Origin of the sequence: Mucilaginibacter sp. UYCu711, from assembly GCF_050433825.1 — a bacterium.
In the GTDB taxonomy this organism is placed as follows: Bacteria; Bacteroidota; Bacteroidia; order Sphingobacteriales; family Sphingobacteriaceae; genus Mucilaginibacter.
Map to the genome: position 1 here is coordinate 1 of NZ_JBNPWM010000003.1, position 57671 is coordinate 57671.

Here is a 57671-nt window from a genome sequence, read left to right on the forward strand (position 1 = left end):
AAACTAAATCTAAAAGGAATGAGCCCGTTAAAATACCGAGCTCATCATATTAATAATTAATTTAAATTCGTCTAACTTTTCGGGGGCACTTCATTTTGGGGAGCCTTTTTTGTTTAGTTATATTTGTGCAATAATTTCTGCATCGAAATTTTAAGTAAATTAGCACCATGTACTTTTTTCGTAAAAAAGACCCCAACAGGCCAACCAGCTTTAATTTAAAAGTGATGCATATTATTAATGCTATCGCTATAAGCGTGTTTCTGCTTGGCATAATAGGAAAAATAATATACTGGTTAATAACTAAGAAATAAGTAACAGCACAATCGCGCTTCGCGATTAACATAAAAATCAACCTAATAAAAATGAAAAAAGTAATTAATACAGCCGATGCCCCTGCACCTATTGGACCATACAACCAGGCTATACAAGCCGGTAATACCATTTTTGTATCCGGCCAGATACCTCTGCACCCTTTTACCGGAGAATTAGTTACTGATAATATTACAGCCGCCACCCATTTGGTAATGGAAAACATTGGTGCCATATTAAACCAGGCCAAAGCTGATTTTACCCACATTGTTAAAAGCACTATATTTTTAACCAACATGGCAGATTTTGCGGAAGTGAACGAGGTTTACGGATCGTACTTCGAAGACAATTTCCCTGCGCGCGAAACCGTACAGGTATCAGCCCTGCCCAAAGGTGTTAGTGTTGAAATTTCTGTAATAGCAGTAAAAGCCTGATAAAAGCCATTGAACGGTCAGCTATTTCAAACCCCGATTGAATATTTAAAAGGCGTTGGCACAGCCCGCGCTGATATGCTGAAAAAAGAACTCGCTATAAAAACTTTTGAGGATTTGCTGCAGCATTTCCCGTTCAGGCATATTGACCGTACCCGATTTTATAAAATAAAAGATATCCAGCAGGACTTGCCTTATGTGCAGGTTATTGCACGTTTAAGCCATAAAGACCTACTTGGCGAAAAACACACTAAACGCCTGGTAGCCCAGGTACAGGATGACACCGGCGTAATGGAGCTGGTATGGTTCCAGGGTATTAAATGGGCCGAGAAGAATTTGATCGTAGGCAAGGCCTATATACTTTTTGGCAAGCCGGGATCATTTAACGGCAAAGCCCAAATGTCGCATCCTGAGTTTGATCTCTACTCGCCCGAAACTATCCAGCGCAAAGGGAATATGACTTTACAGCCCGTATACAGTTCGACCGAAAAGCTAAAACAGTTTACGTTAGATAGCAAGGGCATCCAAAAGCTGGTAACAGGGTTATTGGAACAGCACGCACGCGAGATACAGGAAAACCTGCCCCTTTATATCATTAATAAGTTTAAATTGATGGGGAGGGCGGATGCTTATCGCAATATCCATTTCCCGGAGGACGCTAATAAACTGGCCGAAGCGAGACACCGGCTTAAGTTTGAAGAACTTTTCTTTTTACAATTAAAGCTTCTAAAAAATAAGCTGCTGCGTGTACAGAAATTTAAGGGCAATATATTTGATAAGGTTGGCCCCTACTTTAACGAGTTTTACCACAACAAACTGCCTTTCGAGCTAACCAATTCGCAAAAGAAAGTTTTAAGGGAAATAAGGCTTGACACCCAGCGCGGTGTACAAATGAACCGCCTGTTGCAGGGCGATGTAGGTAGCGGTAAAACTGTTGTGGCTTTAATGAGCATGCTGATAGCTATTGATAATGGTTTCCAAACCTGCATTATGGCGCCTACAGAGATCCTGGCCAATCAGCATTACCAAACCATAAAAAGCTTAGTGGGCGATGATTTTGTTGAGGTTGCCTTGCTAACCGGCTCGACAAAACCAAAGGACCGAAAAGTACTGCACCAAAAACTGGAAAACGGCCAGCTTAAAATATTGATAGGTACCCATGCCCTTATTGAAGATAAGGTGCAGTACCAAAACCTGGGCATGGTGGTTATTGATGAGCAGCACCGTTTTGGTGTGGAGCAGCGTGCTAAGCTTTGGCGTAAAAATTCGATCCCGCCACATATTTTGGTAATGACGGCCACCCCCATACCACGCACCCTTGCCATGACTTTATATGGAGATCTGGATATATCCGTGATAGATGAATTACCCGCTGGCCGGAAGCCTATTAAAACTGTTCATTTTTATGAAAGCAGTCGCCTCCGCATGTTTGGTTTGATGAAAGAGGAGATTGCCAAGGGCCGGCAGATCTATATTGTTTATCCGCTGATACAGGAAAGCGAAAAGCTCGACCTTAAAAACCTGATGGAGGGGTTTGAGGTGATATCTAAAGAATTTCCACTACCTCAATACAAGCTAAGCGTGGTATATGGCAAAATTAAACCTGCCGAAAAAGAGTTTGAAATGCAACGGTTTGTTAAAGGCGAAACACAGATCATGGTAGCTACTACGGTTATTGAGGTCGGGGTTAATGTGCCTAACGCATCAGTAATGATAATTGAAAATGCCGAGCGTTTTGGCTTATCACAATTACACCAGCTCAGGGGCCGTGTGGGGCGTGGTGCAGAGCAATCCTATTGTATACTCATGAGCAAGGATAAACTAAGCCCAGAGGGCCGCATACGCTTAAATACAATGGTTAAAACCAACAATGGCTTCGAGATTGCCGAAACCGACCTGCAGTTACGCGGCCCAGGTAATATTGAAGGCACCCAGCAAAGCGGCCTGCTTGACCTTAAAGTAGCCGACCTCACCGTCGACCAGGAGCTGTTAATGCAGGCCCGTAAATGTGTTGAAGATATTTTTGCTGTTGACCCGCAATTAGCAGCAACTGAGAATCAGATATTAAATTTGGCGTTCCAGGTTAAAAATGCGGGATTGAGCTGGGATAAGATTTCTTAAGTTAATTTTCAAATAATCTTCCATCCTTACTGCATGATTTGTAGTTTTGTGTAATGGCAGAATCCGATAGTCAACACTTACCAGAAAAAGACCCTTTCATAGCGTTACGTTATAAAGATTTCCGCTCCTACCTGGGCATGAAGTTTTTCTTCACCTTTGCTTACCAAATGCAGGCCGTTATTTTAGGCTTCTACGTTTACCAGTTAACCAAAAGCGCTTTTGCTTTGGGACTGATAGGTTTAAGCGAAGCTATACCATCAATAGGCATTGCCTTATACGGCGGATATATTGCCGATAAATCAGAAAAAAAGAAGATGCTTTTGTTTGTATTCTTCGGAGTGTTATTATCCTCTTTAGTAATGTTTACCGTCACCTTAAAAAGCATGGGAGGTATTATCCATGCCGGTTGGATAGTGCCCATTTTATACGTAATGGTATTTTGCAATGGTGTGGCCCGTGCGTTTTATAACCCGGCGGCGTTTAGTGTATTGGCACATAGTGTACCTAAAGAAATTTACCCTAACTCCAGCAGCTGGAACAGCTCAAGCTGGCAAATTGCATCCATATTGGGGCCGTTGGTTGGCGGGTTAGCGTATGGATTTTGTGGCATTACAGTTACGTTCGGCATAATTATTACTTTTCTGATAGTAGCATTAGTATGCGTTTTCTTCTTAAAAAGATACCCACCTGTATATGTGCCTAAAGAAAGCATTTGGGAAAGCCTGTCAGAAGGCATTCATTTTGTGTTTGGCAATAAAATGATGATTGGCGCTTTAAGCCTTGATCTGTTCTCGGTATTTTTTGGTGGCGCGGTGGCATTATTGCCTGTATTTGCTAACGAGATTTTACATGTAGGCCCGCAAGGCTTAGGCATTATGCGTGCAACTTCATCATTAGGTGCAGTATTGGTGATGCTTGCTATGGCGCGCATATCACCAATGGGCAAACCGTGGCGCAATTTGTTGATAGCTGTAACCGGTTTTGGCTTGTCCATTATCTGCTTTGCATTATCACGCAACTTCTACCTATCGCTGTTGTTCTTATTTACCGAGGGTGGCTTTGATAGTATCAGCGTGTTGATCCGTGGTACCATCATGCAGATACTTACGCCTGATAGTATGCGTGGTCGCGTATCGGCCGTAAATCAAATGTTTATCGGGTCGTCTAACGAGATAGGTGCATTCGAGTCCGGCACCGCGGCTAATTTAATGGGGACAGTGCCATCCGTTTTATTTGGCGGCAGCATGACATTGCTAATCGTAAGCATCACCTACTTTAAAACAAAGAAGCTGATACCACTGTCATTACATGAGATATCGGCTCCTGAAATAAAAAAGGAATAGCTATATGATGATTAAAGTAATTACATTCCTGGGATCCATGATCATCACTATCATTATATTCGTGCTGGTGAAAATCGTGTTTTTTAAAGAGGACCTAACGCGATCGTTAATATTCGCGATACCGGCCGGCCTGGGTGCTGCTATTGGCACACGACTTTACGTAAACTATTTAAAACGTAAACGCATTAAGCAAAGTAGCAAAAGCGGTAAGTAACCTAATATAGGTTACTTACTACCTCAATCTGCTTAATCATGCTTTATGCGTCTACTTCAGCAGAAAATTTCTCGCCTATTTGCTGACGCCACATAGCGTAATACAAACCTTTTTGATCTAACAACTCGCTATGTTTGCCGCTTTCAATAATCCGGCCCTTCTCCAATACATACACACAATCGGCATGCATAATAGTTGATAAACGGTGAGCTATTAAAATAGTGATATGATTATTAAACTCTGATACATCTTTAATAGTTTCGGTGATCTCCTCTTCTGTTAATGAATCTAACGATGATGTCGCTTCGTCAAACACTAACAAATCTGGCCTGCGTAATAAAGCGCGTGCAATTGACAGTCGTTGCTTTTCGCCACCGGATACTTTTACCCCACCCTCGCCTATTACCGTATCTAAACCATTAGCAGCACGCGCCATTAAGGTTTGGCAGGCCGCACGTTGGAGCACATCCAAACACTCCTCATCAGTAGCACCCGGGCGAACAAACAGCAAGTTTTCACGAATAGTACCCGAGAACAATTGGGTATCCTGTGTTACAAACCCAATTTTTTCGCGCAGCTGATCCAAATCTATTTCTTTACTGGCTATACCATTATAAGTTATATCGCCCTCTAATGGCTGATATAAACCCACCAGTAACTTAACCAACGTTGTTTTGCCGGAACCCGACGGCCCAACAAAAGCAATGGTTTCGCCGGTATTGGTTTCAAAAGTTATATGATTAAGCGCGTTACGATTAGCTGTTAAATGCTTAAAGCTTACATTATCAAAAGTTAGCTTTGTGATCTTTTCTACCAATACAGGTTTCTCTGGTTTTTTATCTATCGGAGTACTTGTTATACGCTCAAAATTTGCTAATGATACCTGTGCTTCGCGCCATGACACTATAACATTACCAAGTTCTTGTAGCGGATTGAATAAGAAAAACGAGTAAAAAAGCAAGCTTAGATATTGACCTGCTGTTATGGTACGATCATGAATAAGCAATAATAAAACCACTACCATAACGCTGCGTACAAAGTTTACAGTGGTACCCTGTACAAAGCTCATGCTTCTTACATATTTTACCTTTTTTAGTTCAAGTCCAAGTATCTTGTAGGTAGTATTATTTAAGCGGCTTATCTCTTGTTTTACCAAGCCGAGGCTTTTTACCAATTCAATGTTTCTTAGTGATTCTGTGGTCGACCCTGCAAGCGCAGTAGTTTCAGACAATATGCTTCGTTGTACTGTTTTAATACGCTTGCTTAATGATGTGCTTACAAACGTAATAATTGGGATAGCTGCCAGATAAACCAGTGTCACTTTATAGCTTACAAATAATGAGTAAACAATAACGAAACTCATACCAGTTATACTTACAAATAATATACCTATAAATGCGGTAATAAATGCCTCACTATCTGTACGCACTTTTTGCAATATGCCTAAAGTTTCACCACTACGCTGATCTTCAAAAACCTGGTAAGGTAGTTCAAGCGAGTGCTTTAATCCATCGGCGTACATTTTAGCACCAACCTTTTGCGTTATAATGTTGGTAAAGTAGTCCTGGAAGTTCTTCGCTATGCGCGATACCATTGCAACACCAACAGCCAAACCTACCAGCTTTAATGCGCTGCCAAGATATTTACCTAATGCAAGTTTATCGCTTTGATTAATAACAGTGTCCAGAATTCGGCCCGATATATACGGGTCCAATAAAGAAAACCCGATATTCATTGCCGCCAAAAACAGGGCAAAAACAACAAGACGACGATGTTCTTGAAGATATGATAGGAGTATTTTCATCTATTTTTTCTTGATTTTCCCAAAAATAAAAAAAGGGAACGGCTAAGTAGCTCATTCCCTTTAATTTGACAATCAGGTTAAACTAAACCGTCATAATATCTTTTTCTTTAGCTTCTGATAGGTGATCTACCTTAACAATGTAGGCATCGGTAAGCTTCTGGATCTCAGCTTCGCCGGCTTTCATTTCATCTTCTGAAACGCCTTCCGTTTTTAGTTTACGGATCTTTTCGTTAGCATCCTTACGTACGTTACGTATAGCTATTTTGCCATTCTCAGCCTCTCCTTTAGCTTTTTTAGCCAGGTCGCGGCGGCGCTCTTCTGTCAATGGCGGCACGTTTATACGGATAATAACACCATCGTTTTGCGGGTTAACACCTAAGTTAGCTTCCATGATAGCTTTTTCAATAGGGCCCAACAACGACTTTTCCCACGGCTGTACAACAATGGTACGGGCATCCGGGGTATTAACTGTACCTACCTGACTCAACGGTGTTGCAGTACCATAGTAATCAACATACACATCGTCCAGCATTGAAGGACTTGCTTTACCTGCACGGATCTTATTTAATTCGCCATCAGCATGGTCAATAGCACGGTCCATTGCAGCTTTAGCATCGGTTACTTGTTTTTTAATGAGTTCGCTCATTGTGTTATGTTTTTTGACAAAAATAGTAAAATCTGTGAAATAGCCTTATAATGCCCTGCCATTATCTTCGGCCCATGGATTAAGCAATTCTAAGCCTTGAATGTTTTTGAAATCTGAGATATTGCGGGTGGCCAATGCGAAGTTATTAACTAATGCAGTGGCGGCAATTATAGCATCTGGTAATTTGATTTGTTTTGACTTACAAATTTCTATTGTCTTATCTATCACTTGATCGTTCAGATGCAAAACATTGCTTTCACTGATAAAATCGTTGATAATTTTATAACCGTCAACAGTAGTATTATATCTTAATACCTCAATTTTGGTTATCACAGAAATTTTTGGAGTTTCGTTGATAATGTCGTTCATTATCTCCATGCCTTTTGGTGGCAATGTTTGATCTAAATATCCAATAACGACATTAGTGTCAATTAAATATCCCGTTCCCACTCGTTTCTTCCTTCGATTATAGCCTTCTGAAAATTCTCAGATTCTTCTTTTGAAAGTTTAAGAGCACCGGCAAACCTTTCAGAGAGCTTTTTTTTTGGTTGAATATCCTTTTCTAATATTTTAACAACATTTAGCGCTTCCAAATCTTCTATCAATTTGTAAGCCTTAACATCATTAATTTGCAGCAAGATAGTTTCCATAACTAATATCTTATATACAAATATAAGATATTTAATTACCAAATCATCCAAACCTGTAGCCTCTACTTCACCAAAGTCCCTATCGCTTCACCCTCTGCAATCTTCATGAAGTTGCCAGGCTTGTTCATATCAAATACAATAATGGGTAAATTATTTTCCTGGCAAAGGGTTATGGCGGTCATGTCCATAACGTTTAACCCTTTGTCGTATACTTCCTGGAAAGATATTTCGTCGTAACGGGTTGCAGATGGGTCCTTTTCAGGGTCAGCGGTATAAATACCGTCAACACGCGTACCTTTTAGTACCACGTCAGCTTTAATTTCGATGGCGCGAAGTGATGCCGCGGTATCGGTAGTAAAGTATGGATTGCCGGTACCGGCGCCAAATATTACAATATGCCCAACCTCTAAATGATGCATGGCACGCCGACGGATATATGGCTCGCAGATCTGCTCCATTTTTATGGCCGACTGCAGGCGCGTTTCAACGCCAACACTCTCTAAAGCGTTTTGCAGCGCCATACAGTTTATTACGGTTGCAAGCATACCCATATAATCTGCCTGGGCGCGTTCCATGCCCGATTTTTCGGCACTTAATCCCCTGAAAATATTACCACCACCAACAACAACAGCTATTTCAAGGCCTTTGTCTTTTACTGCTTTAATATCATGTGCATATTGCAATACCTGCTTGTTATCAATGCCGTATTGCCTGTCGCCCATTAACGATTCGCCGCTTAGTTTCAGTAATATTCTTTTGTACTTCATGTATGGTGTGGGATTTATCAAAAATATGTAATTAAAGCTATTGTTAAAATATTATGTTGTTTTTGTTACTCCTTTAAATATTAGGTTAACAAATTCAAAGGCATCGTTAAAAACAACCAGGTCGGCATCAAAACCTTTTTCGACTTTTCCTTTTGTTGCTGATTTGATTAATTGCGCAGGGTATAAAGTCGCCATATTTACCGCTTCTGCAAGATCAATACCAACATGCTCAACGCAATTTTGTACGGCTTTCAGCATTGTTAAACACGAACCCGACAACGTTCCATCAGGCATTACATACCTATCTATCTTAAATTGATGTTGATAGGTGCCTTTGTTACTCTCTGATACCGAGTCGGTTATTAAAAACAATTTATCGCCCAATTCGCGCTTGGCTAAACGGATCATGGTATAATCAACATGTACCCCATCGGCAACGATGCTGGTATACGGACGCTCCTCAAATACTGCAGGGATATAACCGGGTTCGCGGTGGTGCATGGGCGGCATGGCATTATATAAATGCGTTACCGCTTGTACCGGTTTATTTAAAAACGCTTTTCCTTCGGCATAAGTAGCATTACTATGGCCCGATGATAATACAACACCTTGCTGGTTCAGATAAGTTAAAACTTCAGCATCCTGCAATTCGGGTGCAAGCGTTATCATTTTTATCAGGCCTTTTCCTCTTTCAATCCAGTTTTTAACTTGTGCAAGTGTAGCTTTTTTTATCAACGCCGGCGGATGGGCGCCGCAACGTTTTGGATTTAGATACGGCCCTTCCAAATGCAGACCCAATAAGTTACCTACCCGGTTATCCCAATAGTTTACTATAGCATCAATGCCACGTTCAATAATATCATCAGTATTTGTGGCAATGGTGGCAAAAAAGCCTGTGCAGCCTTCGGCCAATAAAGTACGCTCCATTTGCGCCAATGCCTCGGGCGACGGATCACCGCCAAAAAAAAGTGGCTTGCCTGCGCCATAAATTTGCAGATCAATTAGCCCGGGCGCAAGAAAATTATTATTCAGATTGATGCGGATTGCATCCTGTGGGATTTGGGTGTCGTTAATTACACCTATGATTTTGGCGCCTTCAATTAAAACGGCTTTGCCTGTGGTAATGCTACCATCAGATATCAGCCGAAGATTAGTTAAAGCAGTTATCATATTATCACATAAAGCATTTGTCATTCTGAGCATAGCGAAGAATCTTCTAAGCTACGCAAATTGCCGCCTGTCTAACGTATAAGATTCTTCGCTACGCTCAGAATGACAAACAATGGATTTTTTAGACAAAAAAAATCCCCGCTTTTCAGCGAGGATTAAAATATAATTAAGCTCCTAAAGCTACCCGCTTAAAGGCTGTTACTGTAAGGCCTTTTTCAACGGTATCTAAAAACTGAGATACGTTTTTTGAAGAATCCTTAACAAACTCCTGGTTTAACAGGGTTGAGTCTTTGTAAAATTTATTCAATTTACCGACAGCGATTTTTTCAACCATTTCTTCCGGTTTACCTTCTGCACGTATCACGTCTTTAGCAATCTCTAATTCACGCTCAATAACAGATGAATCAACACCGTCTTTATCAATAGCAACAGGGTTCATAGCTGCAATTTGCATCGCAACGTCTTTACCTGCTTCATCAGCGCCGGCAGCAGCTTTGTTTAAGCCAACCAATACACCTAAACGGAAGTTACCGTGGATGTAAGCAACAACTTTTTCGCCTTCAACAACTTCGTATTTTGATACGCCGATCTTCTCGCCAATTTTACCAGTCTTGTCAATGCAAGCTTCAGCAATAGTTAAACGTGAATTTTCAATGTCGATAGATAGTGCGTTCAATTCTTCAATTGATTTTGGAGCTTGCTCTACAGCTTCGTTAGCAATCGCGTTAGCAAAAGCAACAAAGTCAGCATTTTTAGCAACGAAATCAGTTTCGCAATTTAACTCGATGATGATACCACGTTTGCCATCGGCAGATGAACGGGCGATAACAACACCTTCGTTAGACTCGCGGTCCTGACGGCTTGCTGCTACTTTAGCACCTTTTTTTCTTAAAAAATCAATAGCTGCTTCAAAATCACCATTAGTTTCAGTTAAAGCTTTTTTGCAATCCATCATACCCGCACCGGTTTGCTGGCGCAGTTTATTTACATCGGATGCAGTTATTTGTACTGTAGACATTTTGTTTGTATGTTTTAAATGTTGAAAGTTGAAAGTTATGAGTTGCAGGAGTAAAAACTTACAACCTATAACTCACAACCTGCAACTTTTAAAATTATTATTCTTCTGTAGTATCGTCCGTTGCAGGAGCTTCGTCAGCAATTGCTGCAGTAGTTTCAACAGCTACTTTACGGCTTCTTTTGCCTTCGCCGGCCGGAGCACGGTCAGCAACTTCAGGAGCATCAGCTTTAGCTTTCGCTTGTGCTGCTTCTTTTTCAGCTTCGTCGTCTTTTTCGCGTTTACGCTCGTCCAATCCTTCTTCGATAGCTTTGATGATGATACCGGTGATCAATGAAATTGATTTGGTAGCGTCATCATTCGCCGGGATAGGGAAATCGATGTTTGAAGGATCAGAGTTAGTATCAACCATTGCAAAGGTTGGGATATTTAACTTTAATGCTTCAGATACCGCGATGTGCTCTTTTTTAACGTCAATTAAAAACAATGCAGCCGGTAAGCGATTTAAATCAGCAATACCACCTAATAAAGTTTCTAATTTGATACGCTCGCGCTGTATCATCAATCTTTCTTTTTTAGAAAGGTTAGTGTAAGTACCGTCTTTAGTCAATTTATCGATGTTTGACATCTTTTTGATCGACTTACGTACAGTAGCAAAGTTGGTTAACATACCACCTAACCAACGCTCGGTTATGAAAGGCATGTTTACACCTTTTGCATATTCAGCAACGATATCTTTCGCTTGTTTCTTTGTAGCTACGAATAATACTTTACGCCCTGATTTTACAATTTGTTTTATAGCTGCAGCAGCTTCTTCAACCTTTGATAAGGTTTTATTTAGATCGATAATGTGTATACCGTTGCGCTCCATAAAAATGTACTGTGACATTTTCGGATCCCATTTGCGGGTAAGGTGACCAAAGTGTACACCAGCATCCAGTAACTCGTCGTATGTTGTTCTTGCCATTTTGTTGTTCTCCTTAAATTATCGTTTACTGAATTGGAATTTCTTACGTGCTTTCTTACGGCCTGGTTTCTTACGCTCAACCATACGGTTATCACGTGTCATTAAACCTTTAGCGCGCAATGAAGGCTTCTTATCAGCATCGAGTTCAACAATAGCTTTCGCAATAGCTAAACGAACGGCTTCTGCCTGTCCTTTTACACCACCACCTGCAACATTTACTTTAACATCATATAATCCGGTCGAACCAGAAACCTCAGTACTCTGAGTAACGATGTATTGCAATGGCAATGTAGGGAAGTATTCTTTGTAATCTTTACCGTTTACGGTAATTGCACCGCTACCATCTGTAAGGTAGATACGTGCAACGGCTGTTTTTCTTCTGCCTGAAGTGTTAGTTGTTGGCATTTCTTTTTCCTTAGTTTTTTAAATTAAATGGCTTTCGGGTTTTGAGCTTCATGAGGATGTGTGGTACCTGCATATACATGCAAATTGCCAAACAATGCTTTGCCCAAACGACTTTTAGGTAACATACCACGCACGGCTTTTTCAATTACGCGTGTTGGATGCTTTGCCATTAACTCCTTAGGAGAAATGAAACGCTGACCACCCGGGTAACCGGTGTAAGAAACATATTGTTTATCGCTAAACTTGTTTCCGGTCAACTTTACCTTGTCTGCGTTGATAACTATTACATTATCACCACAGTCTACGTTTGGGGTAAATTCTGGCTTGTTTTTTCCACGAATGATCATTGCGATCTTTGTAGACAAGCGCCCCAAGATCTCGCCTTCGGCGTCAACAACAACCCACTGTTTGTTAACGGTTTTTTTGTTGGCTGAGACAGTTTTGTAACTTAACGTATTCACTTGCTTTTAATTAAATTAAATAAATGTTTATTATACCCCGCTTTTTCGGGACTGCAAAGATACGCTTATTTGTTTTATTTGCAAGTGGTTTGAGTGGTTATTTTGTTGATTTTTTGAGTTGGCTTTTTGTTGTAAGGGTTGAAGGTTGGGAGTTGGAATGAGGGGAGTGGTAGTAAATGTTAATAGAGGCGGTAATCTTTTGAACGTCGGCCTGTGCGATTCCCTCCCCTGGGGAGGGCGGAGGGAGGGGTTTAATGAACCGACCGAATCTAATCACCAATTAACTAATCTCGAATCACTAATAAGGGCGTTGCCTGCGGCACACGCTTTACGCTCATACGCGCACAAGGCGTTAGGCGCATGGCCGGTATCCGCTCCAATCGTTAACGCGGCCTTTCGCTCATAATCCTGTTTCCGCCGTTGTTGGTGTTATCACCAACAACCAAGGGTGGACTAACCGATGCACAATTACAACATACTGGTAACGAATAATTTTAATATGCCTATATTTAATTATCATGAAAAACTTAGTCGCTTTTGCTTTCTTCACCTTAATAGCCAGCGTAGCCTTGGGGCAACACCATACCCCTGACTGCAAATGCCCGGTTAACCAATATGCCGGTACCAGTCCGGCTGCTATCTTCCATTTAGCCAACGGACGTTCGATCGCCCTATGCGGATCAGAAGTAACTGACATCATTAAAGGGAAAACCTTGTATTCTGAATTTGTTTTGTCTGTATGCGGCTCAAACAAACTAATAAAGTTTTGGGGCGCTACGGACATATGTAATATCAGGACCTTAAAAGACACCTTATTTGTGGAAACATTGGTTAATTTACCTGTAGGAAAGGCTATGAGTTACAGAGAAACAATCTGGACTACCGAGCGCATCTACTTTATTAAAGGCAAATTAAAACGCGATTCGGCGGTAAATTTCGCAATACCGAAGTATAACCCTTCACAAATATCAGCTGTATTAAACTTGTATAATAAAACTAAAGATCAAAACAGTGTTAAAACAGGCGAATTAATAGATAAACTATTTATTAGTACAATTTCGGGTAGCCGGCAGGCAAGAACTTTGCTGATCAATTTCCATAAAAAATTCACACTCCTGGATGGGTACGTTGCTGAACAATATGATGACGTAATAAGGATGTTAAACTTGTGGGATAAGAAGAGCTAATTTAATTCTTGATAGCATGAAATACGACTATGTGCAAGATAATGGCAATGATATTTTATCAGCAGCACAGCAAGCCGAGATTTTGGCGAGAGATAAGGAGTACGAAGCCGGGGAAGCCAAAACCTATTCGATAGATGAGATCGTAGCTTATTTCACCATCAGCGAGAAATAATAACCCTCCCGCGCGTCATTGCGAGGAACGAAGCAATCTGTACACTCGCTAATCAACTATGATAGATCTCAGTCTAATAACGAGTCGTAAAGATCCTTCCATTCCGGATTCATGCTGTTAACCAATTGTTTTTTATGCTTCCTGCTGCTGCCCTTCAGTACTTTCTCGGCAGCTATTGCTTCTTCAATGTGTGGGTAAAACAAGTAATAAACCAGTATAGTACAGTTGTATTTGGCGGTAAAGCTTTCAGGATATTCTTTGTTTTTATGCTTCCAAACCCGCTGCGGCAGTTCAGACGTAACACCTACATATAATACCGAATGCATTTTATTAGTCATGATGTACACACAACTACCTTGTTGAAATAACATAACGCAAAATAAAAAATTGAATTGGTCTCACCAACAAACATCGCGGATATTGACTGTCTGTTGTAGAGATTGCTTCGTTCCTCGCTATGACGTGGTGGTGAAGGGTGGGCCTTATTGATGCCAGTTAATTCATACTTGCAAAGCAGTAATGCTAGGATAAAAGCCCTAATCCCCCACGCGTCATTGCGAGGAACGAAGCAATCTCTGCACTTGCAAATCAACTATGACAGATCTCATTTCAATTCGTCTCACCAACAAACATCGCGGATATTGACTGTCTGTTGTAGAGATTGCTTCGTTCCTCGCAATGACGTGATGGAGAGGGTGGTGAGGCTGTGACACCCCCGCCTGCCGCAATCACCCCCTATACTGCCACATACTTATTTAATATCTTCCCGCTTTTGTAAATTACCGAGCTTTCAAACTGCAATATTTTTTGGTCGCTGAAAATTGAGAGGCCCTTGCCTATGGCTACCGGGTTAACAAAAAAATAGTATTCGTCAACCAGGTTAAGGCTGATGAGCGAGCTTGCGAAATTGGCGCCGCCATACGCCATAATATCTTTGCCCGGTTGGTTTTTAAGCGCCTGGATTGCTGTAGCCAGGTCGCCGTTCTCTACCTCCACGTTTTTACCTGCAATGGCAGTTTCTGTGTGGCTAAAAACTATCTTGCGCATATTTACCATACGTTCGGCTATTGCGCGTTCAGGGCTAATGCCATCAACAACCAACCCTTTTTCCCAGTGATCAACAAATTCACGGGTCATTTTACGGCCCAGTAGTATAGTGTCGCAGCTGTCGGCCAGCTCAATTACTTTATCATAAACGGCTTTGTCCTGTTGGCCGTTTATCCACATCCAATCCAACTCGCCCCCGGGCCCCGCAACAAACCCATCAAGGGTAGTTTGCATCTGTAATTTTAATTTTCGCATGATACTTGTTTTTAAAAGGTGATCGTACTTATTTCTATTACAAATGTAAACAGGCATTGTGTGACCCAACGGGGGTGATCGGGACAAAGCAAGGGGGTGATTAGCCTGTGGTAGTGTTGTTACTAAACAGCGGGAGACAGGCACATGTACGTTGCGCTTTTGGCTTACGCTGCATACTTGCTACAACTTGGCGAACAGCGGGAAGGCTTGATCGCGCGGTGGCCGTTGTTTGGTGCTATCACCAACAACTGAGCGGTGGGCTAAGTGACTGCACGATTACCGCATAACGGTACTTGTTGGTGATAACACCAACAAGGGCGGAGCTAAACTTCGACTAGGGGGATGTCAGGATTTGTAACTAGCAGCCTTCCATCTCGTCTCCATATCTTGGAACCAAAGTAATAATTGGTCATAAAGAGCTCCCGCAGTAAAATCGTTGCCTCTAGAAGTGACCATATTGATATAACCTCCCTCGTTGTCGACTGTAACGTTTTCAATGTCGGTGACGGATAAATCTTTTTCAAAAGTAAATCGCACTGACAAATATTTTTCTGCGACAATTACTTTGCTATAAGCGGGTACTTGATGTGTTTGCCCGTTCTCAATAAACACTATGTATCGTCTTTTTAATTCGCTCATAAAATTGTTTTTTTAAATATAGGAATACCCTCGCTAACGCAAGTGTTTCGCTCGTGGTTTACACCGAACCCCTTGGTAGAGGGAACGTCGCACTTTTATATTTACAGACCAAAAAAACTATTTAAATCCACTACAATAGAATTACTTTTATAGTAATTATCATAATTAAGTTCTATGGTTTCAATGTTAGTTTCAGGATCTCTGTATCTAATGAAATATATTCCGTTTCTCTGTATATTTTGTATGTATTCTTCAAAATCACGCCATGATGCTAATACATTATTTGTAAGTTCAATTATCGCCTCATCAAAATCGCTTTTATCGGATCCCTCTTTATATCGATTAGAAACAACCGCAACTACAGCTATTTTGCCATAACGCAACGCACTCCCATATTGTGCCTGACCAAATTTATTCTTATGTTCTCGATCAAATGCTTTCTGAATATTATTTAAGTATTCGAGTACTTTGTATCCAAAAAAATACTTGTCAATACTTTGGACATCGGGCAGAGTAACATTAAAGTTTCTTTTCTTAAATAAAAACCGAGATCCAACTCTTCTGGCTTGCCCCGGATTACCGTTGATAGCATAGCTAATTCTAATAAAAACCTCACGATCAATTACTTTCGATCTATCAATATATTTACTGCGGAGCCCATCTCCAAATTCCCCTCTTTTACGTTCATAGAAACACCCGAATTTTTTAAAGATATTTTCTTGGATTTCTATTTGAATTTTATCGTTTGAGGTACGATCCGCATCTGTTATTGGCGTTTGGTCGTTAGTGGCTTTAGAAATTGCTTCTATTAATTTTAGCTTATTTTCTTCATTTATTTTTGTTTCAACATCGTCTTCGAATGTTATTATTTTTAACAATACCTCTTTATTGGAAAACACTTCCATATCTCTGTCTGTGTTTAAATTTTCTTCATAAATTCTACTTAGGGTAAATGCAGTCTGGCCCCCATTTATAATTTGCGGGTTTGTCACTATTATTTCTGCTTCTCTCTTTCGGCCAGTCCTATCACTGTAATATGTCTTATCAGACAGCATCGTTATACCATTGTTGAAAAGCGCAAATTCGTTTGTCGGGATTTGCGTTATTGAACTATAGATATTGGCATTTACCGAACCTCCTGCTAAATCTAAATAGCTCCTGGGATTGAATCTTAAAATTGAATTTTTATACTTATAAAGTATTTTAGCAATCTCTACGGTCGGAACAAATAAAACTCTGATATTACATTCTTTAACTTCTGTATCTACATCATAATCGATGATGTTATTTTTTGTATTAGGATTGACATTAATTGTTATTTTTAGTTCACTTTGCCTAAAAAAAGTTCCGGAAACAACGGGAAAAACAAGATCGTCATACACTTTATCGAAATTGAAAATTTCTGTTGGAAATTGAGTTAGATGATTTATTTTGTCTTTATGTTTATCTTTTACATTAGCTAATATTATCACAACTTCCTTCCATTTTGGCTTGTTTGATATATCGTTAATAGATGTGATTAATGTCTGGATCTTGGCATTATATTTACGACCATTTAACCCATTGGCTTCCCCTTTAGTGATCCGATCTAATTCCATCTTTAGCAATTCGTCTAATTCAATATTGACATTCTCGAAGTTCTCGCTATTACTACGAAATTTTGACTGAAAAAAATAAATATATTCATTGTCATAGTCAACAAAATAACCGTCAACCCCACCATCATCAGTACCATCAGTTATATAGTTTTCCCTTTCGGAAAATGTTAACAATCCAAATTTGACTTTTAAAAACAAGTGAATAAATGCTTGTGATCTAGCTTGATTGACCTTATCAATATCAGTTTCTAATGGGTAATATTTTTTGTATTGTATAGGGGCTTCTTTCCGTAACTCATCTAGTATTGTTACTAAAGTTTGGTATTTGCTCATTTGATTAAGGTAAAGTTTAAAGGTTATGTAAATATAATGTTTTTTTTCACCTTACCGTCCCCGCAGGTCCACCCGTCAAAGAACCCTGCGGGCGATGCCCAGCCCGCCCCCACCGACACGCAGGATCCTCTTCGGGACACCACTGCGATAATATCGAGCTATGCTGGCTAATCAACATCAACGCAATCTGTCAACCACAAATAAATCAACGGTTCAGACAGCCCCCAACCGCTTCACCACCCTATGCACCGTACTAAACGAAATCCCTGTTTCCGCAGCTATGGCGCGTACCGTTAGGCCCTGGGTACTCAACTCGGCAATGCGTTCTTCGGTTATTTTGCGTTGCTGCTCGGTATAATGCAGCAGGTGCGATGCTTCGGGGCCAAAGCCAATAAACTCGAAGTGGAGAAAATTGGCGGGTTTTACCATTCGGCATAGGCACACGTTGTTTGCGCCAAATACTTCTATCCCGCTGCGTTGTTTTATTTGTTTAAGGTAGCGCAGGCCCGTGCTGGTTTGGCTCTCGCCTATGGCAAAGGCGCTGTCGGCAAAGTTTATCAGCATTTTACTGCCTTGCAGGTCGTTACGGGTTACGGGCTTGGCGGGGTTGCGTTTGGGCGTATGCGCCAGCACCAGTATGGATAGGCCGTACTTGTTTTTGAGCGCCTGCAGGTTCTTCATCAGGCTTACGGCGCTGGCCGCCGCTTCGGTACCGCTGCGCAGGCAGGTAATATTGTCTATTATCAAAACGCGGGCCTTGGTGGCTACCAATACGTTTTCGATACCGTTGTTCAAATAATCGGCATAGGTGGCAAAGCGGCGCGCGCCCACCGCGTCGGGGTTAAAAACCAGCCGGTAAAAATTAGAGGCAAAAGGGAAGATGCCATCATCAGCGCTGCTATAGCGTTGCTCGAACTGCGCGGCGGTCAGCTCGAAATCGAAATACAATACCCGTTCGGCCTGGCGCGCGGTACCGAAACCGGGGATAGCCTCGCCCCTGCTCAGGCTATCGGCAATTTGCACCGCCAGGATAGATTTACCTACGTTGGTATCGGCAAACATAATGCACAGCTCGCCGTAATACCAAAAATGGTCGAACAGCTTACCGCCGGGCCGCTGTTTTTTGCCCTTGATGGGTTTCATCCAGTCGGCCGCCCGTTTTATAATGAAAGCGTCCTTGCTGTCGGGCGGGCCAGCTAAATAGTTGTTTAGTTGTTTGGTTTGTTTAGCCGTTAAAGTTTTGTGCTGCGACACGGCGCGGAGAAGCTCGATACCCGCCGGCCGCCCCAAGTTATTGGGCGGAATGGTAGAATTACTCATAATAAATTTAAAGGATTTTATGCAAGATAGCCACCTTTGCGCATAGTTATGGTGACACTACATTGTCAGTAGTGTTGTTTCATTTTGTTTCACCCCGTTTTTTCAATCAGCTTATAATCAATACATTAAGCCAAAATCTTGTTTCATTTTGTTTCACTCGTTTTTTGTAATTGGTTTGCTGTCAATTAGTTAGGTCGAAATCTTGTTTCACCTGTTTCATTTGTTTCATGCACGCGTGAAACAAACGCGCTGTGTTATCAACTTAAAATGCCATTTCCGCATATTAATACCATCCAATTCTTTCCTATATTTAGCCCCGTAAAACTGATCTTAAAATTACGCTACATGTTAAAACAAATCAGCCTATCGGCATTAGTATGTCTGTTTATGGTGCAGGCAAACGCGCAAACACTAACCATTCCAGACCCAATAGCTAAAACCTACAGCAACGGCACCCGCGATAAAAGCGGCAAGCCCGGTAAAAAGTACTGGCAAAACCATGGCCGCTATAATATAGCGGTAACCGTATCGCCTCCCGACCGCACCATAAAGGGAACAGAGCAGATAAGCTACGTTAATAACAGCCCCGACGAGTTAAAGAGCCTTAACATGAAACTGATCATGAACGTCCATCGTGCTGCAGGACGCCGTGGTGGTGTGGAGAACCCACAAGCTGGCATACAGATAGATAACATAACCGCCAATGGCGCCAAAATCGCCTGGGATAACACCACCGCATCAACCACTAACCAAATGATAGACCTGCCAAAACCTTTGGCATCAAAAGATTCGGTTAAGCTTGATATTGCCTGGCATTACCAGTTATCAGACGGCACAAAAGGCGACCGCGAGGGCTATATCGACTCGACCACCTATTACCTGGCTTACTTCTATCCCCGCGTATCAGTATATGATGATTACAAAGGATGGGATACCCAGCCACATACCGGCGGCCTGGAGTTTTATAACGACTTTAACGATTATACCCTAAGCGTTACCGTGCCTAAAAACTTTATTGTATGGGGCACCGGCACTCTCCAAAACCCCAACCAGGTACTACAGCCTAAATATGCAAAAATGCTGGAGCAGTCGTTCACCAGCGATAGCACAGTACACATCGCTGCTCCTGCTGATCTTGCTGCTAAAACCATCACTACCCAAAACAACGCTAATACCTGGATCTGGAAAGCCAGCAACATCACCGACATGACCTTTGGCGTGAGCGACCATTATAACTGGGATGCTGCAAGCACCGTAGTGGAGGATGCTACCCATCGCCGCGTAAGTGTGCAGGCCGCGTTCCCTGATGCTTCAAACGACTTTCATCATTCGGTACAAAACAGCCGTTATGCGCTGGCCTGGTTCTCTAAGAACTGGCCGGGCGTTCCGTACCCGTTCGAAAAGAGCACCGCTTTCCAGGGCACTGCCGATATGGAGTACCCTATGATGGTTAATGATAGCCATGTTCCTGACTTAGGCTTTGCCCAATTGGTGCAGGATCACGAGCAGGCGCACACCTACTTTCCGTTCTACATGGGTATTAACGAAAGCTACTACGCCTTTATGGACGAAGGTTGGGCAACTACCCTTGAGTACCTGATTGGCATTGAAGAGAAGGGCAAAGCCGCTGCTGATCAGTTTTACAAGCAGTTCCGTGTTAATAGCTGGGCAAGGCGCCCGCATACTAACGAGATGCCTATCATAACCCCGTCGCCTGACACCAAATACGGCGCAGGCGATAACTTCTATGGCAAACCGTCATTAAGCTACCTGGCGCTTAAAGATATGCTGGGCGACAACCTGTTTAAAAAAGCGCTGCATAACTACATGAGCAACTGGCACGGTAAACATCCTATCCCGTGGGATTACTTTAACTCGATGAGCACCGGTGCCGGTAAGGACTTAACATGGTTCTTCTATAACTGGTTCTACACACCAGGCTACGTCGACCTAAAACTGGTAAGCGTTGATAAAGCGGGCTCGGGCTACAAAGTAGCTATACAAAACGTTGGTGGCTTTGCTTCACCGTTTGACCTGGTGCTAACTTACAGCGACGGTACAACTGAAACCGTGCATCAAACCCCGGCAGTATGGCAAAAAGACCAAAAACAAGTAACCATCGAACTTAAAAACAACAAAACCATAACTGCAGTGCAGGTAGACGGCGGCATATTTGTAGACGCCAACCTAACCGATAACAAATGGGCAGCCCAATAAGTTGACATAACTCATTATACCTTAAGCCCCTTCCAAAACAGGAAGGGGCTTTTTTTGTCGCACCATACCCCTATAAATGTCCCTTTTGCACAGCATCAATTTGATAACCAGCTGTTAGATTTGCAGTATCGATAACTTTAATCATATAGATCATGAAGGGCGAACCGGCAAAAAACATAGACGAGTATATAGCTGCTTACCCGGCCGACGTGCAGGAATTGCTGCAAACCATGCGCACCACTATACAACAGGCCGCCCCTGATGCTACCGAGGCTATTACCTACGCCATACCCACCTTTAAACTTAACGGCAACCTGGTGCATTTTGGCGGCTATAAAAGCCATATCGGGTTTTACCCCGCACCAATGGGTATTGAGGCGTTTGCAGATGAAACCGCGCAGTATGAAACTGGTAAGGGCACTTTGCAGTTCCCTATTGATAAACCGTTACCATTGGATCTGATAACCCGTATCGTAAAGTTTAGGGTTGATAAGAACTTGGCGAAGCCGAAGAAGAAGAAATAACCTATAGTTCCTGATCGCCAAAAGCTGCACTACTATGTGATTTGCATACTTAAATATATTAAGGTAAATTTGTTTAAGTACTATATTATTATGAGAGCAGTTGAATTTGAAACAGAAGTAATTAACAACACGATTACTATTCCTGAAAATTTCCAGGTTGAATTAGCTTTATCAAAAGACAAGCACGTTCGTGTAATTGTAATGGTTGATGAGTTAGGCGAAGAAGCCCAATTTAAAAATGAGCTTAATGAGCAATTTCTGAAAGGTTATGATGAAGCAGATTCTGTTTATGATAATCTGTAAAAATGAATAACTATAAATTAGGTGATATTGTACTCATAAAATTTCCATTTACAGATAACACAACATTCAAAAAACGCCCAGCTTTAATTATTAAAGATACTAATGATGGCGATATAATAGTTTGTCGTATAACCAGTAAGTTATATAACACGCCGTACGACATCGAATTAAAAGAATGGGACAAATATGGATTAAAGTTACCTTCGGTTATCCGAATCCATAAATTAGCATCTCTTGAAAAGGCTATGGTTGATTTTAAATTTGGCGAAATTGACTCCGATTTATTAGCGGAAGTTGTTGTTGCTATGAATAAACTAACTGCATCTTAGTAATCTTGCGCGTTCAATCCCGCACTTATTTACCAACACCCCTTTGACATTCCAACCCATAACCCGAATTTCGCTATCCCAATAAGGATAGATCAATGACAACTCATTATAAAAAGTTAGCTGCCGAATTTTCAATTGCCGAAAAGCAAGTTATTGCCACTGTTAGTTTATTAGACGAAGGCGCAACCGTTCCGTTCATATCCCGTTACCGTAAAGAGATGACGGGTAGCTTAGACGAGGTTCAGGTTGCCGGCATCCGCGACAGGATCCAGCAAATGCGCGAACTGGACAAACGCCGCGAAGCCATACTAAACTCATTAACCGAGATGGGTAAGCTAACGCCCGATCTGCAGGCGCAGATCAACGCTGCCGAAACCATGGTGGTGTTAGAAGATATCTACCTTCCTTATCGCCCTAAAAGAAAAACCCGCGCCAGTATAGCCCGCGAGAAGGGTTTGCAGCCATTGGCAGATATGCTGTTCGCACAAAATAAATTTGACGTGGAGGCCGAGGCTGAAAAGTATATCTCCGAAGAAAAAGGCGTCGCCAGCCTGGAAGAAGCATTAGGCGGTGCCCGTGATATTATTGCCGAGCACATAAGCGAGGATGCTGCTGTGCGTACCAGGATCCGGGAGTTGTTTATGGAGAAGGGGTCGTTTAAAAGTAAGGTTATTACGGGCAAGGAAACCGCCGGTATTAAGTATAAAGATTACTTTGAATGGGAAGAGCCCGTAAAATCGGCACCATCACACCGCATATTGGCTATGCGCCGGGGTGAGAAAGAAGAGATCCTTTTCCTGGATGTGCTGCCGCCCGAGGATGAAGCGATAGACCAATTAGAGAAAGCATTTATAACCGGCAACAATACTGCTGCCGACCAGGTAAAACAAGCCATTACCGATGGCTACAAGCGCCTGCTCCGTCCGTCAATGGAAACAGAGGTGCGTTTGCTGACCAAAAAGAAAGCCGATCAAGAAGCGATCCGTGTGTTTGCCGAGAATGCGCGCCAGTTATTATTGGCCGCCCCCCTGGGTCAAAAACGCACTATGGCTATCGATCCGGGTTTCCGTACGGGCTGTAAAGTGGTTTGTTTAGATGAACAGGGTAAGTTATTAGAATACACCGCTGTTTTTCCGCATACGGGTGCAGGTCAGGCCAAAGAGGCCGAGAAAACCATCCAGCATCTGTTTGAGAAATACAATATCCAGGCTATAGCCATAGGTAACGGGACAGCAGGCCGCGAAACCGAACTATTTGTGCGCAAGTTAAATTTGCGGGATGCAGAGATTGTAATGGTTAATGAAAGCGGCGCGTCCATCTATTCCGCGTCAGAAGTCGCGCGCGAGGAATTCCCTGATAAAGATGTTACCGTGCGTGGCGCGGTATCTATAGGCCGCAGGCTGATGGACCCATTGGCCGAGCTGGTAAAGATCGATCCAAAATCAATAGGCGTGGGGCAGTACCAGCATGATGTGGACCAGAATAAATTGCAGGCATCGCTGGATGATACGGTTATTAGTGCGGTAAACGCCGTTGGCGTGGAACTGAATACGGCATCAAAACAGATCCTATCCTACGTATCCGGCCTTGGGCCACAGCTGGCGCAAAAGATAGTGGAGTACCGCGATGAGAACGGCGCGTTTAAACATCGCGACCAGCTAAAAAAAGTACCGCGCTTGGGCGATAAGGCTTTTGAGCAGGCGGCAGGATTTTTGCGCATTCATAATGCAGAGAACCCATTGGATGCAAGCGCTGTACACCCTGAGCGTTATCCGCTGGTTGCACAAATTGCCAAAGACAAAGGCTGCACCGTAAACGACCTGATGCGCGATGATAAGCTGCGCCAAAGCATCCCATTGCAAAAATATATTACCGAAACAGTAGGCTTACCTACCCTAACCGATATTATGGCCGAGCTGGCTAAACCCGGCCGCGACCCGCGCGAAAAGTTTGAAGCCTTTAGCTTTACAGAAGGAGTTAACAGTATTACCGATTTAAAAGCCGGCATGAAGCTGCCCGGTATTGTTACCAATATCACCGCGTTTGGCGCCTTTGTTGATATAGGCGTGCACCAGGATGGTTTGGTACATTTAAGCCAGATCGCTAACCGTTTTATAAAGGACCCAAACGAGGTATTGAAAGTTCAGCAACAGGTTGAGGTAACTGTTACCGAAGTTGATGTGGCCCGCAAGCGCATCGCATTATCCATGAAAACAGATGAACCTAAAAAAGAGCAACGCCCTACAGCACCTGCTAAACAGCATCAACCTGCTAAACCAGCTTACAATCATCAGCAGCCAAAAAGAAAAGAGCCTGAACCTGAAACCGATATGGCCGTGAAGCTTGCTGCTTTAAAGAATATGTTTAAATAATAGACTTACGGAGTTTATAAACTTCGTAAGTCTTTGTAACTTGCTTCATGCCAAATCCACTTATCGTCTTATTAAAATCCTTTCAAAACATTACCGCCGAGGATGAAGCGGTGATATCGGCTGCAATTGAAACCCGCACTTATAAAGAAGGCGATTATCTTTTCTATGCCGATAACATTTGCCGCGAAATGTATTTTATCTGTAGCGGCGTATTGCGCATAATGGTTTCGAACGAGCAAGGCAACCAGGTAACTTATTTCTTTTTAAAAGAGAACCAGTTTTGCACCATCCTCAACAGTTTTAATAATAACGTGCCTGCTCACGAAAGCATCAGCGCAGCTTGTGATACTGAAGTATTGGTTTTTACCCGAACATCTTTAAACAAATTGTACGCACAATTGCCTTACATAAAGCAACTCATTGACCAAATAAGTCATCAAGCGTTATTAGATAAGATCGATCTTAAAAATAGTTACCTCGGCCACGATTCAACAGCCAGGTATAAAATATTTTTATCCTGCCAGCCAGAGATAGCTTTGCTGGTTCCGTTAACCGATGTAGCATCTTATTTAGGTATCACGCCACAGTCACTTAGTCGAATTCGAAAAAATATCAAGTAGTATCTCTTTTTACCATTTGTTAAGTGGCTCCTGTTTTTTGTTCCGGAATTTTGTTTCATCAAAAAAACATTAACAATGGAACAACTTACAAAACAAAAAAACGGATTGCTAACTGGTAAAAAAGTAGTTTAACTGGGTGGTAGCTCAGGTATAGGGTTGGCAACAGCAAAAGCAGCCGCATTAGAAGGAGCCGATGTGATTATCGTATCCAGTAACCAACAACGAATAGAACAAGCACTGACCGAATTACCTGAAGGGAATAAGGGAATGGCTGTTGATCTGACAGACGAAAAGCAAGTAAAAAGGTTTTTTAGCAATCTGGGTAAATTTGATCACCTGGTATATACCGCGGGCGAATCGTTGCAATTAGTTACTATAGCGGACGCTACCCTACCCGATGCCCGGCTTTTTTTTGACCTGCGTTATTGGGGTGCATTTACCGCTGTTAAATATGCATCGCCTTATATAAATATCGGCGGATCGATAACTTTAACCGGTGGCGTTGCAAGTATAAGGCCGTTAAGCGGGTGGTCATTAGGTGCAAGTATTTGTGCCGCGATGGAAGGGTTTACACGGGCTATAGCCATTGAGCTGGCACCCGTACGTGTTAACCTTGTATCGCCGGGTGTGGTTAAAACTAATTTGTGGAACAACATGACAGAAACTGATCGTGAGGGTCTTTATAACAGCGTTGCCAATAACTTACCCGTGAAACGCGTAGGCGAGGCCGAAGATATTGCGCAAACGTATTTATATCTGATGGGCCAACAATACAGTACCGGCCAGGTTATCGTGGTTGATGGTGGGTCTGTTTTGGTGTAATGATTTAGGTTTATTACTTTTATAGGCTCACACCTGTTGTGAACCTATAAAACATAAGCTGAATATGATAATTATAAAAAACTACGAGGAGTTTGAATCGCACCTGGGCAAAGAGCTTGGTGTATCCGGCTGGCATACGATCACACAAGAGCAGATCAATATGTTTGCCGAGGCTACTATAGACCATCAATGGATCCATACCGACGAGGCACGCGCAGCAGTTGAAAGCCCCTTCAAATCTACCATAGCCCATGGTTATCTAACTGTATCCTTACTACCCTATTTTTGGCACCAGATAGCCGATGTACAGAACCTTAAAATGCAGATCAATTATAGTATTGAGAATATCCGTTTTGCGGCTGCGGTACCTGTTAACAGCCGGGTAAGGCTAATAGCAAAGCTGGATGCCATAATAAATTTACGCGGTGTAACAAAAGCCACCATTGGCGTTACTATGGAAATTGAAGGCGAGAAAAAACCCGCCTATACCGGTGCAGTAGTATTTTTATATCATTTTGACGCTTAAGACGCTTTTAACGCGTTGTTTCCTTGAATTTATAACTACTTTGTGGGTTTCAACCCTATCGCTATGAAAAAATTCATACTCCCTTTTGCCGCAACATTAGTTTTGCTTATAGCCGGATGTAAATTAGATCCGCCCGATTTTTCAAAGACCGGCACTTCAAAAACGGACACACTAAAAACCGGTAATTCAACAACCGGGACATCAAAATCTGATAACTATCAACCTGTAACAAAAGACTCGTATTGGAAATTTAATGGAACCGTAGCAGGTAAAGCCGAAACACAAACTCATACCATTACCGGCACTACAGCAACTTTTAACAATAAAACTTATTATACTATTAATGTAGTGTCATCTACTTCAGGAGCTTCTACAGCTTACTACTATCACGGCAATGATAATTACACTAACCGAACTACTGCAGGCGGGGTTACTGTTGAGTATTTATATTTAAAAGATAATTATGCTGTTGGTAAAACCTGGACAGCGCCTATGACTGATAATGGAAGCATTAATTCTGTACCGGCGCAGGTTGTAGGCAAAATTGTAGAAATAGGTGTTACCAAAGTAGTATCCGGGAAAACTTTTACTGATGTTGTACATACCCAGCTATTGGTTCAATATGATTTAGGCAGCGGCTTTGAGACCATTCAGACGGTGGATTATTATATAGCCAAAGGCATAGGAATAATCGAAGCGGATTCTAAAGCTTCAGTAATTACCTCGTCAAGCACGCTCAGCGATTACTCGATAAAATAGCGGGGTATCGACCTAAATTTTATAGAATATTATTTTTTTAATAATATATTGGTATCTTAGATGTTATAAACCATCTAATTATCAATCAATTATTAAGATCATAATGTCTTATGAAAAAAATACCCCTGTTTTTTTTATCAGCTTTAATTTTAATTGCCGCAGGCTGCAAACTGGATCCACCTATTTATGCGGATTTAACTGATACCACAAATGCTACCGGCACCGTAACTACACCAAACAATAGTGCCAGTGGTTATCAACCTACTACAAAAGGATCTAACTGGAAATATACAACTACTGTAGATGCAACAACACTAACCCAGGCTACCAGCATGACGGGCGCTACCTTAAAAATTAACAACAAATTATATTACACTGCTACCACCACACTAAACACAGATAAGGGCTACACCTATTATTATCATGACAATGATATTTACAGCTACCGGTCAGACATGATAAGCCCTGACCTGGTAATAGAATATATTTATTTAAAAGATAATTGGGACATTGGCAAAACCTGGACCGCACCAATAACAGACAACGGGTTACTAAACGGATTCCCGGCCCAAATTATTGGAAAAATACTGGAAAAAGACATCACTAAAGCTGTTGGCGGTAAAACATATAGTAACGTTATACATACCCATTTAGAACTTCAATATAATACCACAGGTAGTTTTGTAACCTACCAGGATATTGATTATTACATTGCTAAAGGAGTAGGTATAGTTTATATAGTCACCAAAAACAGTACAAACTCCACTGGTACAAACACCACTACCCTTACTGATTATACCATAAAGTAATTAAGCTATCTGTAACCTTAATGCCATAATACCAGCTGACCATACTTTTACACCAACCGGGTAGGTATTTTTGCGTTCATTATAATTATGGACACAAATAAAATCCGTCTAAGCGTATTGGACCAATCGCCCATCAGAAAAGGCATTACTGCCGAACAGGCTGTACAGGAAACCATCGCGTTAGCAAAATATACAGATCAATTAGGCTACACCCGCTTTTGGGTATCAGAACATCATAATACAGGCAGCCTTGCAGGCTCCACTCCCGAAGTTTTAATAGCTTACCTGGCGTCGCAAACTACCAATATCCGTGTTGGTTCGGGCGGCGTAATGATGCCTAACCACAGCACTTTAAAAGTCGCCGAAAACTTCAGGATGCTGGAGGCCCTGGCTCCGGGCCGTATTGACCTGGGCATGGGGCGCGCGCCGGGTACCGACCGTATTACCGCCTCTATACTAAACCCCTCAAATAATTTTGCCGAGCAGGATTTTATGGAGCAACTGGCAGACCTGCGCAACTATTTTCATGATACCGCTGCCCCGGGAACTATCCAGCAAAAGATACGCGCCATCCCACAGGTAAAAACAGTACCAGCTATGTGGCTGCTAAGCTCGAGCGGGCAAAGTGGTTTATTTGCCGCGCATTTTGGTATGGGCCTGGCCTTTGCTCATTTTATTAACCCGGTTGGCGGGCCGCAGGCGGTACAATTGTATAAAGACAAGTTTCAACCCTCGCAGGACTTAGCCGCGCCCGAAGCCAGCATGGCCATATTTGTTTTTTGTAGCGAGGATGAGGAGAAAGTTATGCAGCATAAAGCTGTTATGGATTATCGTTTTATCCAGTTTGAAAAAGGCTTGGGCCTGTCGCCATTTGGGTATGAGGATGTTAAAAACGCTGAGTACACGCTGCATGAGCAGGACCGCATACGCTACAACCGCCAACGCGTGGTTGCAGGAACGCCTAAAATGGTTAAAGAGCGTTTAAGCCAATTAGCAGAAAGCTATGGTGTTGATGAAATTATAGCGGTAACCATTGCCGAAGATTTTGACGACAGGTTGGAATCATACAAACTGTTGGCAGGATTATTCGGCTTAAATCAATAAGCTGACCAGATTAGAGCTGCGTTGCTTTTTTTACTTATTATAAGAAGATGTAAGGACGCTATTATTGAAAAGTTACTTTACTGATAACATTTGCACCTGTATTTACAATATATAAATTTCCTGCCGGGTCAAACGTTAGCCCGTTAGCCGAGTTTACAGCAGCAGAGGCTGTTGGCCCATTGATAACCCCTGTACTTGAATTACCTTTAATTAATGTACTTACCCACCCTAATTTATTTATCACGCGTATCTCAAATACTGGCAATGATTTGTTTTCATCAGTAACAAAGACATTACCGGACTGGTCTATAGCTATACCTTTAGGGTTATTGAATTGAGCAGTGGCTCCAACACCATCCGCCAATCCCGCCGTGCCGCTACCGGCCAGGGTTGTTACTACACCATCAGGGGTTATTTTACGCACATTTAAGTATTTTTTGTCAGTTACATAAACATTACCATCTATATCTGAAGTTATACCGGCCATAAAACCAAATTGTGCTGCAGTACCTTTCCCATCAAAGTTTCCATCAACATCGCTACCCGCCAGGGTAGTCACTACCCCTGCGTTAGTTATCTTTCTAATACGATGCAAATCTGTCACATATACATTTCCTATTCCATCAACTGCAATATTTGTAGGAGATGAAAATTTTGCGGCAGTGCCGGTTGCATCAACATATCCTTCAGTACTGCCGGCAAAAACACTGGTTTGCTTCGTTGGGGTTACTTTGGCGATGTTAAAATTACCAAGGTTTGCAACATATAAATCGCCTATTGGCTTAACTAAAATAGCAGCAATAGATGTAAAATCGGAAGTACCACCTGCAAATAATGTAAACGGCGGTGTTGAGGCAATTTTATAAATACTATTGTTGTTGTTACCGTATATAATTCCATCTCTGTCTATAGCAATATGGTCAATAGCATATGAGGTCGCCCTATAATCACTAACCGTACTCATTGCACCTGATAGTACTGTAAATTGTTGCGGTGACGTCATTACTGTTGTTCCAGATGTAACAATTAAGTTCCCTTTTGATGCGTTAGGGGGGATAGTTACCACTATCTCTTTATCTGTAACCGAGTTTACCGGAATGTTTAATCCGTTAAGCGTTACCGTATTATTGCCAAAAGCAGTGTTGAAGTCGGAGCCTGTTATCTTCACAACTGTATTAGGCACTCCGATTGTTGGACTAATATTGTAAATAACAGCTAAATATTTAGTTTCGGGAGATTGTGTTTTATCGCCTACAATAGAATTAGATTTTGAACAACCAGCTAGTATAACGACAATTATAGTTGTCGTAAACAAAGCTCTATTTTTAATTTTTATCATGATAAGGTTTGTTAATAATGCAGTAATTATACCGATTTTTATTTAAACCGTATCCCTAATCAAAAACCTACTTATAAACTTTATACGCTGGTATTAAAAAGTTACTTTACTGATAATATTTGCGGCGGTATTTGCAATATACATATTGCCGGCAGGGTCAAACGTTATCCCATCTGCAAGGCTTACGGAGGCAGTGCTTGTAGGCCCGTTAATAACACCGCTATTAGATGTCCCCTTTAAAAAAGTAGTTACCGCCCCTAATTTATTAATCATACGGATCGCATAAAAAGGCAACAGCGGGTTTGAGTCTGCTACAAATAAGTTTCCTGCCGCGTCAAAAGCTAATGATGCCGGGTGACTGAACTGGGCCGTTGCGCCGGGGCCGTCTGCAAACCCGGCTGTACCGCTACCTGCAAAGGTTGTTACAACACCATCTGGTGTAATTCTGCGAATTTTTAAGTATTTAGTATCACTTACATATACATTTCCCTGGGCATCTGTAGTAATACCTTCCAAGGAGCCAAAACTGGCGGCTGCACCAATACCATCTGCAGTACCATCGGTTGCGCTACCAGCCAGCGTTGTTACCACACCCGACGAGTTTATTTTACGCACACGATGCGAATCAGTAACATATAAGTTTCCATTGGGATCCATCGTTATACCTGTAGGGGCAATAAAATGGGCAAAACTACCCTGCCCATTTAAATATTCTTCTATGCCGTTCCCTGCCATGGTAGTCACCTTTCCATCCCCGTCTATTTTAATAATAGTATGTTTCACCCGGTCTGGTAAAAACAGCTCGTCTGTATTCTTATTTATAGCTATACCCCATATGCTTCCAAAAGTGCCGGTTGGAACCCCGATAGGATAGGTGCTTATCGCCCCGCCAGACGAAATTTTAAGGATACTTGTAAGATTATCGCCATACAGGTTTCCGGCCGGATCAAAAACCAGGTGTTGTACATTATTAGCGCCCAAATTCAAAAAAGTACTAACGGTGCCGCTTTTCACCACAAAGTCTGATGTATAGGTCACCGTATTAGGCCCGCTTATTAAAACTATTTTACCGGTAGTTGCATTTAGCGGTACAGTAAATACAATACGTGTAGATGATACTTCATTAACTGTAGCGGGTATGCCATTTACAGTTACGCTATTACCGGATACTGCAGTATTAAAGTTATTACCCCCAATAACAACTACTGTATTAGGCAATGCCGAAGACGGAGCGACACTGTTAATTATAGCTTGACCGGCCGCTGTTGGCGGGTTGGGTACACCTGTTATATAGGGGTTATTAGGATCGGCTTTAAAGTTGGGCTGTTTTGTGCAACCAACTACTAACCAAGCAGATACGGCAACAAATATTATCGCGATAAATTGGGATTTTAAGTTTTTCATCTTCCGGTTTATAAAGATAAAATGTGATAAGGTTTAGGTGTTATAAATGTAATACATTTTTATATGAACTTTTTGCATCAATATTAAAATACTGACGAATAAGTCATGAAATATTAAAATAATTGGCATTTTAATATACGGTTGGGGCGAGGGGCTTATTAAATTAACAATTAGTTTATTAGGGATAAAAACTAAAATGGTATCTTTGGCGTTAATTATAATACATTCAAATCCATATCAATTCGTGATCATATTAATATTCTTCCTGGCACACTGGTTCCTGTCATTATTTTTTCAAACATTTTTTCTGCACCGGTACGCTTCACACAAAATGTTTAGTACCCATAAAATTAACGAGCGTATCTTCCATATGTTAACGTTTATTTGCCAGGGTTCATCATATTTAAACCCGCGTGCTTATGCTATTATGCACCGCGAGCATCATGCTTATAGTGATACCGAGAAGGATCCGCACTCGCCTTATTTTTTCAGGGATGTTTTCCAGATGATGTGGCGCACTGCATTAAGCTATAAGCTTTACGAAAAGCGTTTAAAAGAGCCCGAAGCACAATTTAAAGGCAATTACCCCGAGTGGCGCTTATTGGATTATTGGGGATCGACCTTTATTTCGCGTATACTTTTTGGTATTGGTTATGTAGCTTTTTATATTGCTTTTGCAACCCATTGGTGGATGTTTTTATTATTACCTATACATTTTATGATGGGGCCTATCCATGGCGCTATTGTAAACTGGTGCGGCCATAAATATGGTTATTCAAACTTTGACAATGGCGACAAATCAAAAAACTCTATCCCGTTGGATTTTTTAATGCTTGGCGAGTTGTTCCAGAACAATCATCACAAACGCCCCAACAATTCAAACTTTGCCGCTAAATGGTATGAATTTGACCCGGTTTACCCGGTAATGAAATTTATGCATTGGGTAAGAATAATTAAAATACGTAAGCCAATTGCTGGCTAAGTTTAAAGCGAAAAGACCAAAGCGTAAAGCTTTAAACTAATAAATTATTAATAAAGGGTAAAGGCAAGCTTTCGGCTTTCACCTTTACCCTTTTAGCTTGAATAGAATGAAAGTATCTGCATTAGCCGAAAACCTGCGCGGTTCTGAAATTATTAAAATAGCCGGCGAAATAAACGAATTAAAACGCCAGGGCCAAAACATAGCCAACCTAACTATTGGCGATTATGATTCGAACATCTACCCAATACCCGATGAATTAAAACAGGGCATTGTTGATGCTTATGCAGATAACCAAACCAATTATCCGCCTGCCGACGGTGTGCTGCTGCTTCGCGAAAGTGTTTCTACTTTTTTAAAGAACCGTTTGGGTTTAGATTATAAACCAAACCAGATCTTAATTTCGGGTGGGTCAAGGCCATTAATATATTCTACTTATTTGGCTGTTGTGGATGAGGGAGATAAGGTTGTTTTCCCGGCACCATCATGGAACAACAACCATTACTGTGATCTGCTTAAAGCTGAAGGCATAATGGTACAAACCACTGCCGAAAATAACTTTATGCCTACGGCCGATGACTTGCGCCCGCATGTTAAAGGTGCTGCCCTGCTTGCATTATGTTCGCCGTTAAACCCAACCGGTACCATGTTTCACAAAAAGGACCTGGAAGAAATTTGCGACATGGTAATTGCCGAAAACAAAACCCGAACTGCAAACGAAAAACCGCTGTATTTTTTATACGACCAAATCTATTCGCAATTAACTTTTGGTGATAACCAGCATTTTGACCCGGTTACTTTGCGCCCCGAATTGAAAGATTACGTGATATTTATTGACGGTGCATCTAAATGCTTTGCCGCTACGGGTGTGCGCGTTGGCTGGGGCTTTGGGCCCGAAGGTGTAATAAACAATATGAAAGCTATTGTGGGCCATATGGGCGCGTGGTCGCCAAAGGCAGAGCAGGTTGCTATGGCTAAATATATTATTGAGGATACACAGGTAAACACCTATCTGGGCAGCTTAAAATCACGCATACAGGGCAGCCTTAACGCTTTGCATACCGGCTTCCAGCAATTAAAGGCTGATGGTTTCAGCGTTGATTCTATCGCACCTATGGGTGCTATTTATTTAACTCTTAAAATAGATTATACCGGCAAAACCACACCGGATGGAACTGTGCTTAACGATTCGGCCGCTATTAACTTTTATTTAATAAAAGAAGCTAAAATTGCTTTTGTGCCATTCTCCGCCTTTGGCACTGACGATAGTGTTAACTGGTTCCGCGCATCCGTAGGGGCCTGTACTTTGCAGGATATTGAACAGGCTATTCCGCGTATAAAAGAAGCGCTTTCTAAATTAGTTTAGTGCTAATTAATTAATCAAGATATAATCCAGGTTTAATATTTGCATCGTATCTTTATTGATAAGCTAATTTCAATACGATGGGTGTAGATGTTAATTACTGGTGGGTTGGCGTAATTATATTAGGCGCTATCATTCTTATAACGTGGCTTATAAAGCGCGACCGTAAGGATGAGAAGGTTTATGAAGAAGAGATCATTAAATCAGAAATAAAGCCCGAACAGCATACCGAAAATAATGATAGCGACGTATCCCCGTAAAGCTTACGCAAGATCTATCAAAACGCTAAAGGTATTTAACCCCATGTCGATATCATATTCATAAGTAAATCTGTCAGACGCTTTGGTAATGATCAATAAACCAAAGTGCTCCATCAGGTCGCTTATTTGTAATGCCGCATCATCATTAACCTCTTCGCATACAAATTGTAGTTTGGTTTCGCTTTCAACAACGGCATACATGCTATGCAAGCTATCCTGGGTTAATAGCTCTCTGTAGCCCGGGTCGTGTATCAACAACGAGGTTATATTACCCGGCTGATAGCGGTTGCCAAAATCCTTCTTGTCAATATAAATGGTCTGCTCATCAATGGTTATATCTAAAAATGTTTCCATTGTACCGGCATGTTTTATACCGTTAGTAAGCAGTTCAATTAATATAACCTCTGTTTTAAAACTAATACCCTCTTTATTTACGTGCGCCGGTATGTGGTTTACTATAAAGTCAAGCAACTCCTGTACAGAGGCCTTTATAGATTGCCTGGTGTTAGGTAGTAAAAACTGTTTGCTTGCCGGTTCAGCCATGTACTTTATTACTTAGATACTTCGTTAAAAGTGTTGTATATCTTAAAAACCTTATCCAGCCTTGTTAGCGCAAAAAGGTTGGTTATATCCTTACTTAAGCCAACCAAAACAAGCTCTGCCTGGAACGAGATCAAATGTTTAAACGCCGATACAATTGATCCTAAAAAAGAACTGTCGATATATTCAACAGCGCTCATATCAATAGCGATTGATGTATGGTATTTGTCAAACAGCTTTATTATCTCTGCTTTAAAAGCATCGCCGTTTTCAAGGCTGGCTTCTTTTATATCCAAAGTAACAAGCAATATATCGTTATCTGCTTTATATACCTTAATCATCGTTTTAGTTTTTATATATGCTAATTATGCTGCGGTCGTCCACTTGTTCATTTAAATCACCGGCAAACAAACGCTCTGCTATATACCTAAAGTTATTCTCTTTTTCTAAAAAAGGCTTTAAAGTTTTCGAAAATTGATTGTAATCGCTCTTTTTGCCTGTTTTATCAACGAAGTCAATCATACCATCAGTAAATATAAATAACCTGTCGCCTGGCTTTAAAACTATTTCACGTTCAGTATAATTGCCATGTTCAAATAAGCCCAACAACAAGCCTGATGAACTTACTGAGCTTAGCTCGCCGGTTTCACAGCTATATTGCAGTAAAGGCAAATCTCCGGCTCCGGCATAGCTTACTTTACCCGTCTCACTATCAATTAATAGTAACGATAAGCTTGATAAGATATCTTTTAAAACCTCGTCAAAACAAATAACATCATTTACCTGCTGCAAGATCCTGGCGGTAGAATACTCCTGGTTAAACGCCGCAAACCTCACTGCCGACCGCACATAACTCAGGAAACCAAACGTAAAGAACCATGCCATCCACTTCTTACCCATAATATCGCCCAATACTATAAAGTTATACCGGTCATTTACCTTTATAAAATCTATAAAGTCGCCACCGGGGATATCATGATAGGCCTGGTGCCAAAAATCAACGCTAAACGCTTTAATATCCGGCGATTTAACCGGGATAGATTTAATATTAAGCGATTTTGCAGCTTTTTTAATTTCGTTCTCTGATAGTTCGCGCTGCTTATCAACCGCAAATAATATGTTGTTTACTTTTGATACAATTACATTAATTGGCGTATCCTTAATTACATAATCAATGGCCTGCAGATCAAGTCCTTTTTCAACGAGGTCCTTGTCCGAGAAAAATGTTAGAAATACAAACGGAATATCTTTGAATGCCGGATCATTCATTAAATAGCGGCGAAACTCGAAACCGTTCATTTTTAACATCAGGTAGTCTGACAAAATAATGTCTGGCTTGGCGCCTTCCTGCAACAATATAATCGCTGCTTCTGCTGATGGGGCCGCTATACATTTAAACCCCGATTTTTTAAATACTTGTTCAATCAGCTTTAAAAAAAGCTGGTCATCATCAACAAGCAGTATTTCTTTGGGTTTTTGAATAGCCATCAGGGGTACTTTATTCTAATTAATATGCGCATTTAGGATAAACGCTATTAACTACCAATTTTACTTAATAATCCCGATAAAACAACATTAATATTTTTCTCACCCCTGTTTCGTCTTTCCGGCAGCTATCTCTGTAATGGCACGTACCATTTTATCAAGGTCGGGTATGGTGGTGTAAACATGCGGGGTTACACGTACGCAATTAACATTATCAGTTACCATACCGGTTGTGTGGATCTTATATTTTGTAAACAGGGCATCGTTTAGTTCGGCCACAGTCATACCGTCAATACTGACACCACAAATACCGCAGGAGTATTCGGGCATAAGCGATGTTTGCAGCTTTACTTTAGGCAGGTGTTGTACTTTTTCTGCCCAATAGTTTTTAAGATACCGCACACGCTCTTCTTTACGTTTATTACCAATGCTGTTCTGAAAATTTACGGCCTCCCCTATACCCTGCTCTATCGGGAAGCTACGGGTTCCCAAATTCTCAAACTTGCGAATGTTGGGGCTGTTTGGATTATCATCTGTCAACAACGGCCATATTTTAGCTATTTTTTCCTTCTTGATCCACATCATTCCGCTCCCAACAGGTGCCGACAGAAACTTGTGAAGGCTGGTTCCCCAGTAATCACAATTCAGTTCGGGTATCTTATAGTCTAATAACCCAAAACTATGTGCGCCATCGCATATTACTTCTATGCCATGCGCGTGCGCCATGTCTGCAATTTTCCGTACCGGCATTATCTGGCCCACCCAGTTTACAACATGGGTTACATGAATTATTTTTGTTTTTGGGGTGATAGCATCCGCATAGGCCTTAACTATTTCATCGTCATTCTCTATCGGAAATTTAAAATTAAGCTGCTTATAAACTATTCCATCGCGCAGGGCACGCTGTTTATATGCTGCCATCATATGCGGATAATCCTGCTTAGCGCCGATAACTTCATCGCCTTTTTGAAGCGGCATGCCTAATATGATGTTGTTCAGTGCTTCCGTAGCGTTACGGTTTATAGCCAGTTCTTCAGGGTCGCAACCGGCCATTAGGGCGAGCTTTTCGCGCAGAGGTTCACGGCCCTGGTCGAGAATTCGCCACATATAATATGACGGCCCCTGATTTGACAGCTGGTTATACCGCTCTACCGCCTGTTGTACTATCAGCGGCGATGGCGAAACACCACCATTATTTAATATAATAATATCGCCATTTGCTGTGTATGACCGCTGGATAACCGACCAGTAATCCTCGTCTTGTGCAGCTTGCATGGGAGTTAGGTGCGCTATCTTTTTTGCAGCATTATTGAAACCTTCGGCATGTGCCTGGTTAAATAAGCTTGTTGCGCTGAAAGCGCCGGTAAGCACGGCGGCTTGTTTGATGAAATTGCGGCGGTTGGCTGTCATGCTTACTAAGCTAAGTATTTAGTTTCTAAATTCATATCCCGGCAAAGCAGCTAAATTACTCTATGCAATTATCCTTGCGGCGGGTATCCACCACATAAATTATCTTCCACCCGGCAGCAGTTTTCATCAGTTGGAAAACATCAACGCCGCAGTGGCTAAACTTATCATCCAGGTAAAATTTATACGGCGCCCAAACGCTGGCCAGATCGCCATCAATCTTCACATCAGTTATTACAATGCGCTCGTCCCATACACCTTTATGTGGCGTGCCAACAGCTTTTATAAACTCGTCAGGATTTTCGGTAGCCAGTGCTATGGTTCCATCCTTTTTATTTCCTACGCTATGAAAAACTATACCCCTGGCAAAGGTTGAGCGTAGCAGCGTGCTATCGCTTTTACGCATGGCGGTAAACATGTTGTTTACGGTTTGTTTTACAGCATCGGCAGCGGTTTGTTGGGCTGATGCCATACCGCAGTTTGCGATGATGGCTAAAAGGATGGTTAGTTTCTTCATGACACTAAAGTTAGGAAAGATTTATAAACAAAAACGCCATCATGATCAGATCACAATGGCGCTCATTAAAGTATGGGGATGTATCTTTTAGGACATCTTTAGCTTTTTCTGTATATCAGCTACGTAGCCTTTAAATTTCTTATCAGTATCAATTAAATCTTCAACGGTTTGGCAGGCGTAGATAACTGTAGAGTGATCGCGGCCGCCAAAGAAATGGCCAATTGATTTTAGCGAGCTTTTGGTATGCGCCTTTGCCAGGTACATAGAGATTTGGCGGGCCTGTACGATCTCGCGTTTGCGGGTTTGTGATTTTACCATATCAATTGGCACTTCAAAATACTCGCAAACCAGGTTTTGTATGTACTCCATCGAAATTTCTTTCGAAGAATTTTTTACAAAGTTCTTCAGCATTTGCTTGGCCAGGTTCAAATCAATCTCCTTACGGTTAAGGGTTGATTGTGCCAGCAATGATACCATTGCACCTTCCAGCTCGCGCACGTTATTATCAATGTTATGCGCAACGTATTCAATTACGTCATCGCTTAACTCAATACCATCCTGGTAAGTTTTATTTTTAAGGATAGCCATACGGGTTTCCAGATCAGGGATCTGTAGATCTGCCGAAAGGCCCCATTTAAATCTTGATAATAAACGTTCCTCTAAACCAGCAAGGTCCTTTGGCGCTTTATCGGAGGTAATGATCAGCTGCTTGCCTGATTGGTGCAGGTGATTAAAAATGTGGAAGAAGAAATCCTGTGTTTTTTCTTTACCTGCAAAGTTGTGCACATCATCCATGATCAGCACATCAATAGCCTGGTAAAAATTCACAAAATCATTTATGTTGTTATGCTTTAAGGCATCAACAAACTGCTGTGTAAATTTTTCGCATGATACGTATAGTACCAGCTTATCAGGTAATGAGCGTTTAATTTCATTGCCAATCGCTTGCGCAAGGTGAGTTTTACCCAAACCTACACCACCATAAATCATTAACGGATTAAAAGAAGTACCGCCCGGTTTAGCAGCAACAGCATAACCTGCAGAACGTGCTAAACGGTTACAATCGCCTTCAACAAAATTTTCAAAAGTATATTGACGGTTTAATTGCGGATCGACGTTAAGTTTTTTCAATCCGGGGATTACAAACGGATTTTTGATATCCTTATTTATAGAAATAGGGATAGGCATAGACTGATTTTTTGACTCTGCGCCATTTCCGTTTGAAGGCATATTAGTTGTATATGGTTTGCTGGCCGATGATTGCTCAACTACTATATTATATTCTAAACGCCCGTCATCGCCTAATTGTTTCTTTATTGTTTTACGCAATAGTTGTACGTAATGTTCTTCTAACCATTCGTAGAAGAATAAGCTGGGTACTTGTATAGTAAGGACGCTACCTTCAATACGCAATGCCTTAATTGGTTCGAACCAGGTTTTAAAGCTTTGCGCAGGGATGTTATCTTTTATGATTTGAAGACAGCTATTCCAGACGTTAGTACAAGTTTTTTCCATATAAATTTTTAGTAAACTATTGATTTTCAAACCCCAAGCGACACTTAAATTGGGCTTGCTACGGAACATCGAATATTCGGAAAAAAACCGAATTAAAAAACTCTTTTTTCATTTTTTCTGAAAATAAATTTCAAAAAAACAACGTTGGTTATTGTATTATTTCGGATATAAAAAGTTATATTTCGCATGAACCAACCCTCATTATATCCCTTTTAATATTAAACATTGCGTTTCCTGCACATTTAGGCACTTTATTATAATTTGCCTCAAATTTTTTAGCCTTAACACACGCTTAACAGTGAGGTAGCACTGGCTTAATTTTAAGAATTACTACTATTTAGAGGGTTTTACAAGCTATTTTTAAACGATAATATTTTCCTTTTTATTAAATAAGTTTCCAAAAAGACGGGTAGCAAAAACTTCGGGATTTATTAATTGTTGGCAGTTGGTTAATATTCGCCAAAAACATCGCGCAGTGTATCAGAAATTTCGCCGAGGGTGGCATAATTTTCAACCGCGGTTAATATACAAGGCATCAGATTTTCTGTGCCGGCCGCGGCCTCTTTTAATTTTTTCAAATTATTTGCTACCGCGATATTGTCCCTTTCGGCCTTTAATTTTTTGATTTTTTTAATTTGATGTAAGCGGATGGCATCATCAACCCTAAATACATTATTTAAGGGGGCTTCTTCCTGTACATATTTATTAACGCCTACTATTATTTTTTCGCCGCTTTCTATTTCGTTTTGATATTGATATGCAGCACTTGCAATCTCCTGCTGGATATAATCCTGCTCAATAGCTTTTACCGAGCCACCCATGGCATCTATCTTATCTATATATACTTGTGCGGCTGCCTCCAGTTCATCTGTTAGCGCCTCAATAAAGTACGAGCCTGCTAATGGGTCAACCGTATCGGTAGCGCCACTTTCAAACGCAATGATCTGTTGGGTACGCAAAGCAATTTTGGCAGCAGCCTCGGTGGGCAGGGCTATAGCCTCGTCATATCCATTGGTATGCAGCGACTGCGTACCGCCCAATACCGCAGCCAACGCCTGGGTAGTAACCCGCACTATATTATTCATGGGTTGTTGAGCGGTTAGCGTTGAGCCGCCTGTTTGGGTATGGAAGCGTAATTTTTGCGCACCGTCATCTGTAGCGCCCAGTTCTTTGGTGATATGTGCCCACATCCTTCTTGCGGCCCTAAACTTAGCTATCTCCTCAAAAAAATTATTGTGGCAATTAAAAAAGAACGACAATCGCTTTGCGAAAACATTAATATCCAATCCTTTACTTTGCGCGGCCTTTAAATAAGCCTTACCATTAGCCAAAGTAAAGGCCAGTTCCTGCACTGCTGTAGATCCCGCTTCGCGGATATGGTAGCCGGATATAGATATGGTGTTCCACTTTGGTACTTCTTTGCTACAATATTCAAACACATCAGTTATTAAGCGTATGGACGGCGCAGGCGGATAGATATACGTACCGCGTGCAGCGTACTCCTTTAATATATCATTTTGTACCGTTCCCGATAACTGGGCAAGGTCTGCCCCCTGTTTTTTTGCTAACGCGATATACATAGCCAGCAAAATTGGCGCAGTAGCGTTAATGGTCATGGAGGTGGTGATATCCTTCAATTGGATGCCATCAAATAAGACCTCTATATCTTTTAACGAATCAATAGCTACTCCAACCTTACCTACCTCGCCTTCGGCCAGTTCATGATCGCTGTCATAGCCTATCTGGGTTGGCAGGTCAAAAGCTACCGACAGGCCCATAGTGCCCTGGCTTAATAAATAATGGTAACGTTTATTTGATTCCTCGGCGGTTGAGAAGCCTGCGTATTGGCGCATTGTCCAGGGCTTACCCCGGTACATGTCTTTCTGGATACCACGGGTGTATGGAAATTCGCCGGGCAGCTCGTTCATTTTTGAAGGTTCGGTATAAACCTCCTTAATTTCAATACCCGATGTCGTTGTCCGCTTAACCGCCATACTATTATTGATTTGAGAATTTAAAGATTTGAAAATGTGTTAATTGGGGAATGTTGTTATTTATCATAAAGCGTAATCTTCAAATTCTCAAATTTACACACCTTCAAATTAAAATAATTCTTCCAATTCTTTACGGATCAAACTCAAGCCAATATCATACGGGTTATTTCCTGATTCACTGATCTGGGTCAATATAGTTCGGCTTAGCTCAAGGCCGGTAGCAGTTTCGGGTAATCCTTTAATTGCATTGTTAACTACGCCTAAAGTTTCATCCTTTAACCGTTTTACAATGGCCCAGGTATTGGTGCTCACATAAATTTGCTGGGTAACGTTATGCTGATACTCGTTACGTAGTTCGGCAACTATCAGCATATATAATTCGGCAGCCGAGTAGTCGGGGTTGTTTAAGCGGATCAATAAATTTGAGGGGTTAATACGCTCTATAAATAATACCACGCGCTCATAAGCCTGTAATCGTAAAGGCAGGGTTTGGCTGCTGATGGTTTTCTTTAATTCGACAAGCTGCATGCTTTCAGACCGATCTAAATAAGGCTTCAATAAATAAAAAGCTATCCATACCACACCAAGGCCGGCAACGGTGTATTTTACAATATCTAATAAATAAGTTAATGTCATTGGTTAAGTTTAATGTTAGGCGCAGGTCATAAATAATGTGCCGGAAACAAAAATCCGCATTTTACCTTATATTTGTGTAGTTAATTAAAAATAAGATGAGTACAGCTGTTGAAACTATGCCTGCACCGGTTACCCTTACTGAAGGCGCCGTTAAAGAATTACATAAATTAAAAGATCAGCAAGAAATTGGCAATGATTTTGGTTTGCGCATTGGTGTTGAAGGTGGCGGTTGCTCTGGCATGAGCTACGTTTTAGGGTTTGACCAAAAAAAAGATGGCGACCAGGAATTTTTAATTGAAGGCTTGCGCGTTTTAATGAATAAAGCACACGGTATGTATTTAATGGGTATGGAAATTAATTTTCAGGACGGATTAAATGCACGCGGCTTTACGTTTGCCAACCCTAATGCTGCCAGCACCTGTGGTTGTGGCACTTCGTTCTCTGTTTAGGGTTAAAATAGTATAGATACACTATTTGATTTAGTTATATTTTTATTTAGATTTGACTATCAAGGCTTTAAAACAATATAACTCATGAAAAAGTATCTTTTGCTATTTGTGATGGCTTTATCATTAAGCACATCATTTGCTTTCAAGAAATTTGCGTCATTTACCGGCTATATTAGCTGTGCCAAGTGTGGTGACGCCAGTAAAGAATCCGGAATAGCCAATCACGCAGCGTGCGCGGCCGCGTGCGTCAAGGGTGGTCAAGCGGTTGTATTAGTTACAGCCGATGGTAAAATTTATAAATTATCCAACCAAAGCAAGGCGTTAACAGTCGTTGGCAAAAAAGTAAATATTGAGGGCAGCCTTAAAGACGATACCATCGAAATTAAATCGATAAAAGCAATTTGATGTTATAAATAAACAATAGAAAAGGCCTTTCTAAAATATCAGAAAGGCCTTTTTCATATATAGCGTTTTTCATTTTGCAAATTCCTTTATACTACAAAGCCAGGAATCAAGATATCAATTTCTTTATTTTACTTCGCTGCTTTTAAGGTTTCTTTTACGCTGCCACACTCCAGCATCTCTTTGCCATAGTATGGATTTTCGATGGCTTCCACATCACTCAGCCAACTCGATTTTTTCATTGGGCAATATTGCCAGTAAAGTGTTTTAGCATTAGCTTTCATCGATTTTACAACCGCGTAAAAGTTTTTTGATAAAGAAGCAAAATGCTCCCGTTGGTGAGCAATCGCGTCAGTTTCGCTAATATGCCGACTATCAAAACTTAGCTTATCGGCATATTTTTTCCAGTTTTCGTCTTGCAGTTGTACAGCTGCTATCTGGGTACTTAAAACTTTGGCCCGGGCCTGGGCTGCCTTGCCGTTATCGGCTGCCAATGCATTTTTTACTTCTAAATAAGCCGCAACTACATTATTTATAGTGGCATTTGATGCTTGCGCTTTTACGTTTATAGTTACTACAGCCAACAGCACTACTATAAAAATTGATCTGATGATTTTCATGATGTGAATTTAAACATATCTTATTACATCCTCATTATTTTGTAACAAACAGGCATGTATGTTAGTCATACCACTAAGTTTTTTATATTTATACCATGCCGGTAAAAACCACGCTTAAAGAAAACATATCCATAGCCCTGCAATCAATTGCCGGCAACAGGTTGCGCACATCGCTTACCTCGTTAATTATCGCTATTGGCATTATGGCATTGGTAGGTATATTAACCGCTATTGAAGGTATAAAACAATACACTACCGACGCTTTTTCAAGCCTTGGCGCAAACTCATTTACCATACAAAATCGTGGTTCGGGGGTAAACTTTGGCAATGGCGGGCACCGCAAAAGGTATCCATCCATACGCTATGATCAGGCGCAACGGTTTAAAACTCTTTATAAACTGCCGGCCCTGGTTGCTATAAATTTAGACATATCGGGCACGGCCATTGCCAAATATGAAGGGTTAAAAACCAACCCAAACATAACCGTAACCGGCACCAACGAAAACTATTTACAAACTAATGGGTACAAACTGGCATTGGGCCGTAATTTTTCTGAAACAGAATTAGAGTATGGCGCCAACGTAGTTATTATTGGCCAGGAGATAAAAACCAAGATCTTTAAAAACCAGGACCCTGTCAATAAATCTATTTTTGTTGGCAGTAATAAATTTAAGGTAATTGGTGTTTTTGCCCCTAAAGGAGCCAGTGCCGGCTTTGGTGGCGGCGACAGGCTTTGTACCATACCTATATTAAAAGCTAAACAAATAGCTACCAGCTCCAATCCATCATTCGCGGTTACGGTAATGGTTACCAGCGGCGGCAGTTTTGATGCAAGTATTGGTGAGGCTACTTCAACTTTCAGAAACATTCGCGGCCTTGGCGTTGGCATTGCGGATAATTTTGAAATAACCCGTAGCGACTCCGTGCAACAACAGTTATCGGGCCAGCTAACCGGCATGACTATGGCCGGCTTCGGCATTGGTATAATTACGCTTATTGGCGCAGCTATTGGTTTAATGAATATTATGCTGGTATCAGTTACCGAGCGTACCCGCGAAATTGGCATCCGAAAAGCTATCGGGGCCACACCATCAGTAATACGCAAACAGTTTTTAATTGAAGCTATAGTAATATGCCTGATAGGCGGTGTAGGCGGTATTATATTAGGGATGGCTGTTGGCAATTTAATAGCCGTACAAATAAGTGGTAAGTTTATTGTGCCTTGGTTGTGGCTATTCTCTGCTATTGCGCTATGTACCTTAATTGGTTTGCTATCGGGTTTTTATCCTGCCAAAAAAGCATCTAAACTTGACCCGGTTGAGGCATTGAGATACGAGTAGTGAATGTGCAGATTAAAAAGAATGAATAATTATTTAACCAATCACATATAAGAGCCGCTGATCAAATAATCTGCATATTTGCAAATCTACTTCAGCATTATATTCTTTAGCGAATAGTTAGTGAGCAGCTTTTGCACGTGCGGGAAATTTAAAGCATCGCGGAAGGCGGCAGCGTGCCTTGGATGATGCATGTCACTTGATATAAAATCAACTATATCATTATCTACCATGGCTTCAGCTTTTTTCTTAACGTCTTTGCCATAATAACCTGTTAATGATATGGTATTTAATTGCATGTTACAACCCCAGGAACGCAGGTTCGCTATTTCTTCTACAGTCATGTAAGGGTATCTTTCAGGATGTGCTAAAACGGGCTTATATTCACCCCACTCTATCATCCTTTGTATAACCTGGAAAGCATTGGGTGGCGGGCTAACAAATGAATATTCAAACAGCGCGTAATTATCACCCATTGTCATAAGCCTTTTCTCGGCAACACGTTTTTCAAAGGTTTCATCAAAATAATGCTCGGCTGCTGCTTCAATTTCTATATCGATGTTTTGCTTTTTTAATTCGGCCTTCAACGTTTCAAGGGCAGCAATAATTATTTCGGGCGTATTTCTATAAAAATCAACCATTATATGCGGGGTAGCAATAATTTTTTTTATCCCTACATCTATCATCTTCTTTATCAAGAATATAGACTCCTCCAGATTTTGTGCACCATCGTCAATACCCGGCAGGACATGCGAATGCATATCAACCATGATCGATGCATAGTTAAACTCCGGGGTTATTTTACTTTCTTTCTTTTTAAAGAAACCAAACATTAGCGATGATTATATTGCTCTGTATAATATTGCTGATAATGTCCTGATGTTACGTCGGTTAGCCATTCTTCGTTTGCAAGGTACCAGTCAACCGTTTTTTCTAATCCTTCTTCAAATGTAATGCTTGGTACCCAGCCTAATTCTTTTTGAAGTTTGGTGGCGTCAATGGCATACCGAAGGTCGTGGCCGGCCCGATCTGTAACAAACGTTATTAGCTGTGCTGATTCACCGTCTCTCCTACCCAACTTCTTATCCATAATGGTGCACAACGCATTAATAAGATCTATGTTTTTCCACTCGTTGTGGCCGCCTATATTATAAGTAGTGCCGGTTGCTGCTTTATGAAATATCAAATCAATCGCGCGCGCATGATCCTCTACCCATAACCAGTCGCGTATGTTTTCGCCTTTACCGTATACGGGTACCGCCTTTTTTTGTTTTATATTATGGATAGCTAATGGGATCAGTTTTTCAGGAAAGTGAAAAGATCCATAATTGTTTGAACAGTTAGAGATAACCGTATTTAAGCCGTAAGTATCATAATAAGCCCTGACAAAATGATCTGAGCTTGCTTTTGATGCAGAATATGGCGAATGCGGATCATAAGCTGTTTCTTCGGTAAACATACCATCCCCACCTAAAGTACCATAAACTTCATCGGTTGATACATGGTAAAAACGTTTATCAGTATAGTTACTTTTCCAGGTATCGCGTGCGGCGTTTAATAAGTTTACCGTACCTACAACATTGGTCATAACAAACTCAGAAGGGTTGGTAATAGATCGGTCAACATGCGATTCGGCGGCAAGGTGTATAACCGCGTCGGGCTTTTCATCAGCGAAAAGCTGATTTATAAAAGCCATATCAACTATATCTCCCTTTACAAACCTATAATTGGCTGCATTTTCAATATCCCTTAAGTTTGCCAGGTTACCAGCATAAGTTAATTTATCTAAATTGATGATGCTGTATTCGGGATAGTTTTTAACAAACCGGCGTACCACATGCGAGCCTATGAAACCGGCCCCACCTGTAATTATAATTTTTTTCATTATTTAATATGTTATAGTGGGTTTTGGGCAATATATTTTTCCCATTCCCAGGCCGACTGCATCATGGTATCCAGATCCAGTTCTGTTTTCCACTTTAAAACATTTTTCGATTTGGTAACGTCGCCCCAAACCTGTTCCACGTCGCCGCCACGTCGCGGACCTATCTGGTAATTTAATTTTTGGCCGGTTGATTGCTCAAAAGCATGTATCACTTCTAAAACCGAGCTACCCTTACCTGTGCCAATGTTAAAAACATCATAACCTTTAAATGTTTCTTTTTCCATTAACTTTAATGCAGCCACATGTGCTTTAGCGAGATCAACTACATGTATATAATCGCGAACGCAGCTGCCATCGGGTGTGTTATAGTCATCGCCAAAAACGGTTATTTTCTCGCGTTTCCCAATAGCTGTTTGTGTAATAAACGGCACCAGGTTTTGTGGCACACCAATTGGCAATTCGCCAATTAAAGCCGAACTATGTGCGCCCACCGGGTTAAAATATCGTAGCGAAATCACTTTATAACTACTGCCTGCTTTTTGCATATCTACCAATATTTCCTCGGCTATTTGCTTGGTGTTACCGTAAGGCGATTCGGCCGTTTTAACAGGTGCATTTTCGGTAACCGGTAAACTATCGGGTTGCCCGTAAACTGTACAGCTTGATGAAAACACAAAATTTACAGGTTTACCATCATAAGCGTTTAATATATTTAATAACGAATAAAAGTTATTACGATAATATTTAATAGGATGTTGCACAGATTCGCCAACTGCTTTAAAGGCCGCAAAATGGATAATTCCTTCAATATCAGGCTCCTTTTCGGCTAATTTTTTTGTACCCGGCTCATCACAAAGATCTAACTTATAAAACTGCGGTTTATAACCTATAATTTTAGCTAATTGATCCAGCATTTTAGGATCAGAATTTGAAAGATCGTCAACAATAATAGGCTCATAGCCGGAATTTACCAGCTCAACAACAGTATGTGAGCCAATAAAACCTAAACCGCCGGTCACTAATATTTTAGCCATTAATTTTATTATAATAAGTAAAATCTTTATGTTGTATTTCTTTATCCGGCAACGATTTAAAATATTCGTAAGTTATTTTTAAACCTTCGCTACGGGTAACTTTTGGTTCCCAGCCTAAAATAGCTTTGGCCTTGGTAATATCGGGTCGGCGTTGCTTAGGGTCATCAGTAGGTAATGGTAAACTTATCAATTGCTGATTGGTGCCGGTTAGCTTTATAATTTCTTCGCCAAACTGGCGAATAGTAATTTCGTCAGGGTTGCCAATATTCATGGGCTGTGCATAATCGCTATGCAGCAGGCGATAGATCCCTTCGATCAAATCATCAACATAACAAAATGAGCGGGTTTGTGAGCCATCGCCAAACATGGTTAATGATTCACCCCTTAAAGCCTGGCCAATAAAGGCTGGCAATACACGCCCGTCATTTAAACGCATCCGCGGACCATAGGTATTGAATATACGAACAATACGCGTTTCTAAACCATGAAAAGTATGGTACGCCATAGTAATAGCTTCCTGGAAACGTTTAGCTTCATCATAAACACCGCGCGGACCAACCGGGTTAACATTACCCCAATATTCTTCGGGTTGAGGGTTAACGTTAGGGTCGCCGTAAACTTCGGATGTAGAAGCGATCAACATCCTGGCTTTTTTAGACCGGGCCAATCCCAATAAATTATGGGTACCTAATGAACCTACTTTTAAGGTTTGGATAGGGATTTTCAGATAATCAATCGGGCTTGCAGGCGATGCAAAATGAAGTATATAGTTCAAGTCGCCGGGTACATATACAAACTTGGAAACATCATGATTATAAAACTCGAAGTTTTCAAGCTTAAATAAATGCTCGATATTGCGCAGGTCGCCGGTTATTAAATTATCCATGCCTATAACATGATAATCTTCTTTAATAAACCTGTCGCATAAATGCGAACCTAAAAAGCCGGCAGCCCCGGTAATTAATATACGTTTACGCGCCATTAGCTTACTACTTTTCTACCTATGCTGTTATAATAAAATCCGCAATCTATCATCTTCTGGATATCGTATAAATTACGACCATCAAAAATGACTTTTGTTTTTAAAAGCGAGTCTACCTGGTCAAAATCAGGTGTACGGAACACCGACCACTCGGTTAATATCAGCAACGCATCTGCATTTTTTAAAGCATCGTACTGGTTATCTGCATACGTTATCTTATCGCCTACCACACCTTTAACATTCGGCATAGCTTCAGGGTCAAAAGCCGCAACGGTTGCGCCTTCTTTTAAAAGCTCATCAATAATGTACAAAGCCGGGGCTTCGCGGATATCGTCTGTTTCGGGTTTAAAAGCAAGGCCCCAAATGGCAAACTTTTTATTCTTCAAATCGCCGTTAAAATATTTCTTTACCTTTTCAACCAGTATTTTACGCTGTATGTCATTAACATTCATTACTGCGTTTAATATTTTAAAATCGTAATTAATTTCTTTGGCCGATTTTGCCAGCGCCTGCACATCCTTAGGAAAGCAGCTGCCGCCATAACCAATACCTGAGAATAAGAACCTGCGGCCTATGCGTTCATCAGCGCCAATACCGCGCCTAACCATGTCCACATCTGCACCAACCAATTCGCACAGGTTGGCTATCTCATTCATGAACGATATTTTAGTAGCCAGGAATGAGTTTGCCGCGTATTTAGTCAACTCTGACGAGCGCTGATCCATATAAATTATAGGGTTGCCCTGGCGTACATAAGGCGAATAAAGCTCGCCCATTAATTTACGCGCCCGCTCATCAAGGGTGCCAATAACAATACGGTCTGGTTTCATAAAATCCTCAACCGCTACACCTTCGCGCAAAAACTCGGGGTTTGATACTACTGCAAATTCAACGTTGGTATTTTCATTAAGCACTGCGGTAATCTTATCAGCAGTACCAACCGGCACAGTTGATTTCGTTACAATTACCTTATATTCTGTAATTAACTTCGCGATATCCTTTGATGCGCCAAGCACATAACTTAAATCTGCAGACCCATCACCACCCGGAGGGGTAGGTAAAGCAAGGAAAATAATTTTAGCTTCTTGTATAGCGTCTGCAAGGCTGCTTGTAAAATGCAAACGGCCCTGGTCTATATTACGATGGAAAAGCAACTCTAATCCAGGCTCATAAATGGGCAATTTGCCGTCCTGCATCATTTTTACTTTACTCTCGTTTATATCAACACATATAACCTGGTTACCGGTTTCGGCTAAACAAGTTCCGGTTACTAGACCTACGTATCCTGTTCCTACTACAGCTATTTTCACGAAGTAATTGTTTTAATTGTTATTATATTTATCCCGGCGAAGATACTGATTTCGCATTTAAAATGTTATTATTATATAACTTAGGGTTACGCGTTTATTACGCCTTAATACGTTTCTTTTCTCTTTTCAATAAAAAGGCGGCCCTTTGGATTAATGGCCGTCGCGACGTTAAATATACACCTTTTAATCAATGTATCTGGTTCCATTTTGCATCGCTTGGCGAATTTGAGCAGGGGCGGCCCGTGTTAGAACAAATTAAATCCGATCATCCGCAAAGTAAAATCGTTATTACGTTTTTTTCGCCATCAGGTTTCGAGATCAGGAAAAATACGCCTCTTGCCGATGTTGTTTTCTACTTGCCCTTAGATACTGCTAAAAACGCAGCTGAGTTTATAGCAGCAATAAACCCTACCGTTGCCATATTTACGAAGTACGAGTATTGGTACCACTATTTTAATGAACTGCATACCCGCGGGATACCGCTGTACGTTATATCGGGGATATTCAGGCCAGGGCAGGTATTTTTTAAATGGTATGGCAGCCTGCATCGCCGGATGCTAAGCTTCGTGAGCCACTTTTTTGTACAGGACGAACAATCTAAGCAGTTATTACAGTCCATCAATATTACCAATGTAACCATTAGCGGCGATACCCGTTTTGACAGGGTTTGGGCCAATGCGCAAAACCCAAAACCATTACCAGAAATTGTCGAATTTATAAACAATCAAAAAACATTTATAGCAGGCAGTACCTGGCCCGCGGATGAAGAATTGATTGCTGCGCTGGTTAACCAATACCCCGACTGTAAATTTATTATTGCACCGCATGAAATAAGCGAAGAAAAAATAAATAAGCTGATAACCTTACTTCCTGAAAACGCTGCCACACGTTTTTCTCAAATCTCAAATCTCACGTCTCAAATCTTAATAATAGACAACATTGGCATGCTCTCATCGCTATATCAATATGGGGATATCGCCTTTATTGGCGGAGGCTTTGGGGCGGGTATTCATAATACTTTAGAAGCCGCAGCGTTTGGCTTACCGGTGATTTTCGGCCCAAATTACGACCGCTTTAAAGAAGCTAAGGATTTGATAGCAATTGGTGCCGGATTTAGCATTAGTGATGAGGCTTCGCTAAAAAAGGTAGTGGGCGATCTGGTTAATAATGTGATTATATATGATAGCGCAAGCAAGAAAGCCCATGGGTATGTAGCGGATAATATTGGGGCTACACAAACTATCATGAACTATATAAAAGGTTAAATATTATCCAAAAACCGTTCGGCTGCGTATCACAACTGTACGATAACGAACAGTTTCGTAGATGGTAATTTATTTATTATACTGATTATCAACAAATTAAAAAATGGCTTTGTTTTGGCATAGGTGGTTGTATTAAAAACACAATGCCATGATAGCAACAATTGATGACCGTTTAAATGACCTTTGGGAAGGCTGCCTAAACAATAACCGTAAACAACAGGAAGCATTATATAAACTTTTAGCGCCAAAAATGATGAGCGTTTGCATGCGCTATGCAAAAGATAAAGATACCGCCCAGGATATTTTGCAGGACGGTTTTATGAAGGTGTTTAAAAACATGCAATACTATCGTGGCGAGGGCAGCCGCGAAGGGTGGGTGCGCCGCATTATGGTACACAGCGCCATTAATCATTATCGCAAAGCAAAAAAAATGGTATTGGTTGATGATTTTTCTGAAACAACGCTAAACAATGGCTATGGTTATAATGGCCATACTTTGGACACTAACGACCTGTTGAAAATGGTGCAGCAGCTGCCCGATAATTATCGGTCCATATTTAATATGTATGCTATTGATGGGTACACGCATAAAGAGATTGGCAATAACCTTAATATCTCTGAAATCCTATCGCGCACTAACCTTAACCGCGCCCGCGCCATACTTAAAAATCAAATAAGCAAAATGGAAATGAGGGATCAATATTGCATGGCGGGCTGAGGGCAGTAATTAGAGTCTGGTTGATTAGAGATTAGGTCTATCAAATAGAATATAAAAGGGCGATGAGTTTTTAATTCATCGCCCTTTTCGTATCTTGTATAGTTAAAGGTTTCTCTAATCTCTACTTATGCTTCGGCCCCATAAAGAAGGTTAGTTCGCCGCCACTCATAATTTCGCTATGGCTTAAAGATAATTTGGTTAATGGTTTGCCGTTCAATATCATTTTTTGGATATAGACATTTTTAGGGCCCTGGTTATTTACATTTATTTTAAACGTTTTACCGCCGCCTACCTGTATAACGGCGCCATCAACAGCCGGACTACCTATAGCATATTGGTCTGATGCCGGCGCTACGGGGTAAAAACCTATCGAGCTAAAAATATACCACGCACTCATTTGGCCGGTATCATCATTGCCCCCTAAACCATCCGGAGTTGGCTTATACATTCTTGGCAATATCATGCGGATCTTTTCCTGCGTTTTCCATGGCTTATCTGTCCAGTTGTACAGGTAAGCAACGTGGTGCGATGGTTCGTTACCGTGTACATAGTTGCCTATGATACCATCTTTAGTAATATCCTCCGTCTCTGCAAAATATTTATCAGGCAGGTCATAGCTAAATAAGCTATCCATATAAGTAACAAAACGTTTGTTGCCACCCATTAGCTTGATCAGGTCAGCCGGGTCTTGCGGAACATGTAAGGTGTAGTTCCAGGCGTTACCTTCAATAAATCCCTGGCCTATAGTTGTAAACGGATCAAACTTTTTGCGGAAACTGCCATCGGCTAATCTTGGATGCATAAAACCTGACTTCGCGTCGTACACATTCCTGTAGTTCTGGCCGCGTTTACTAAACTCTTCGTAAATCGCTGTGTTGCCTAATTTTTTTGCCATTTGGGCAATGCACCAGTCATCAAAAGCATACTCTAAAGTTGATGATACCGAGTTACCATCAGCTTCGTCAGGAATGTAACCTTTATCTATATAGTCTGCTATGCCGCCCAAAAAATTGCGATGACGAGCTGTTGTTACACAAGCCTCCAAAGCTTTTTTTGTATCAAAATTCGCGTTACCTTTTATCACCGCGTCAGCAATAACCGATACGCTGTGATAGCCACTCATACACCAGTTTTCGTTACCAGAGTTGCTCCAAACCGGCAGCATATGCTCCGGGCTTTGGTCAAAGTGGGCCAACATTGATTTTATCATGTCCGCATTACGATCAGGGTCGATAACGTTAAACAGCGGATGCAGCGCACGGTAAGTATCCCATAAGCTAAAGGTGGTATAGTTGGTAAATCCGTCTGCCTTATGTATATTTTGATCCAACCCTTTATACTGTCCGTCAACATCCATATAAATTGTTGGGTTTATCATGGTGTGATACATGGCAGTATAAAAATTCTCTTTTAATTCTTTGCTGCCGCTTACGGTAATTTTGTCCAGCTCTTTCTCCCACTGATCCTGTCCGTCTTTTCTTACTTTATCAAAATCCCAGGTAGATGCTTCTGCGGCAAGGTTAGCTTGCGCGCCAGCCATACTTACCGGCGATAGGGCAAATTTAATTTTGATCTTCTCGCCTTCTTCGGTGCTAAAGTTAAAGTAAGCACGAAGGTCCTTACCAGCTATCTCCGGGAAATTTTTCACCTGGTTAAACTTACCCCAGAAACCGCCGTATGGTGAGCGTCCCGAATAGTTTTTGTAACCATGGCCGGTAAACGGTTTAGAAAACTCCATAGCAAAATACAAGGCCCTGCTGCGTGCCCAGCCGTTGGTTAAGCGGTAACCAATTACATGTGTATCATCTATCACACGCATATAGGTCCACACGTTTTTGCCGGGGTAATTATAGATCCCCGCCATCAGATCCAAAATAATATGCGAATTATCTGATTTAGGGAAAGTATACTGATGAAAACCAACACGGGTGGTAGTGGTCATTTCGGCAGTGATGTTGTGCTCATCCAATTTTACTTTATAGTAGTTGGCTTCGCTTACCTCGTTAGCGTGCGAGAAAGGCGAGCGGTAACCACTATGGGGTTTATCAACGGTGCCGGGATTAAGTTTTAACTGACCAACAGTTGGCATAATTAAAAAATCGCCTAAATCTGAGTGACCAGTACCGTTAAAATGGGTATGGCTAAAGCCTACAATAGTTTTATCCTCGTACTGGTAACCGGCGCAGTATTCATAAACTTTAGGGTTATACCTGCCATCTTTTTCATAGCTGGCAGTATCAGTTTCCGGGCTTAGTTGCACCATACCAAACGGCACAGTAGCCCCCGGGAAAGTATGGCCCATGCGCTGGGTACCAACTATAGGCTTAACATATTGTAATAATTTTTCGGTTGATCTTTGGGCGCTGGCCGTAAAAGCCGCGCAAACTAACAGGACGGTAAGAATTCTCTTCATGGAAATAATGAGCAATTAATTTCAATTTCAACGCAAATTATAAAATGTAATTGATTAATTGATTTAATTTATCTTTACCAAAACACAATTGCCATAATGGCATATAAAATATACTTTGTAACAACGGTATGTGTTTTGTGCTCTAATTATCAAAAAAACAAAAACTAAGGAAAAATGAAAAAGCTATTCGCAGCAATATTAGTAGTAGTGGCAGCAATGTCATTAAGTTCATGCAGTTATAACAGCATGGTAAAAATGGATGAGAACGTTAAAGGTAAATGGGGAACCGTACAGACCATGTACCAACGCCGTTCTGATTTGATACCTAACCTGGTTGAAGCCGTAAAAGGCGCTGCCAATTTCGAAAAAAGCACATTAACGGCTGTTATCGAAGCCCGCGCCAAAGCAACAGCTATACAGGTTGATCCTTCCAAGTTAACTCCCGAGTCTATTAAGGCTTTCCAAGAAGCTCAGGGCCAGTTAGGTTCGGCTTTAGGCAGATTGATGGTGGTATCAGAACAATATCCGACATTAAAAACAAACGAGAACTTCTTAGGTCTGCAAGCGCAGATTGAAGGTACAGAGAACCGCATTTCAGTAGCACGTAATGATTTTAACACTGCTGTACAAGAGTATAATACCAAGATCCGTTCGTTCCCGGCAAACATAACTGCAAAGATGTTTAGCTTCACCGAGAAAGGATATTTCCAGGCAGAAGCCGGCGCTGACAAAGCACCGAAGGTTAAGTTCTAAATTATTGACTGAGTGAATTAATGAATTATTGATTTGATAATGTTTCAATCAATAATTCATTAATTCAACAATTCTAACATTATCCCCATGGCTGTATTTAACGACGACGAGCAACAACGCATCCGCGAGGCAATTGCCGCGGCAGAGAAATGCACATCAGGCGAGATACGGGTTTCTATTGAGAAAACCTGTAGCGAAGATGTGCTTGACCGCGCCGCTAAATATTTTCACCAGCTGGATATGCATAAAACCAAGCTGCGCAATGGCGTATTGGTGTATGTAGCAGTGGTGGATAGAAAGTTTGCTATTATTGGCGATGCGGGTATTAACCAGGCGGTAAGCCCTGATTTTTGGGATTGTACCAAAGACGAAATGCTGAACCACTTTAAAACCGGCGATATTGTTGAAGGCATTGTTACCGGCGTTAAAATGGCCGGCCAACAATTGGGCAAATACTTCCCGCACGATCTGGGCGGCGACAGCAACGAACTTTCAGACGACGTTGCTTTTATGGATGGCGAATAAACCTAAAATCATGTTTAAAAAATTAATATTATTTGTTGGTTTGTTGGCAGTTACCCTGTCGGGATTTGCGCAGGAGTTGCCCCCTAAATCAACCACACTTGTTACTGATTATACCAACACGCTATCGGCCGATGAAAAACAACGGCTGGAAAGTAAGCTGGTTGCCTTTAATGATTCGTCGTCAACCCAGATTGCGGTTGTTATTATGCACTCTATCGGCGAGTATGACGTTAACGAGTATGCTCAAAAGTTAGGGCGTGCGTGGGGCATTGGGCAAAAAGATAAAAACAACGGCATTATTGTATTGCTGGTTAAAGATGACCGTAAGTTATCTATCCAAACCGGCTACGGTGTTGAAGGCGCATTACCTGACATTATTACGCAGCAGATCCGTGTAAACGATATGAACCCGCGCTTTAAGGAGGGCGACTTTTACGGTGGCCTTGACGCAGGTACCGACGATATCATCAAATACACTAAAGGCGAGTACAAAGCCGAGAAAAAAGCGCATCGCCAAAAAGGTGACGGCGGTGGCAGCCCTGTTGGCTTCATCGTTATTATTGTAGTATTTATACTGATAATGATTTTCCGTAACCGTGGTGGCGGTGGCGGCCAGGTAATTGGCAGCCGTGGCGGTGCCAGTCCGTTTTGGTGGTTGCTTGCCGGTTCGGCCTTAGGGCGCAGCAGCGGTGGTGGCGGTGGCTGGGGAGGTTTCTCCGGCGGTGGCGGCGGATCAGGCGGCGGCGGTGGTTTCGGCGGTTTTGGCGGCGGAAGTTTTGGCGGCGGCGGATCAGGCGGAAGCTGGTAGTGCTTAATTAGTGAGTTATTGAATGAGTGAATTATTGATTATTAATAATTCACAACTACTCCTCCTTAAAACCTAACTCAATAACTCATAATTCTATAATTCAATAATCAAATGAATGAACTTAAATGGACCATCTGCAGTTCAGAATATATACATAAAGGGCCCTGGGCCACATTACGGTCTGATAAATGCGAAATGCCCGATGGCCGCGTTGTTGAGCAATATTATGTTTTAGAATATCCCAACTGGGTTAACGCAGTAGCGCTAACAGCCGAAAATAAGATTATCATGGTGCGCCAATATCGCCACGCGGCGGGAATAGTATCTTTAGAGATCCCCGGCGGCGTTATTGATGGCGATGAAGAACCAGCTGCAGCTATGCGCCGTGAACTGCTGGAAGAAACCGGCTACCAGTTTGATGATATTGAATTGATCTGCACAGTTTACGCTAATCCATCTACAGCAAATAACCACACCTATTGTTACTTGGCC

Annotated in this window: 62 protein-coding genes (1 of these 62 running past the window's edge); 30 read left to right on the forward strand and 32 right to left on the reverse strand. The window is 41.4% G+C overall.

Features of this window, described 5'->3' with window-relative positions; translation table 11 throughout:
- The first annotated feature begins 167 nt into the window (after positions 1–167).
- From ABIB50_RS07175 to ABIB50_RS07195, 5 genes are read left to right on the forward strand one after another with little or no spacing between them, the layout of a single operon-like run.
- Positions 168–311 carry a DUF6728 family protein gene (locus tag ABIB50_RS07175; RefSeq protein WP_429378477.1) on the forward strand — a complete coding sequence of 48 codons (144 nt, stop codon included), beginning with the start codon at positions 168–170 and terminating at the stop codon, positions 309–311.
- A 51-nt stretch (positions 312–362) separates the two neighbouring features.
- Complete coding sequence (locus ABIB50_RS07180) at positions 363–743, forward strand: RidA family protein (RefSeq protein WP_429378479.1); 381 nt, start codon at positions 363–365, stop codon at positions 741–743.
- Between the two features lie 9 nt (positions 744–752).
- The gene (gene recG, locus ABIB50_RS07185) at positions 753–2861 is read left to right on the forward strand and encodes an ATP-dependent DNA helicase RecG (protein ID WP_429378480.1); all 2109 of its coding nucleotides are present in this window, start codon (positions 753–755) and stop codon (positions 2859–2861) included.
- Between the two features lie 53 nt (positions 2862–2914).
- Positions 2915–4204 (forward strand): MFS transporter, encoded by a 1290-nt coding sequence (locus ABIB50_RS07190; RefSeq protein ID WP_429378482.1) that lies wholly within the window; start codon positions 2915–2917, stop codon positions 4202–4204.
- 4 nt (positions 4205–4208) lie between these two features.
- Positions 4209–4418 (forward strand): hypothetical protein, encoded by a 210-nt coding sequence (locus tag ABIB50_RS07195; protein ID WP_429378483.1) that lies wholly within the window; start codon positions 4209–4211, stop codon positions 4416–4418.
- A 43-nt stretch (positions 4419–4461) separates the two neighbouring features.
- Here ABIB50_RS07195 and ABIB50_RS07200 read toward each other — a convergent pair whose 3' ends face one another.
- From ABIB50_RS07200 to rplM, 10 genes are all read right to left on the reverse strand, one after another.
- A complete protein-coding gene (locus tag ABIB50_RS07200) occupies positions 4462–6222 on the reverse strand; it encodes an ABC transporter ATP-binding protein (RefSeq protein WP_429378484.1) in 1761 nt (586 codons plus the stop codon).
- Positions 6223–6304: 82 nt separating this feature from the next.
- Entirely contained in the window at positions 6305–6868 is a 564-nt protein-coding gene (gene frr, locus ABIB50_RS07205; RefSeq protein WP_429378486.1) for a ribosome recycling factor, read from the reverse strand.
- Between the two features lie 45 nt (positions 6869–6913).
- Positions 6914–7318, reverse strand: a complete 405-nt coding sequence (locus tag ABIB50_RS07210) for a type II toxin-antitoxin system VapC family toxin (RefSeq protein WP_429378487.1) — start codon at positions 7316–7318, stop codon at positions 6914–6916.
- Complete coding sequence (locus ABIB50_RS07215) at positions 7300–7518, reverse strand: hypothetical protein (RefSeq protein ID WP_429378489.1); 219 nt, start codon at positions 7516–7518, stop codon at positions 7300–7302. The genes ABIB50_RS07210 and ABIB50_RS07215 overlap by 19 nt, the downstream gene beginning before the upstream one ends.
- 62 nt (positions 7519–7580) lie before the next feature.
- On the reverse strand, positions 7581–8285 hold the full coding sequence (gene pyrH / locus ABIB50_RS07220; RefSeq protein WP_429378491.1) for a UMP kinase: 705 nt from the start codon (positions 8283–8285) through the stop codon (positions 7581–7583).
- A gap of 51 nt (positions 8286–8336) precedes the next feature.
- Positions 8337–9455 carry an N-acetylglucosamine-6-phosphate deacetylase gene (gene nagA / locus ABIB50_RS07225; RefSeq protein WP_429378493.1) on the reverse strand — a complete coding sequence of 373 codons (1119 nt, stop codon included), beginning with the start codon at positions 9453–9455 and terminating at the stop codon, positions 8337–8339.
- 166 nt (positions 9456–9621) lie between these two features.
- Positions 9622–10473 carry a translation elongation factor Ts gene (gene tsf / locus ABIB50_RS07230; RefSeq protein ID WP_429378495.1) on the reverse strand — a complete coding sequence of 284 codons (852 nt, stop codon included), beginning with the start codon at positions 10471–10473 and terminating at the stop codon, positions 9622–9624.
- 97 nt (positions 10474–10570) lie between these two features.
- Positions 10571–11437: a 30S ribosomal protein S2 gene (gene rpsB, locus ABIB50_RS07235; protein WP_429378496.1), complete on the reverse strand. Its 867-nt coding sequence runs from the start codon at positions 11435–11437 to the stop codon at positions 10571–10573.
- A gap of 18 nt (positions 11438–11455) precedes the next feature.
- Positions 11456–11842: a 30S ribosomal protein S9 gene (gene rpsI, locus ABIB50_RS07240; RefSeq protein ID WP_299354424.1), complete on the reverse strand. Its 387-nt coding sequence runs from the start codon at positions 11840–11842 to the stop codon at positions 11456–11458.
- A 23-nt stretch (positions 11843–11865) separates the two neighbouring features.
- A complete protein-coding gene (gene rplM / locus ABIB50_RS07245) occupies positions 11866–12303 on the reverse strand; it encodes a 50S ribosomal protein L13 (protein WP_214071969.1) in 438 nt (145 codons plus the stop codon).
- A gap of 518 nt (positions 12304–12821) precedes the next feature.
- Here rplM and ABIB50_RS07250 point away from each other — a divergent pair.
- Both ABIB50_RS07250 and ABIB50_RS07255 read left to right on the forward strand, forming a co-directional pair.
- On the forward strand, positions 12822–13490 hold the full coding sequence (locus ABIB50_RS07250) for a hypothetical protein (RefSeq protein WP_429378498.1): 669 nt from the start codon (positions 12822–12824) through the stop codon (positions 13488–13490).
- 16 nt (positions 13491–13506) lie between these two features.
- Positions 13507–13662, forward strand: a complete 156-nt coding sequence (locus tag ABIB50_RS07255; protein WP_429378500.1) for a hypothetical protein — start codon at positions 13507–13509, stop codon at positions 13660–13662.
- Positions 13663–13730: 68 nt separating this feature from the next.
- On the opposite strand, the gene ABIB50_RS07260 is transcribed toward ABIB50_RS07255, so the two are convergent.
- From ABIB50_RS07260 to ABIB50_RS07280, 5 genes are all read right to left on the reverse strand, one after another.
- Entirely contained in the window at positions 13731–14033 is a 303-nt protein-coding gene (locus ABIB50_RS07260) for a GIY-YIG nuclease family protein (protein WP_429378502.1), read from the reverse strand.
- Positions 14034–14397: 364 nt separating this feature from the next.
- On the reverse strand, positions 14398–14964 hold the full coding sequence (locus ABIB50_RS07265) for a dihydrofolate reductase family protein (protein WP_429378503.1): 567 nt from the start codon (positions 14962–14964) through the stop codon (positions 14398–14400).
- 345 nt (positions 14965–15309) lie between these two features.
- Positions 15310–15603 (reverse strand): hypothetical protein, encoded by a 294-nt coding sequence (locus ABIB50_RS07270; RefSeq protein WP_429378505.1) that lies wholly within the window; start codon positions 15601–15603, stop codon positions 15310–15312.
- A 101-nt stretch (positions 15604–15704) separates the two neighbouring features.
- Positions 15705–17534 (reverse strand): AIPR family protein, encoded by a 1830-nt coding sequence (locus ABIB50_RS07275; RefSeq protein ID WP_429378507.1) that lies wholly within the window; start codon positions 17532–17534, stop codon positions 15705–15707.
- A gap of 213 nt (positions 17535–17747) precedes the next feature.
- Positions 17748–18854: an AAA family ATPase gene (locus ABIB50_RS07280; RefSeq protein ID WP_429378509.1), complete on the reverse strand. Its 1107-nt coding sequence runs from the start codon at positions 18852–18854 to the stop codon at positions 17748–17750.
- Between the two features lie 345 nt (positions 18855–19199).
- On the opposite strand from ABIB50_RS07280, the gene ABIB50_RS07285 reads away from it, so the two are divergent.
- From ABIB50_RS07285 to ABIB50_RS07335, 11 genes are all read left to right on the forward strand, one after another.
- A complete protein-coding gene (locus ABIB50_RS07285) occupies positions 19200–21071 on the forward strand; it encodes a M1 family metallopeptidase (RefSeq protein WP_429378510.1) in 1872 nt (623 codons plus the stop codon).
- Between the two features lie 152 nt (positions 21072–21223).
- Positions 21224–21595, forward strand: a complete 372-nt coding sequence (locus tag ABIB50_RS07290) for an iron chaperone (RefSeq protein ID WP_429378512.1) — start codon at positions 21224–21226, stop codon at positions 21593–21595.
- Positions 21596–21685: 90 nt separating this feature from the next.
- The gene (locus ABIB50_RS07295; protein ID WP_429378514.1) at positions 21686–21898 is read left to right on the forward strand and encodes a hypothetical protein; all 213 of its coding nucleotides are present in this window, start codon (positions 21686–21688) and stop codon (positions 21896–21898) included.
- A gap of 2 nt (positions 21899–21900) precedes the next feature.
- On the forward strand, positions 21901–22227 hold the full coding sequence (locus ABIB50_RS07300) for a type II toxin-antitoxin system PemK/MazF family toxin (RefSeq protein WP_429378515.1): 327 nt from the start codon (positions 21901–21903) through the stop codon (positions 22225–22227).
- A 95-nt stretch (positions 22228–22322) separates the two neighbouring features.
- On the forward strand, positions 22323–24599 hold the full coding sequence (locus ABIB50_RS07305; RefSeq protein WP_429378517.1) for a Tex family protein: 2277 nt from the start codon (positions 22323–22325) through the stop codon (positions 24597–24599).
- A 47-nt stretch (positions 24600–24646) separates the two neighbouring features.
- On the forward strand, positions 24647–25219 hold the full coding sequence (locus ABIB50_RS07310; protein ID WP_429378518.1) for a Crp/Fnr family transcriptional regulator: 573 nt from the start codon (positions 24647–24649) through the stop codon (positions 25217–25219).
- 132 nt (positions 25220–25351) lie between these two features.
- On the forward strand, positions 25352–26041 hold the full coding sequence (locus ABIB50_RS07315) for an SDR family oxidoreductase (protein WP_429379237.1): 690 nt from the start codon (positions 25352–25354) through the stop codon (positions 26039–26041).
- 64 nt (positions 26042–26105) lie between these two features.
- Positions 26106–26567, forward strand: a complete 462-nt coding sequence (locus ABIB50_RS07320) for a MaoC family dehydratase (protein WP_429378519.1) — start codon at positions 26106–26108, stop codon at positions 26565–26567.
- Positions 26568–26630: 63 nt separating this feature from the next.
- Positions 26631–27326, forward strand: coding sequence for a hypothetical protein (locus ABIB50_RS07325; protein ID WP_429378521.1), 696 nt, complete (start codon positions 26631–26633; stop codon positions 27324–27326).
- Positions 27327–27436: 110 nt separating this feature from the next.
- Positions 27437–28135, forward strand: a complete 699-nt coding sequence (locus tag ABIB50_RS07330) for a hypothetical protein (RefSeq protein WP_429378522.1) — start codon at positions 27437–27439, stop codon at positions 28133–28135.
- Between the two features lie 87 nt (positions 28136–28222).
- On the forward strand, positions 28223–29239 hold the full coding sequence (locus tag ABIB50_RS07335) for an LLM class flavin-dependent oxidoreductase (protein WP_429378524.1): 1017 nt from the start codon (positions 28223–28225) through the stop codon (positions 29237–29239).
- Between the two features lie 61 nt (positions 29240–29300).
- Here ABIB50_RS07335 and ABIB50_RS07340 read toward each other — a convergent pair whose 3' ends face one another.
- Positions 29301–30578 carry an IPT/TIG domain-containing protein gene (locus tag ABIB50_RS07340; RefSeq protein WP_429378525.1) on the reverse strand — a complete coding sequence of 426 codons (1278 nt, stop codon included), beginning with the start codon at positions 30576–30578 and terminating at the stop codon, positions 29301–29303.
- A 93-nt stretch (positions 30579–30671) separates the two neighbouring features.
- The gene (locus tag ABIB50_RS07345) at positions 30672–31982 is read right to left on the reverse strand and encodes an IPT/TIG domain-containing protein (RefSeq protein ID WP_429378527.1); all 1311 of its coding nucleotides are present in this window, start codon (positions 31980–31982) and stop codon (positions 30672–30674) included.
- A 244-nt stretch (positions 31983–32226) separates the two neighbouring features.
- On the opposite strand from ABIB50_RS07345, the gene ABIB50_RS07350 reads away from it, so the two are divergent.
- The 3 genes from ABIB50_RS07350 to ABIB50_RS07360 all read left to right on the forward strand — a co-directional run bounded on the left by ABIB50_RS07350 (position 32227) and on the right by ABIB50_RS07360 (position 34584).
- Positions 32227–32964, forward strand: a complete 738-nt coding sequence (locus tag ABIB50_RS07350; RefSeq protein WP_429378529.1) for an acyl-CoA desaturase — start codon at positions 32227–32229, stop codon at positions 32962–32964.
- Between the two features lie 106 nt (positions 32965–33070).
- Positions 33071–34327: a pyridoxal phosphate-dependent aminotransferase gene (locus ABIB50_RS07355; RefSeq protein ID WP_429378531.1), complete on the forward strand. Its 1257-nt coding sequence runs from the start codon at positions 33071–33073 to the stop codon at positions 34325–34327.
- Positions 34328–34404: 77 nt separating this feature from the next.
- Positions 34405–34584 carry a hypothetical protein gene (locus ABIB50_RS07360; protein WP_429378533.1) on the forward strand — a complete coding sequence of 60 codons (180 nt, stop codon included), beginning with the start codon at positions 34405–34407 and terminating at the stop codon, positions 34582–34584.
- A 3-nt stretch (positions 34585–34587) separates the two neighbouring features.
- Here the strand turns inward: ABIB50_RS07360 and ABIB50_RS07365 are convergent, their stop codons facing one another.
- The 8 genes from ABIB50_RS07365 to ABIB50_RS07400 form a co-directional block, all read right to left on the reverse strand.
- The gene (locus ABIB50_RS07365; protein WP_429378535.1) at positions 34588–35127 is read right to left on the reverse strand and encodes a hypothetical protein; all 540 of its coding nucleotides are present in this window, start codon (positions 35125–35127) and stop codon (positions 34588–34590) included.
- Positions 35128–35135: 8 nt separating this feature from the next.
- Positions 35136–35465, reverse strand: a complete 330-nt coding sequence (locus ABIB50_RS07370) for an STAS domain-containing protein (protein ID WP_429378536.1) — start codon at positions 35463–35465, stop codon at positions 35136–35138.
- A 4-nt stretch (positions 35466–35469) separates the two neighbouring features.
- Positions 35470–36612: a SpoIIE family protein phosphatase gene (locus ABIB50_RS07375; protein ID WP_429378537.1), complete on the reverse strand. Its 1143-nt coding sequence runs from the start codon at positions 36610–36612 to the stop codon at positions 35470–35472.
- A gap of 99 nt (positions 36613–36711) precedes the next feature.
- A complete protein-coding gene (locus ABIB50_RS07380) occupies positions 36712–38019 on the reverse strand; it encodes an aminotransferase class V-fold PLP-dependent enzyme (protein WP_429378539.1) in 1308 nt (435 codons plus the stop codon).
- 55 nt (positions 38020–38074) lie between these two features.
- On the reverse strand, positions 38075–38533 hold the full coding sequence (locus tag ABIB50_RS07385; protein ID WP_429378540.1) for a nuclear transport factor 2 family protein: 459 nt from the start codon (positions 38531–38533) through the stop codon (positions 38075–38077).
- 87 nt (positions 38534–38620) lie between these two features.
- Positions 38621–40048, reverse strand: a complete 1428-nt coding sequence (gene dnaA / locus ABIB50_RS07390) for a chromosomal replication initiator protein DnaA (RefSeq protein WP_429378542.1) — start codon at positions 40046–40048, stop codon at positions 38621–38623.
- Between the two features lie 449 nt (positions 40049–40497).
- The gene (locus tag ABIB50_RS07395; RefSeq protein ID WP_429378544.1) at positions 40498–42042 is read right to left on the reverse strand and encodes an acyl-CoA mutase large subunit family protein; all 1545 of its coding nucleotides are present in this window, start codon (positions 42040–42042) and stop codon (positions 40498–40500) included.
- A 108-nt stretch (positions 42043–42150) separates the two neighbouring features.
- A complete protein-coding gene (locus ABIB50_RS07400; RefSeq protein WP_429378546.1) occupies positions 42151–42678 on the reverse strand; it encodes a hypothetical protein in 528 nt (175 codons plus the stop codon).
- Positions 42679–42773: 95 nt separating this feature from the next.
- Between ABIB50_RS07400 and ABIB50_RS07405 the strand changes: the two genes are divergently transcribed.
- Entirely contained in the window at positions 42774–43127 is a 354-nt protein-coding gene (locus ABIB50_RS07405; RefSeq protein WP_429378547.1) for a HesB/IscA family protein, read from the forward strand.
- 84 nt (positions 43128–43211) lie between these two features.
- Positions 43212–43532 (forward strand): DUF5818 domain-containing protein, encoded by a 321-nt coding sequence (locus ABIB50_RS07410; RefSeq protein WP_429378548.1) that lies wholly within the window; start codon positions 43212–43214, stop codon positions 43530–43532.
- Positions 43533–43660: 128 nt separating this feature from the next.
- Here ABIB50_RS07410 and ABIB50_RS07415 read toward each other — a convergent pair whose 3' ends face one another.
- Entirely contained in the window at positions 43661–44149 is a 489-nt protein-coding gene (locus ABIB50_RS07415; protein ID WP_429378549.1) for a DUF3347 domain-containing protein, read from the reverse strand.
- A gap of 95 nt (positions 44150–44244) precedes the next feature.
- Here ABIB50_RS07415 and ABIB50_RS07420 point away from each other — a divergent pair, with 95 nt between their 5' ends.
- Positions 44245–45489, forward strand: coding sequence for an ABC transporter permease (locus ABIB50_RS07420; RefSeq protein ID WP_429378550.1), 1245 nt, complete (start codon positions 44245–44247; stop codon positions 45487–45489).
- Between the two features lie 86 nt (positions 45490–45575).
- On the opposite strand, the gene ABIB50_RS07425 is transcribed toward ABIB50_RS07420, so the two are convergent.
- The 5 genes from ABIB50_RS07425 to ABIB50_RS07445 are packed head-to-tail and all read right to left on the reverse strand — an operon-like array spanning position 45576 to position 50697.
- Positions 45576–46319 (reverse strand): tyrosine-protein phosphatase, encoded by a 744-nt coding sequence (locus ABIB50_RS07425; protein WP_429378552.1) that lies wholly within the window; start codon positions 46317–46319, stop codon positions 45576–45578.
- Entirely contained in the window at positions 46319–47371 is a 1053-nt protein-coding gene (rfbB, locus tag ABIB50_RS07430; RefSeq protein WP_429378553.1) for a dTDP-glucose 4,6-dehydratase, read from the reverse strand. The genes ABIB50_RS07425 and rfbB overlap by 1 nt, the downstream gene beginning before the upstream one ends.
- 11 nt (positions 47372–47382) lie before the next feature.
- Entirely contained in the window at positions 47383–48405 is a 1023-nt protein-coding gene (gene galE / locus ABIB50_RS07435) for a UDP-glucose 4-epimerase GalE (RefSeq protein WP_429378555.1), read from the reverse strand.
- Positions 48398–49387: a UDP-glucuronic acid decarboxylase family protein gene (locus ABIB50_RS07440; protein ID WP_429378557.1), complete on the reverse strand. Its 990-nt coding sequence runs from the start codon at positions 49385–49387 to the stop codon at positions 48398–48400. The genes galE and ABIB50_RS07440 overlap by 8 nt, the downstream gene beginning before the upstream one ends.
- Complete coding sequence (locus ABIB50_RS07445) at positions 49387–50697, reverse strand: UDP-glucose dehydrogenase family protein (protein WP_429378559.1); 1311 nt, start codon at positions 50695–50697, stop codon at positions 49387–49389. Before ABIB50_RS07445 ends, ABIB50_RS07440 begins: the two co-directional genes overlap by 1 nt.
- A 62-nt stretch (positions 50698–50759) precedes the next feature.
- Here ABIB50_RS07445 and ABIB50_RS07450 point away from each other — a divergent pair, with 62 nt between their 5' ends.
- Together ABIB50_RS07450 and ABIB50_RS07455 are read left to right on the forward strand one after the other, a co-directional pair.
- Positions 50760–51962 (forward strand): 3-deoxy-D-manno-octulosonic acid transferase, encoded by a 1203-nt coding sequence (locus tag ABIB50_RS07450; protein ID WP_429378561.1) that lies wholly within the window; start codon positions 50760–50762, stop codon positions 51960–51962.
- A gap of 148 nt (positions 51963–52110) precedes the next feature.
- Entirely contained in the window at positions 52111–52680 is a 570-nt protein-coding gene (locus ABIB50_RS07455; protein ID WP_429378563.1) for an RNA polymerase sigma factor, read from the forward strand.
- 121 nt (positions 52681–52801) lie between these two features.
- Here the strand turns inward: ABIB50_RS07455 and ABIB50_RS07460 are convergent, their stop codons facing one another.
- A complete protein-coding gene (locus ABIB50_RS07460) occupies positions 52802–55093 on the reverse strand; it encodes a GH92 family glycosyl hydrolase (protein WP_429378565.1) in 2292 nt (763 codons plus the stop codon).
- A 174-nt stretch (positions 55094–55267) separates the two neighbouring features.
- On the opposite strand from ABIB50_RS07460, the gene ABIB50_RS07465 reads away from it, so the two are divergent.
- The 4 genes from ABIB50_RS07465 to ABIB50_RS07480 all read left to right on the forward strand — a co-directional run.
- On the forward strand, positions 55268–55846 hold the full coding sequence (locus ABIB50_RS07465) for a LemA family protein (protein ID WP_429378567.1): 579 nt from the start codon (positions 55268–55270) through the stop codon (positions 55844–55846).
- Positions 55847–55933: 87 nt separating this feature from the next.
- Positions 55934–56371: a TPM domain-containing protein gene (locus ABIB50_RS07470; protein WP_429378569.1), complete on the forward strand. Its 438-nt coding sequence runs from the start codon at positions 55934–55936 to the stop codon at positions 56369–56371.
- A 10-nt stretch (positions 56372–56381) separates the two neighbouring features.
- Complete coding sequence (locus ABIB50_RS07475; protein ID WP_429378571.1) at positions 56382–57179, forward strand: TPM domain-containing protein; 798 nt, start codon at positions 56382–56384, stop codon at positions 57177–57179.
- Positions 57180–57290: 111 nt separating this feature from the next.
- A protein-coding gene (locus ABIB50_RS07480) for an NUDIX hydrolase (protein WP_429378573.1) crosses the window boundary here: on the forward strand, positions 57291–57671 show its 5' portion. Its footprint extends 168 nt past the window's final position; only the first 381 of its 549 coding nucleotides appear in the window; it begins with the start codon at positions 57291–57293; the stop codon falls past the right edge of the window.

Bases quoted from the DNA above. Each gene is read 5' to 3' on its own strand.
- ABIB50_RS07470 (WP_429378569.1), top strand. From the start codon at position 55,934: ATGGCTGTATTTAACGACGACGAGCAACAACGCATCCGCGAGGCAATT.
- ABIB50_RS07280 (WP_429378509.1), bottom strand. From the start codon at position 18,854: ATGAGTAATTCTACCATTCCGCCCAATAACTTGGGGCGGCCGGCGGGT.
- ABIB50_RS07355 (WP_429378531.1), top strand. From the start codon at position 33,071: ATGAAAGTATCTGCATTAGCCGAAAACCTGCGCGGTTCTGAAATTATT.
- ABIB50_RS07450 (WP_429378561.1), top strand. From the start codon at position 50,760: ATGTTATTATTATATAACTTAGGGTTACGCGTTTATTACGCCTTAATA.
- dnaA (WP_429378542.1), bottom strand. From the start codon at position 40,048: ATGGAAAAAACTTGTACTAACGTCTGGAATAGCTGTCTTCAAATCATA.
- ABIB50_RS07465 (WP_429378567.1), top strand. From the start codon at position 55,268: ATGAAAAAGCTATTCGCAGCAATATTAGTAGTAGTGGCAGCAATGTCA.
- pyrH (WP_429378491.1), bottom strand. From the start codon at position 8,285: ATGAAGTACAAAAGAATATTACTGAAACTAAGCGGCGAATCGTTAATG.
- ABIB50_RS07440 (WP_429378557.1), bottom strand. From the start codon at position 49,387: ATGGCGCGTAAACGTATATTAATTACCGGGGCTGCCGGCTTTTTAGGT.
- ABIB50_RS07370 (WP_429378536.1), bottom strand. From the start codon at position 35,465: ATGATTAAGGTATATAAAGCAGATAACGATATATTGCTTGTTACTTTG.
- tsf (WP_429378495.1), bottom strand. From the start codon at position 10,473: ATGTCTACAGTACAAATAACTGCATCCGATGTAAATAAACTGCGCCAG.
- ABIB50_RS07265 (WP_429378503.1), bottom strand. From the start codon at position 14,964: ATGCGAAAATTAAAATTACAGATGCAAACTACCCTTGATGGGTTTGTT.
- ABIB50_RS07180 (WP_429378479.1), top strand. From the start codon at position 363: ATGAAAAAAGTAATTAATACAGCCGATGCCCCTGCACCTATTGGACCA.
- ABIB50_RS07215 (WP_429378489.1), bottom strand. From the start codon at position 7,518: ATGGAAACTATCTTGCTGCAAATTAATGATGTTAAGGCTTACAAATTG.
- ABIB50_RS07415 (WP_429378549.1), bottom strand. From the start codon at position 44,149: ATGAAAATCATCAGATCAATTTTTATAGTAGTGCTGTTGGCTGTAGTA.
- ABIB50_RS07200 (WP_429378484.1), bottom strand. From the start codon at position 6,222: ATGAAAATACTCCTATCATATCTTCAAGAACATCGTCGTCTTGTTGTT.
- ABIB50_RS07385 (WP_429378540.1), bottom strand. From the start codon at position 38,533: ATGAAGAAACTAACCATCCTTTTAGCCATCATCGCAAACTGCGGTATG.
- ABIB50_RS07425 (WP_429378552.1), bottom strand. From the start codon at position 46,319: ATGTTTGGTTTCTTTAAAAAGAAAGAAAGTAAAATAACCCCGGAGTTT.
- ABIB50_RS07270 (WP_429378505.1), bottom strand. From the start codon at position 15,603: ATGAGCGAATTAAAAAGACGATACATAGTGTTTATTGAGAACGGGCAA.
- ABIB50_RS07420 (WP_429378550.1), top strand. From the start codon at position 44,245: ATGCCGGTAAAAACCACGCTTAAAGAAAACATATCCATAGCCCTGCAA.
- ABIB50_RS07460 (WP_429378565.1), bottom strand. From the start codon at position 55,093: ATGAAGAGAATTCTTACCGTCCTGTTAGTTTGCGCGGCTTTTACGGCC.
- ABIB50_RS07285 (WP_429378510.1), top strand. From the start codon at position 19,200: ATGTTAAAACAAATCAGCCTATCGGCATTAGTATGTCTGTTTATGGTG.
- nagA (WP_429378493.1), bottom strand. From the start codon at position 9,455: ATGATAACTGCTTTAACTAATCTTCGGCTGATATCTGATGGTAGCATT.
- ABIB50_RS07195 (WP_429378483.1), top strand. From the start codon at position 4,209: ATGATGATTAAAGTAATTACATTCCTGGGATCCATGATCATCACTATC.
- ABIB50_RS07335 (WP_429378524.1), top strand. From the start codon at position 28,223: ATGGACACAAATAAAATCCGTCTAAGCGTATTGGACCAATCGCCCATC.
- ABIB50_RS07395 (WP_429378544.1), bottom strand. From the start codon at position 42,042: ATGGCGGTTAAGCGGACAACGACATCGGGTATTGAAATTAAGGAGGTT.
- ABIB50_RS07190 (WP_429378482.1), top strand. From the start codon at position 2,915: ATGGCAGAATCCGATAGTCAACACTTACCAGAAAAAGACCCTTTCATA.
- ABIB50_RS07365 (WP_429378535.1), bottom strand. From the start codon at position 35,127: ATGGCTGAACCGGCAAGCAAACAGTTTTTACTACCTAACACCAGGCAA.
- ABIB50_RS07375 (WP_429378537.1), bottom strand. From the start codon at position 36,612: ATGGCTATTCAAAAACCCAAAGAAATACTGCTTGTTGATGATGACCAG.
- ABIB50_RS07380 (WP_429378539.1), bottom strand. From the start codon at position 38,019: ATGACAGCCAACCGCCGCAATTTCATCAAACAAGCCGCCGTGCTTACC.
- ABIB50_RS07175 (WP_429378477.1), top strand. From the start codon at position 168: ATGTACTTTTTTCGTAAAAAAGACCCCAACAGGCCAACCAGCTTTAAT.
- rpsI (WP_299354424.1), bottom strand. From the start codon at position 11,842: ATGCCAACAACTAACACTTCAGGCAGAAGAAAAACAGCCGTTGCACGT.
- ABIB50_RS07475 (WP_429378571.1), top strand. From the start codon at position 56,382: ATGTTTAAAAAATTAATATTATTTGTTGGTTTGTTGGCAGTTACCCTG.
- ABIB50_RS07340 (WP_429378525.1), bottom strand. From the start codon at position 30,578: ATGATAAAAATTAAAAATAGAGCTTTGTTTACGACAACTATAATTGTC.
- ABIB50_RS07295 (WP_429378514.1), top strand. From the start codon at position 21,686: ATGAGAGCAGTTGAATTTGAAACAGAAGTAATTAACAACACGATTACT.
- ABIB50_RS07330 (WP_429378522.1), top strand. From the start codon at position 27,437: ATGAAAAAAATACCCCTGTTTTTTTTATCAGCTTTAATTTTAATTGCC.
- galE (WP_429378555.1), bottom strand. From the start codon at position 48,405: ATGGCTAAAATATTAGTGACCGGCGGTTTAGGTTTTATTGGCTCACAT.
- ABIB50_RS07300 (WP_429378515.1), top strand. From the start codon at position 21,901: ATGAATAACTATAAATTAGGTGATATTGTACTCATAAAATTTCCATTT.
- ABIB50_RS07410 (WP_429378548.1), top strand. From the start codon at position 43,212: ATGAAAAAGTATCTTTTGCTATTTGTGATGGCTTTATCATTAAGCACA.
- ABIB50_RS07310 (WP_429378518.1), top strand. From the start codon at position 24,647: ATGCCAAATCCACTTATCGTCTTATTAAAATCCTTTCAAAACATTACC.
- ABIB50_RS07455 (WP_429378563.1), top strand. From the start codon at position 52,111: ATGATAGCAACAATTGATGACCGTTTAAATGACCTTTGGGAAGGCTGC.
- rpsB (WP_429378496.1), bottom strand. From the start codon at position 11,437: ATGGCAAGAACAACATACGACGAGTTACTGGATGCTGGTGTACACTTT.
- ABIB50_RS07345 (WP_429378527.1), bottom strand. From the start codon at position 31,982: ATGAAAAACTTAAAATCCCAATTTATCGCGATAATATTTGTTGCCGTA.
- ABIB50_RS07360 (WP_429378533.1), top strand. From the start codon at position 34,405: ATGGGTGTAGATGTTAATTACTGGTGGGTTGGCGTAATTATATTAGGC.
- ABIB50_RS07290 (WP_429378512.1), top strand. From the start codon at position 21,224: ATGAAGGGCGAACCGGCAAAAAACATAGACGAGTATATAGCTGCTTAC.
- rfbB (WP_429378553.1), bottom strand. From the start codon at position 47,371: ATGAAAAAAATTATAATTACAGGTGGGGCCGGTTTCATAGGCTCGCAT.
- ABIB50_RS07260 (WP_429378502.1), bottom strand. From the start codon at position 14,033: ATGTTATTTCAACAAGGTAGTTGTGTGTACATCATGACTAATAAAATG.
- frr (WP_429378486.1), bottom strand. From the start codon at position 6,868: ATGAGCGAACTCATTAAAAAACAAGTAACCGATGCTAAAGCTGCAATG.
- ABIB50_RS07275 (WP_429378507.1), bottom strand. From the start codon at position 17,534: ATGAGCAAATACCAAACTTTAGTAACAATACTAGATGAGTTACGGAAA.
- ABIB50_RS07250 (WP_429378498.1), top strand. From the start codon at position 12,822: ATGAAAAACTTAGTCGCTTTTGCTTTCTTCACCTTAATAGCCAGCGTA.
- ABIB50_RS07405 (WP_429378547.1), top strand. From the start codon at position 42,774: ATGAGTACAGCTGTTGAAACTATGCCTGCACCGGTTACCCTTACTGAA.
- ABIB50_RS07400 (WP_429378546.1), bottom strand. From the start codon at position 42,678: ATGACATTAACTTATTTATTAGATATTGTAAAATACACCGTTGCCGGC.
- ABIB50_RS07255 (WP_429378500.1), top strand. From the start codon at position 13,507: ATGAAATACGACTATGTGCAAGATAATGGCAATGATATTTTATCAGCA.
- ABIB50_RS07305 (WP_429378517.1), top strand. From the start codon at position 22,323: ATGACAACTCATTATAAAAAGTTAGCTGCCGAATTTTCAATTGCCGAA.
- ABIB50_RS07320 (WP_429378519.1), top strand. From the start codon at position 26,106: ATGATAATTATAAAAAACTACGAGGAGTTTGAATCGCACCTGGGCAAA.
- ABIB50_RS07325 (WP_429378521.1), top strand. From the start codon at position 26,631: ATGAAAAAATTCATACTCCCTTTTGCCGCAACATTAGTTTTGCTTATA.